The 57,671-nt window shown below is 44.8% G+C and carries 39 protein-coding genes and 1 pseudogene; 23 read left to right on the top strand and 17 right to left on the bottom strand.

Annotation, left to right across the window (positions count from 1 at the left end):
- Positions 1-105 precede the first annotated feature (105 nt).
- Positions 106-1,395, top strand: coding sequence for a peptidoglycan DD-metalloendopeptidase family protein (locus tag ACED53_RS11335; protein WP_017101810.1), 1,290 nt, complete (start codon positions 106-108; stop codon positions 1,393-1,395).
- A 96-nt stretch (positions 1,396-1,491) separates the two neighbouring features.
- Here ACED53_RS11335 and ACED53_RS11330 read toward each other — a convergent pair whose 3' ends face one another.
- The 3 genes and pseudogenes from ACED53_RS11330 to erpA all read right to left on the bottom strand — a co-directional run bounded on the left by ACED53_RS11330 (position 1,492) and on the right by erpA (position 6,394).
- Complete coding sequence (locus tag ACED53_RS11330; RefSeq protein WP_017101811.1) at positions 1,492-4,581, bottom strand: efflux RND transporter permease subunit; 3,090 nt, start codon at positions 4,579-4,581, stop codon at positions 1,492-1,494.
- 10 nt (positions 4,582-4,591) lie between these two features.
- Positions 4,592-5,715, bottom strand: a pseudogene (locus tag ACED53_RS11325) (efflux RND transporter periplasmic adaptor subunit).
- 337 nt (positions 5,716-6,052) lie between these two features.
- Positions 6,053-6,394: an iron-sulfur cluster insertion protein ErpA gene (gene erpA / locus ACED53_RS11320; RefSeq protein WP_004734539.1), complete on the bottom strand. Its 342-nt coding sequence runs from the start codon at positions 6,392-6,394 to the stop codon at positions 6,053-6,055.
- Positions 6,395-6,690: 296 nt separating this feature from the next.
- On the opposite strand from erpA, the gene hemL reads away from it, so the two are divergent.
- Entirely contained in the window at positions 6,691-7,986 is a 1,296-nt protein-coding gene (gene hemL, locus ACED53_RS11315) for a glutamate-1-semialdehyde 2,1-aminomutase (RefSeq protein WP_012604713.1), read from the top strand.
- Between the two features lie 407 nt (positions 7,987-8,393).
- Here hemL and ACED53_RS11310 read toward each other — a convergent pair whose 3' ends face one another.
- Positions 8,394-8,519, bottom strand: a complete 126-nt coding sequence (locus tag ACED53_RS11310) for a hypothetical protein (RefSeq protein ID WP_009847557.1) — start codon at positions 8,517-8,519, stop codon at positions 8,394-8,396.
- Positions 8,520-8,595: 76 nt separating this feature from the next.
- Here ACED53_RS11310 and ACED53_RS11305 point away from each other — a divergent pair, with 76 nt between their 5' ends.
- The 13 genes from ACED53_RS11305 (at position 8,596) to ACED53_RS11245 (ending at position 29,776) form a co-directional block, all read left to right on the top strand.
- Positions 8,596-9,681, top strand: coding sequence for an AI-2E family transporter (locus tag ACED53_RS11305; RefSeq protein ID WP_004734536.1), 1,086 nt, complete (start codon positions 8,596-8,598; stop codon positions 9,679-9,681).
- Between the two features lie 110 nt (positions 9,682-9,791).
- Positions 9,792-10,814, top strand: a complete 1,023-nt coding sequence (rsmC, locus tag ACED53_RS11300) for a 16S rRNA (guanine(1207)-N(2))-methyltransferase RsmC (RefSeq protein ID WP_012604714.1) — start codon at positions 9,792-9,794, stop codon at positions 10,812-10,814.
- A 217-nt stretch (positions 10,815-11,031) separates the two neighbouring features.
- A complete protein-coding gene (locus tag ACED53_RS11295; RefSeq protein WP_009847560.1) occupies positions 11,032-14,421 on the top strand; it encodes a response regulator in 3,390 nt (1,129 codons plus the stop codon).
- 709 nt (positions 14,422-15,130) lie between these two features.
- Positions 15,131-16,813 carry an ABC transporter substrate-binding protein gene (locus ACED53_RS11290; RefSeq protein ID WP_009847561.1) on the top strand — a complete coding sequence of 561 codons (1,683 nt, stop codon included), beginning with the start codon at positions 15,131-15,133 and terminating at the stop codon, positions 16,811-16,813.
- Positions 16,814-16,982: 169 nt separating this feature from the next.
- The gene (locus ACED53_RS11285; protein ID WP_009847562.1) at positions 16,983-17,969 is read left to right on the top strand and encodes an ABC transporter permease; all 987 of its coding nucleotides are present in this window, start codon (positions 16,983-16,985) and stop codon (positions 17,967-17,969) included.
- Between the two features lie 2 nt (positions 17,970-17,971).
- Positions 17,972-18,997 (top strand): ABC transporter permease, encoded by a 1,026-nt coding sequence (locus ACED53_RS11280; RefSeq protein WP_009847563.1) that lies wholly within the window; start codon positions 17,972-17,974, stop codon positions 18,995-18,997.
- Between the two features lie 2 nt (positions 18,998-18,999).
- Positions 19,000-19,983, top strand: coding sequence for an ABC transporter ATP-binding protein (locus tag ACED53_RS11275; RefSeq protein ID WP_017101645.1), 984 nt, complete (start codon positions 19,000-19,002; stop codon positions 19,981-19,983).
- Positions 19,984-20,070: 87 nt separating this feature from the next.
- Positions 20,071-21,066, top strand: a complete 996-nt coding sequence (locus ACED53_RS11270) for an ABC transporter ATP-binding protein (protein ID WP_009847565.1) — start codon at positions 20,071-20,073, stop codon at positions 21,064-21,066.
- Positions 21,067-21,179: 113 nt separating this feature from the next.
- Positions 21,180-22,901, top strand: coding sequence for a glycoside hydrolase family 9 protein (locus ACED53_RS11265; protein ID WP_371692861.1), 1,722 nt, complete (start codon positions 21,180-21,182; stop codon positions 22,899-22,901).
- A 2-nt stretch (positions 22,902-22,903) separates the two neighbouring features.
- Positions 22,904-23,788, top strand: coding sequence for an N-acetylglucosamine kinase (locus tag ACED53_RS11260; protein WP_017100561.1), 885 nt, complete (start codon positions 22,904-22,906; stop codon positions 23,786-23,788).
- 12 nt (positions 23,789-23,800) lie between these two features.
- Positions 23,801-25,756, top strand: a complete 1,956-nt coding sequence (locus ACED53_RS11255) for a beta-N-acetylhexosaminidase (RefSeq protein ID WP_017100560.1) — start codon at positions 23,801-23,803, stop codon at positions 25,754-25,756.
- Between the two features lie 127 nt (positions 25,757-25,883).
- Positions 25,884-28,289, top strand: a complete 2,406-nt coding sequence (locus tag ACED53_RS11250) for a GH36-type glycosyl hydrolase domain-containing protein (RefSeq protein WP_017100559.1) — start codon at positions 25,884-25,886, stop codon at positions 28,287-28,289.
- Between the two features lie 74 nt (positions 28,290-28,363).
- Positions 28,364-29,776, top strand: coding sequence for a phosphoglucomutase/phosphomannomutase family protein (locus ACED53_RS11245; RefSeq protein WP_009847570.1), 1,413 nt, complete (start codon positions 28,364-28,366; stop codon positions 29,774-29,776).
- A gap of 157 nt (positions 29,777-29,933) precedes the next feature.
- Here the strand turns inward: ACED53_RS11245 and ACED53_RS11240 are convergent, their stop codons facing one another.
- From ACED53_RS11240 to hrpB, 10 genes are all read right to left on the bottom strand, one after another.
- On the bottom strand, positions 29,934-30,962 hold the full coding sequence (locus ACED53_RS11240; RefSeq protein WP_017097323.1) for an ABC transporter ATP-binding protein: 1,029 nt from the start codon (positions 30,960-30,962) through the stop codon (positions 29,934-29,936).
- Positions 30,962-32,587, bottom strand: coding sequence for an iron ABC transporter permease (locus ACED53_RS11235; RefSeq protein ID WP_017100558.1), 1,626 nt, complete (start codon positions 32,585-32,587; stop codon positions 30,962-30,964). The genes ACED53_RS11240 and ACED53_RS11235 overlap by 1 nt, the downstream gene beginning before the upstream one ends.
- Before the next feature lie 244 nt (positions 32,588-32,831).
- A complete protein-coding gene (locus tag ACED53_RS11230) occupies positions 32,832-33,848 on the bottom strand; it encodes a Fe(3+) ABC transporter substrate-binding protein (protein WP_012604721.1) in 1,017 nt (338 codons plus the stop codon).
- 164 nt (positions 33,849-34,012) lie between these two features.
- Positions 34,013-35,242 (bottom strand): ammonium transporter, encoded by a 1,230-nt coding sequence (locus ACED53_RS11225; protein ID WP_017097325.1) that lies wholly within the window; start codon positions 35,240-35,242, stop codon positions 34,013-34,015.
- A 27-nt stretch (positions 35,243-35,269) separates the two neighbouring features.
- Positions 35,270-35,608 carry a P-II family nitrogen regulator gene (glnK, locus tag ACED53_RS11220; protein ID WP_004738200.1) on the bottom strand — a complete coding sequence of 113 codons (339 nt, stop codon included), beginning with the start codon at positions 35,606-35,608 and terminating at the stop codon, positions 35,270-35,272.
- 226 nt (positions 35,609-35,834) lie between these two features.
- Positions 35,835-36,203, bottom strand: coding sequence for a YacL family protein (locus tag ACED53_RS11215; RefSeq protein ID WP_029223087.1), 369 nt, complete (start codon positions 36,201-36,203; stop codon positions 35,835-35,837).
- 282 nt (positions 36,204-36,485) lie between these two features.
- Positions 36,486-39,074: a bifunctional aconitate hydratase 2/2-methylisocitrate dehydratase gene (gene acnB / locus ACED53_RS11210; RefSeq protein ID WP_029225612.1), complete on the bottom strand. Its 2,589-nt coding sequence runs from the start codon at positions 39,072-39,074 to the stop codon at positions 36,486-36,488.
- 272 nt (positions 39,075-39,346) lie between these two features.
- Entirely contained in the window at positions 39,347-41,686 is a 2,340-nt protein-coding gene (locus ACED53_RS11205; RefSeq protein WP_017101955.1) for a patatin-like phospholipase family protein, read from the bottom strand.
- Between the two features lie 38 nt (positions 41,687-41,724).
- Complete coding sequence (gene mrcB / locus ACED53_RS11200) at positions 41,725-44,124, bottom strand: penicillin-binding protein 1B (RefSeq protein ID WP_012604726.1); 2,400 nt, start codon at positions 44,122-44,124, stop codon at positions 41,725-41,727.
- Positions 44,121-46,559: an ATP-dependent helicase HrpB gene (hrpB, locus tag ACED53_RS11195; protein WP_032499482.1), complete on the bottom strand. Its 2,439-nt coding sequence runs from the start codon at positions 46,557-46,559 to the stop codon at positions 44,121-44,123. The genes mrcB and hrpB overlap by 4 nt, the downstream gene beginning before the upstream one ends.
- Positions 46,560-46,653: 94 nt before the next feature.
- Here hrpB and sfsA point away from each other — a divergent pair, with 94 nt between their 5' ends.
- From sfsA to panC, 7 genes are all read left to right on the top strand, one after another.
- On the top strand, positions 46,654-47,412 hold the full coding sequence (sfsA, locus tag ACED53_RS11190; RefSeq protein ID WP_009847580.1) for a DNA/RNA nuclease SfsA: 759 nt from the start codon (positions 46,654-46,656) through the stop codon (positions 47,410-47,412).
- A gap of 135 nt (positions 47,413-47,547) precedes the next feature.
- Positions 47,548-47,994: an RNA polymerase-binding protein DksA gene (dksA, locus tag ACED53_RS11185; RefSeq protein ID WP_009847581.1), complete on the top strand. Its 447-nt coding sequence runs from the start codon at positions 47,548-47,550 to the stop codon at positions 47,992-47,994.
- 148 nt (positions 47,995-48,142) lie between these two features.
- Positions 48,143-49,045: a tRNA glutamyl-Q(34) synthetase GluQRS gene (gluQRS, locus tag ACED53_RS11180; protein ID WP_009847582.1), complete on the top strand. Its 903-nt coding sequence runs from the start codon at positions 48,143-48,145 to the stop codon at positions 49,043-49,045.
- A 156-nt stretch (positions 49,046-49,201) separates the two neighbouring features.
- Positions 49,202-50,557 (top strand): polynucleotide adenylyltransferase PcnB, encoded by a 1,356-nt coding sequence (pcnB, locus tag ACED53_RS11175; RefSeq protein ID WP_009847583.1) that lies wholly within the window; start codon positions 49,202-49,204, stop codon positions 50,555-50,557.
- Positions 50,554-51,039: a 2-amino-4-hydroxy-6-hydroxymethyldihydropteridine diphosphokinase gene (gene folK, locus ACED53_RS11170; RefSeq protein ID WP_009847584.1), complete on the top strand. Its 486-nt coding sequence runs from the start codon at positions 50,554-50,556 to the stop codon at positions 51,037-51,039. The genes pcnB and folK overlap by 4 nt, the downstream gene beginning before the upstream one ends.
- Positions 51,040-51,061: 22 nt before the next feature.
- Entirely contained in the window at positions 51,062-51,856 is a 795-nt protein-coding gene (gene panB / locus ACED53_RS11165; RefSeq protein WP_009847585.1) for a 3-methyl-2-oxobutanoate hydroxymethyltransferase, read from the top strand.
- Between the two features lie 8 nt (positions 51,857-51,864).
- Positions 51,865-52,755, top strand: coding sequence for a pantoate--beta-alanine ligase (gene panC / locus ACED53_RS11160; protein ID WP_009847586.1), 891 nt, complete (start codon positions 51,865-51,867; stop codon positions 52,753-52,755).
- Positions 52,756-52,925: 170 nt separating this feature from the next.
- Here panC and ACED53_RS11155 read toward each other — a convergent pair whose 3' ends face one another.
- From ACED53_RS11155 to ACED53_RS11145, 3 genes are all read right to left on the bottom strand, one after another.
- On the bottom strand, positions 52,926-53,696 hold the full coding sequence (locus ACED53_RS11155; RefSeq protein WP_009847587.1) for an ABC transporter permease: 771 nt from the start codon (positions 53,694-53,696) through the stop codon (positions 52,926-52,928).
- A 1-nt stretch (position 53,697) separates the two neighbouring features.
- A complete protein-coding gene (locus ACED53_RS11150; protein ID WP_009847588.1) occupies positions 53,698-54,615 on the bottom strand; it encodes an ABC transporter ATP-binding protein in 918 nt (305 codons plus the stop codon).
- A gap of 343 nt (positions 54,616-54,958) precedes the next feature.
- Complete coding sequence (locus ACED53_RS11145; protein ID WP_029225614.1) at positions 54,959-56,590, bottom strand: SulP family inorganic anion transporter; 1,632 nt, start codon at positions 56,588-56,590, stop codon at positions 54,959-54,961.
- 286 nt (positions 56,591-56,876) lie between these two features.
- Here ACED53_RS11145 and can point away from each other — a divergent pair, with 286 nt between their 5' ends.
- Positions 56,877-57,536 carry a carbonate dehydratase gene (can, locus tag ACED53_RS11140; protein ID WP_009847590.1) on the top strand — a complete coding sequence of 220 codons (660 nt, stop codon included), beginning with the start codon at positions 56,877-56,879 and terminating at the stop codon, positions 57,534-57,536.
- The last annotated feature ends 135 nt before the right edge of the window (positions 57,537-57,671 follow it).

Here is a 57,671-nt window from a genome sequence, read left to right as displayed (position 1 = left end):
CAAAAATATAATAATTAGACATCTTACTTGAATAGCGATGTATTTTGAAACCAGTTACACTATTCCGTCGTCTATTTTCATAATATTTACAGAACGAACCGGAACATGTTGTCTATTTTTGCACGCCTTCCCATTTTGCACCGGGCATTTATCGCATTTTTTAGTGCCGTAATTTTTATCGCTATTTTCTTACTCCCCGACGTCAACAGCTTACGTGACGATACGGGAGCTTTAGTCGTTGGAAAACACTACCCACTGACGATCAGTACATCAGCACTTGTTAGCTCAAGTGACGCACCACCGACGGCAGTACTCAAATGGGAGAAATACACCGTTCGCTCTGGCGAAAGCACCTCTGTTTTATTTGAACGTATTGGCCTTTCATACCGTTTACTGATCACTCTACTCAATACCAATAATGATATTAAGAAGCAGCTGTCCAATCTAAGACCTGGCGACGTATTACAATTCGGCTTTGATGAAAACAACGACCTTATTCAGTTGAAGCGACAGCTTAGTGCGTTTGAAAGCTTCAAGATCACTAAGTCTGGCGATTCATTCTCCTCTAGCTTCGACAAAAAGGAAGTGGCCTACCAATACAACTATGCCGAAGCCAACATCACGTCTAACTTCTGGAACGCCGGCGTCAATGCAGGCCTAACTGCAAACCAAATTATGGAACTGGCGGGCATCTTCGGTTGGGATATCGACTTTGCGTTGGATATTCGCAACAACGACAGCTTTAAGATTTTGTACCAAGAGAAAGTCGTTGAAGGCGAAGTGATTGGTCGCGGCAAGATCATGGCGGCAGTATTCAAAAACCAAGGTGATTCATTTACCGCGGTATTAGATGATAGAAGCGGCAACTACTTCGATGAAAATGGTCGTGCCATGAAGAAAGCCTTCTTGCGCTCACCGATTGATTTTCGCCGTGTAACATCGAACTTTAACCCTCGTAGAAAACACCCAGTAACCGGTAAGGTTCGAGCTCACCGAGGCACCGACTACGCAGCCCCTGTTGGCACACCTATCTGGGCAGCCGGTGACGGTATTGTTCAGAAATCGGGTTACAACCAATTCAATGGTAACTACGTGTTCATTCGCCACAGCAACACCTATATCACTAAATACTTGCATATGAAGCGACGTATGGTGAAAACAGGTCAGCGCGTAAAACAAGGCCAAACCATTGGTACTTTGGGCGGTACAGGCCGTGTGACTGGCCCGCACTTACACTATGAATTCTTGGTCAATGGCGTACATAAAAATGCGCGAACCGTGAAATTACCGCAATCTAAGTCGTTAACCGGTAAAGCAAAAGCAACCTTTATTGCCAACTCAGAGATTCGACTGAATAACCTTGAGCGATACGGCCAGTTACTAGCGACTAATTAGGCAACTAGATACCAATTAGGTTAAGAGCCCTATAAACCAACGAAAAGAGCGCCCACCAAGGCGCTCTTTTTTATGTTCATCGAACCACTGTATCTACTATTTTTCAGGCTTCTTATCTCGCCCTAGCATTAATAGACAAGGCGTCAGCACCAAGGTTAGTACCGTTGCAAATGCCAACCCTCCCGCAATCGCCGTAGCGAGTTGCGACCACCATTGGGTACTCGGCGCGCCAAACTCTATTTTTTGGTTAATCAAGTCGATGTTCATCTCTAATACCATCGGCATCAAGCCTAAGATCGTAGTCACGGTCGTCAGCATCACTGGCCTTAAACGCTGGACACCAGTTCTTAGAATTGCGTCGCGCTTATCTAAGCCTCTTTTGATTAGTTGATTATAGGTATCAATCAGCACGATATTGTTGTTCACGACTATACCTGCCAGTGCAATCACCCCAATACCGGACATCACGATACCAAACGGACGTTGGAAGATAAGCAGACCAACAAACACACCAACCGTAGAGAACAGCACCGCACTCAGAATCAGGAATGCTTGATAGAAACTATTAAACTGAGTAATCAAAATCAACGCCATTACTGCAAGAGCAACCATGAATGCACTTTGTAAGAAGGCAGAAGAGTTTTCTTGCTCTTCATTTTGACCACGGATACGAAATTCTACGCTACTCGGTAGCCCCAATTCACTTAACGCTTGCTCAATCTTTGGCAGTTCGAGGGCAAGGTTATAGCCCTCTTCCATATCCGCCATGATGTTCACTACGCGCTTACCATCGAGGCGTTTAATCGTATCTTGCTTGTGGTCGGGAACAATCTGAGCAAAGTTGGTGATCGGCACCAAGCCAGCCGGTGTTTTGACTCTCAACTGGTCAAAGCGTCCGATATCTCTTTTATCATTAGGGTAACGCACCAAGATATCGACCTCTTCTGATGAGTCATCAGGCAGGTAATCACCAATTTTGAGACCATTGGTAACGAATTGAACGGTATTACCCACCAAGGTCGCATCAGCGGAAAAGCGCGCGGCATCGTCTCGGCGAATATCCACTTTCCAATCAATGCCATCTTTGCTTGCTGTATCACTGATGTTAGTCAGAGCTTGATTACCATCCGCCCAGTTTCTTACAATTTTTGCAGCCTGATTCAGCTGATCTGGTGTTGTTGCTGACAGCTCAATCACTAAATCATTTTCAACCGGAGGCCCTGCATCTGGAAACTTATATTCAATCTCAACACCAGCGTATTGATCGGTTTGCACCTTTAATTCATCAATAATCGCTTTAACACTACGACGATATTGCCAATCAACAGGAGTAATCGAGATCAAGCCAATCTGGTCGTCCCCGCCCGTGCGTGTGTAAACAGTATCGAACTCATCATGATTAAGCATCATTTGCTCAATATCGCGCATGATGTCATCTTTTTCTTGAATAGAAAGATCACCATGCGAGCGAACTTTGACATTAAAGAATGGTGGATCAACTTCAGGGAAGAACTCAGCACCTAGGCCCGCTTTGGAGTAAGTAAAACCAACTGCAACCGCGAGCAATATCGCACTGAACAGAATCTTAAATGGGTGTTTAATCGCAATCGAAAGCGTGTGGTAGTACACTTTAGTTAAACCTGTGGCTTGTGAAAAATCACCATTATGCAGTGCCACCATTCGAGCTTGGCTTTTGGGCGATACGTATTGAGGTTTGCCAATCAAGCCACCTAATACCGGTACAAACAACAACGCCATAATCAATGAAGCGGTTAGCGTTGCAATCAGTGTTAGTGGCAGAAACTTCATGAATTCGCCTGTCACATCAGGCCAAAACAGTAACGGAGCAAATGCAGCTAAGGTTGTCGCTGTCGATGCGGTTATCGGCCACGCCATCCGTTTCGCTGCGTCTCGGTAAGCTTCTTTTCTACCTTCACCTTCTTGCATTCGCCTATCGGCAAACTCGGTAACAACAATTGCGCCGTCGACCAACATACCAACGGCCATGATCAAAGAGAACAGAACCACAATGTTGACGGTTAGACCAAACACAGACAACACCAACAATCCCGTGAGGAATGATCCAGGTATTGAAATTCCAACCAATAACGCGGTTCGAACACCAAGAATGGCGATGATAACGATCACCACCAAAATGATGGCAGATAAAATATTGTTTTGAAGATCGTTGAGCATGATCTTCACATCTTTAGATTCATCCCAGGTGTATTTAACCAATAAGTTATTGGGCCATTCCGCTTGTTGTTGAACACCAGCCATAACCGCTTTAACTAACTCTACGGTTTCGATGATATTTTCACCCGCACGCTTCTTGATATCCAAGACCACCGCAGATTTACCATCTAAACGGGCAAAGCTTTCAGGATCTCGAAACGCTCGACGAACCGTGGCCACATCACCAAAGGTTACAACCTGTTTACCATCCACTTTGATAGGCAACTCAAGTACGTCTTTTAAAGAGTTAAACACCGAAGGAACTTTGACTGAGAAACGTCCGTAGCCAGTGTCAACAAAACCAGCGGCGACCACTCGATTGTTCAGAGCGATCAGGTTATAGATATCCGCTTGATCTAAGCTGTAGCTCTCCATCAACAGCGGATCGACAATGATCTCGACGATGTCATCGCGATCGCCCGCAATATCGACCTCTAGAATTTGGCGATAGCTTTCGAGCTTGTCCCCAAGCTCTCGAGCAATTTGCACTATGGTGCGCTCAGGAACGGTACCAAACAGAACAACTGACAACACTGGCTGCTCAGACGCGAGCGTCACCTCATTCACGGTCGGCTCATCACTGTCTTCTGGTAATTTTGGTTTGGCTAAATCGACAGCATCACGCACATCAGCCATCGCTTTGGTGAGATCAACGCCAACATTAAACTCCAACACAACTGAGGCGTGGCCTTCTGCTGCGGTTGCGGTCATCTCTTTTACGCCTTCAATCGACCTCAGCTCTTGTTCTATCGGTCTAACCAATAAGCGTTCTGCATCGGTTGGCGAAATACCTTGGTGCCCAACAGAAACGTAGATAATCGGGATGGTAATGTCGGGGCTCGATTCTTTGGGGATCGTGATATAGGTAACGACACCTGCGACCAATATGAGTGCCAAAAGAGAGAGCATTGTTCGAGCGCGAGACAAGGCTGCATCAATAATTGAATACATCGGTTATCTCCTACTCTGCGGTTACGTTAGAGAGTTCAGCACCTTGCTTAACAGCAATCACAGAATCACCATCACGCACAAACCCTTGGCCTACAGTTATAATATCAACTCGCTGACCTAACCCTGTGAGCCAAACTCCATCTTGTTCTGCCTTTACTAGCTGAATACCTATAAATTTCACGGTTGGTGAGTCGTCAATTGAAACCAAAGTTTTGACCCCAAGATTACCGGCCTCATCCAGTGCCAGCATCGCAGGTGTTATCTTGATAGCATCTCTTGTTTCTAGATTAAGGGTGACTTCAGCACTAACACCCGCAGGTAACAGGCCATCTGAGTTGTCGATTTCAATCTCAATAGGGAAGGTATTGGTTGAGGCAGAAGAGATTCGAGAGACGTAACGCAGCCGACCTTCCGCTTCTTCTCTCCCTAACAGGCGAACCAAAGCAGATTGATTGACTAACAAATGCTGGATATGACGTTCACTGACATCGGCTTCGATGACCAGAGGGTCAAGATCAATCACACCCGCAACCGGATCGCCGACGCCTACGAAATCGCCAAGCTCAACCATCAAGTCTTGAACCACACCGGAGAAAGGCGATGTGATGACTGTATTTTTTAGAGCCAGTTCAGCATTACGCTTCATAGCCTTCGCTTCAGTTAACGAAGCCTCAGCTGTGGTGTAGGCTATCTCGCCTTGCAGCCCTCTTTTTTTCAGCGACTGCGCCGCTTTGAATTCCTTCTGCTTCAAGCGATATAAAGCAGAAGCTCGCTCTAGCTGAATCTCTAAGTCACCTTTATCTATCTGAGCAATGGCTTGCCCTACTTTAACCGTATCGCCTTTCACAACGTTCAACCTAACAATCTTGCCCGCGACTTCCGCTCCCAATCGAGCATGCCTATCGGGTGCTGTGCGACCATAAAGATCTATGGTTTTAAAGGTGGGGGATGAAGTGAATGTTTGAAAGGAAACCTTAGCCAACGGAATTTCTGTCGCTTTTTTTCTGGCGACTCTTCCGCTTGCCCCACTCCTAAACCAAGCCAAATCGACAACAGTACAACTAGAACCAGAGAAACCAACCACGGCTGCTTCAGTTTCTGAAAAAATGGAGAGTTAGAAAATAGAGTGGGCATAGCAAATCCTTTTGTCCGATGTGATTGAGGCGCGCTAATTAGCTTAACACCGTCATATGCAACATCCTGATGCACAGAGGTAACTTTAACAGACCCACACCCAACGAAGTTGGACGCTATCGACAGTTTAAAAAATATGGCGTTTACTATAAAGCAAATGAATAAGGTTAAACTTAAGCATAACCACCCAAAATAACCTTGGCGTACATGCCTAGAATAAGTCGACTTACTGTCTGTTTTGTATGGTGTATTTTTTACAAACAAAAACACCGAGCATTGGCTCGGCGTTTAAAATATTTCTAATGTAGCTTTCCGTTCAAGCTACCTTTCGTGCACGCTAAACGCTAAATGATGCGCCACAACCACATGTTGTTGTCGCGTTCGGGTTGTTCACAAAGAAACGTGCGCCTTCTAGGCCTTCAGTGTAATCAACCATGCCGCCCATTAAGTACTGTAGGCTCATTGGGTCAACAACCAGCGTCACACCGCTATTTACAATGGTAGTGTCGCCATCATTTACTTTTTCATCAAATGTGAAGCCGTATTGGAAGCCACTACAACCGCCGCCTGTAATGTATACACGCAGTTTTAGCTCTGGGTTTTCTTCTTCAGCAATTAGCGTTTGTACGCGGGTAGCTGCTGCATCAGAAAAAGACAATGGGATATTTACTTCGCTCACGACAACCTCTCTTACCTGTGTCAAAAACAACATGATACAAATCTAAATCGAGACCATAGTTGTTGAGTATTTTCTTATATTCTGGTGATTATCTAATACCTGACTGAAACGTTCAAGTATTCACCACAGGATCGTTCCTTTTACTGCTGTAAACTCGCCAATATCTGACAATTAAAACGCGTAACCACACAAAACAACCAGATTCGGGTGATTATATCAGCGAAGGCATTCCTAGTTGGATTCCGGATAGGTACAATGCGTGCCAATTGGTCCGACAGTCAAAAGAGGATATATCAATGACCAAATCAGCAGAGCTGTACGAAAAAGCACAGCAAACTATTCCTGGTGGCGTAAACTCTCCAGTTCGTGCATTCAATGGCGTAGGTGGTTCTCCTATCTTCGTTGAACGCGCTGATGGCCCACTTATTTTTGATGCTGATGGTAAAGCATATATCGATTACGTTGGCTCTTGGGGTCCAATGATCCTTGGTCACAACCACGTTGTTATTCGTGACGCTGTTATTGCAGCAGCTCAACGCGGCCTTAGCTTTGGTGCTCCAACCGAAACTGAAATCAAAATGGCTGAACTTGTATCTGAGATGGTTCCATCAATGGAACAGCTGCGTATGGTGAGCTCAGGTACAGAAGCAACAATGAGTGCGATTCGTCTCGCTCGTGGTTTTACTGGTCGTGACAAAATCCTTAAGTTTGAAGGTTGTTACCACGGCCACGCAGACAGCCTACTTGTAAAAGCAGGTTCTGGCGCACTGACTTTAGGTCAACCAAGCTCTCCAGGCGTACCGGCTGATTTTGCGAAACTAACGCTAACTGCAACTTTCAATAATCTAGATTCAGTACGTGAAATCTTCGCAGCAAACAAAGGTGAGATCGCGTGTATCATCGTTGAGCCTGTCGCGGGCAACATGAACTGTATCCCACCAGTAGAGGGCTTCCACGAAGGTCTACGTGAGATCTGTGATCAAGAAGGTGCATTGCTAATCTTTGATGAAGTAATGACAGGTTTCCGCGTTGCTGAAGGTTGTGCTCAGGCTTACTACAACATCAAGCCAGACTTAACGTGTCTTGGTAAAGTGATTGGCGGCGGCATGCCAGTGGGTGCTTTTGGTGGTCGTAAAGACGTGATGCAATACATCGCACCAACGGGGCCTGTTTACCAAGCAGGTACGCTTTCTGGTAACCCTGTTGCAATGGCTGCTGGCTACGCATGCTTGAATCTTCTGAGAGAAGAAGGCAACGAAAAGCGTCTAGCGTCTAAAACTAAGCAGTTGGCAAATGGCTTCAAGCAACTTGCTGACAAGCATGGTATCCCTATGCTAGTTCACCAAGTTGGTGGTATGTTTGGTTTCTTCTTCACAGACCAAGAAACGGTAACGTGCTACGAAGATGTAACTAAGTGTGATGTAGAACGCTTCAAGCGCTTCTTCCATCTAATGTTAGATCACGGTGTTTACCTTGCACCTTCAGCATTCGAAGCAAGCTTTACTTCTCTTGCTCATGGTTCAAAAGAACTGGATGCAACACTAGAAGCTGCTGACCGCTCTCTTGCGATCATTGCTGCTGAAAGCAAATAATCGAAAGCACTTTATAAGTCGCTAACCGATTGAATTTAGGGCTGCATTAGATGCAGCCCTTTTTAGGGCGTGTTGATCTTTCGAGCTGATTTTTGCAGCGAGTTGCTGGGTATTTACACAAGGCAGAGGCTTTGATGTGTAGCTAGCCTACATGAGAAGCCGATAACGCAGTAGAAATGACCAGCAAACGCTGCCCGAAGGGTTCGGCTAAAAGCGTTTTACTCTTTGTTGAGGGAGATTTGCTTAGAATGACTAGGCTACTTCCCCCTCGCCGCGATTAAAACGCTTTTATCTCGAACAAAATTTAACCACGAAAGGTCAACACGCCCTAGTACGTTCAAGTAATCAACCGCGGATATCTCCGCTTAATTACCCGTCAATTTATTCGAAAACCTAACGAAAAACGTCTAACGTTCCCAGAAAAGAAAAACCAACAACATCAGCGTACCTAGGAACATTCTGAACCAAGGGATCTCTTTTTTTATTTGCTGTTCTTCGTCTTGGCATTTCTTATCTTTATTACAGCATCCCATTATCAAAACTCCTCATTGCTAACTCTCTGTTTTGCAGCCATTATAAACTCAGAACGCAAATATAGAGACCATTAACGTGTCAGAAAAACTCAAAATCAATACCAGCCACTGGGTGATCATCATTGCCCTACTTGCGGCGGCTTATGCTTGTTACTTGCTTATAGAGCCGTACGTCAACTCAATCGTGATGGCCTTTATCATTTCACTATTGATGTTCCCGATCCATGAGTGGCTTGAAAAAAAGCTCCCGAATAAAGAAAACATCGTCTCTCTGCTATCTTGTGTGATTCTGACTTTCATTATTGTTATCCCTTTATTGGCAGTATTCGCAGCAATTGTTCAGCAAGGCTCTCTGTTCTCTCAGAACACCTACCAATGGGTGACCCACGGCGGTATTCAGACTCTGTTTGCACACCCACTTGTGGTCAAAGCGCTGTCGTTTGTGAATAACTACCTGCCTTTCGACAACATTGAGCCCCAAGCCATCGCACAGAAAGTCGGAGAATTCGCGACAAGTTTTGGTTCTAAACTGGTTGGTATCAGTGCGAAAATCCTTGGTGATGCGACCAACTTCTTAATGGATTTCTTCTTGATGCTGTTTGTTCTGTTCTTTTTATTAAGAGATCACGACAAAATCATCAGTGTGGTTCGTCATATTCTTCCGCTATCTCGTAGCCAAGAAGACAAGCTCCTCACTGAGATTGAGCAAGTTTCTAAGTCTGCAGTTATGGGCTCATTCTTAACCGCAATAGCGCAAGGTTTTGCGGGTGGTTTAGGTATGTGGATTGCTGGTTTCCCTGGGTTGTTCTGGGGCACTATGATGGGCTTTGCCTCTTTCATCCCAGTGGTCGGTACTGCTCTAATCTGGATCCCAGCCGCAACCTACTTATTCCTAACCGGCGATACCACGTGGGCAATTTTCCTAACGGTTTACTGTGTCGCGATTGTTGGCTCAATTGACAACCTGTTGCGACCACTGTTGATGCAAGGCAGTGCAGGCATGAATACCCTAATGATCTTCTTCTCACTGTTGGGTGGTATTCAACTTTTTGGCCTAATTGGTCTTATCTACGGCCCACTGATCTTTGCTATTACTATCGTTCTTTTCAATATTTACGATGAAGAGTTTAAAGACTTTTTAAACCAGCAAGACAAGAGTTGATCAACTGTTCAGCAACTTGGTTGCCGAACCCGTATTAAACACTTCAAGCTTTGGGCGGATTATGCGAAAATCCGCCCTCATTTTTTGCTAACGATTCAATAGAGTGTCCTATGTCAGCTTATATTGCCCCAAGCCAAATTGCTGAGCGCCAACTTGCCTACTTTGAAGGCAAACATGTTTTAGTTGCCGGTGAGGCTGAAGACTTATTCCCTGTTGAATTAGCGAAACATTGTGAATCAGTCACCGTGTTTACTTCTAATTACAGCTACTACCGTCAATTAGAAGGCTACAACACCATCCAACGTTTTTATGGTGCGGAGTTTACCGAAGAGACCAAAGCCGATTTAGTGATGCTGTACTGGCCAAAGGCCAAAGCGGAAGCGGAATTTCTGCTGGCGATGTTATTTGCCAAGCTAGGTAAAGATACCGAGATTGTCGTAGTTGGCGAAAATCGTTCAGGTGTTAAAAGTATCGAGAAAATGTTCGCTCCTTACGGCAAAGTCGTGAAATACGACTCAGCGCGTCGTTGTTCTTTCTACTGGGGTCAATGCTTCGAGCAACCACCAGCCTTCAACCTGCAAGAGTGGTTTAAAACCTACACGGTTAACATTGGTGAACAATCACTAACCGTGAAAAGTCTTCCAGGCGTCTTCAGTCATGGTCAATTTGATGTTGGTAGCCAACTATTACTTGATACCCTGCCAAAACTGAAAGGTAAAGTACTGGATTTCGGTTGTGGTGCAGGCGTATTGGGCGCGGTAATGGCATCTCGTCACCCTGATATCGAACTGGAAATGTGCGACATCAGTGCATTTGCCGTGGCGTCTAGCCAAGCAACGCTAGAAGCGAATGGTTTAACAGGTAATGTCTTCGCCTCAGATGTCTACTCTGACACATCAAAAGATTACCAATTCATCATCAGTAACCCACCATTCCATTCTGGTTTGGATACAAGCTACAGTGCGACTGAAACCTTACTTGCTCAGGCTCCTAACCACATGAAGCGTTCTGGTGAGATGATTATTGTTGCGAACAGTTTTTTAAAATACATTCCAATTATTGAGCAAGCTTTTGGAAAATGCGCGACTCTAAATAAGACCACCAAATTCGCGATCTATCACGCAAGCAAATAGCCTATCTAACACAGCGCAGGGTCAATATCTGCGCTGTCTGTTCATATTTCTATCAAAACCCCATAAAAATGAGCTTTTGCACACGCTTTAAATACCACTTACTTGTCAAAGTAAAAAAACTCGTTAATTTCGTTAAATTGGAACCCGTTAATTCTATTCTCTGTACTTGTTTTCATCCCTTTCAAGCAGTACATCAAAGGAAAGTAGTACCCAATTTATGTTTAGATTCTATCGTAAGCAGAAGTTTAAGCGCCTTCAAAATACCCTAATGCTGGCATTTCTTGTCCTTAGTATTACCCCAGTAACACTTATCGCGATATTTTTCCTCCAATCGCACAGTCAGGATCTTCAGGAACAAAGTACTTCGCACCTTGTTTCCGTCCGTGATACTAAACAGCAGCAAATTGTCGATTACCTACAAGCTCAAGAATCCCAAGTGATGGGTTTTGTTCGCTCAGAGCTTGCCAATGCCAGTGGCGGACGATTCTATGGTTTGATCAATGCATTCCAGCGCCTAGGGTTAGACATTGACGAAGCACGCGCTAATGCGCAGCAGCGCTACATTCAAGGATCGGGCGATCAAATCAAAACATCGATTCTTCCTGAATCCAGCAGCTTTATTGGCAGCGAGCGCTATCGTCTACTTCACAAGCGCTACCACAACTCTTATTTAGAGCTGCTTAAGCGTTCAGATTTTGACGACATTTTATTGGTCGACATTAACGGTAACATCGCTTATTCAGTTTTTAAGCGCGATGACTACGGCACCAACTTGCTGACTGGTAAGTACAAAGATGCAAACCTCGGCAAAACCTTTCAACGCCTGGAAAAGGACGTAAAAGACAAACGCAAATCCAACGAAGACTACACACCGGTTATCGTTTCTGACTTTAAAGACGAAAATGGTAAACAGACCGCATGGTTAGGCGCCCCTATCGTTCAACAGGGCTACCTACACAGTTACGCCATGTTTAGACTGCCCATCAATGGTATTACTAAGCTTATTGCCGATCTCAACAAGAGTTCGAATATTCAAACCTTGCTTGTCGGCGATGATCATCTACCACGTAGCCTTGCCCATTCACAAGAGTCGATTAATCTGAGTTTAGATGTTGTTGATAAAGCTCTGGCAGGAGAAACGGCCGTTGGCACCTTCGACAACGCTCAGGATCAAGCGATCATCGCTGCATATACTCCAATTGAGCTCAAATATGCGACTTGGGCACTCGTCGTCGAGCTTCCAGAGAAAGAAGCGTTTGCCCGTATTCATCAGTTAGAAAAGATCTTTGTGATCGTGATGTTGACGGCGATTATTCTTGTATTTGTCGCATCTCATTATCTGTCTAACTTCATCACATCACCGTTACTCAAGCTCACATGGGCAGCAGAGAAAGTCTCTGCGGGTGACCTTGATGAAACCATGATTAATACTGAACGAAAAGATGAGATAGGCCGCCTCGCGGTAAGCTTCGAAAGAATGCAACGTTCGATTCGTGAAAAGATGCTGCTCATTAAGAGCCAAAATGATGAGCTTGAGGACAACCTTAAGACCATTCAAAAACAAAATGAAGAGTTGCAACTGGCCAACAAACTTAAAGATGAATTCTTAGCAACAACATCACACGAATTGAGAACGCCATTACATGGCATGGTAGGTATCGCTGAAGCGCTAATCTCTGGCGCAAACGGTCCTATTCCTGCCAACCAGAAGTACCAGTTGGATATCATCATCAATAGTGGCCAGAGATTGGCAACACTGGTCGATGATCTACTTGATTACCACAAAATGCGCTACGGCAGTTTAGACATAAATAAATCTGCTGTTGATTTATCTGCTGCTACCAGCTTGGTACTAGAATTGTCTCATCATCTGTTGGGCAATAAGCCAATCCGAATTATTAACCAAGTACCCAGTGACTTAGGGTTGGTTTCGTCCGATCCTCAACGATTAGAACAAGTGATGTATAACTTGGTGGGCAATGCCATCAAGTACACATCAGAAGGTAAAATTGTTATCTCAGCAAGCGTTATCGACGACAACATTCGTGTACAAGTTGTTGATACAGGCCAAGGTATACCTGCTGAATACTTAGAACACATCTTTGAACCACTGATTCAAGCAGGACAAGACTCAAGTAACTATCGCCAAGGTGCAGGGCTTGGGTTGTCGATAAGTCGTCAACTGATTGAACTGATGGGCGGTTCACTGTACGTAAGTAGCCAACCAATGCTTGGCACGACGTTCAGCTTTACCCTGCCTTTAGCCACCCAAGAAGAATTGGATAACTACAGTGATTCAGGAAGCTATTCGCACTTCCAAGCGCCAGATTTAATTGATAACAGCCAACAAGAAAATAGTGTTATCAGTGAAGATCCAGACGGTCCGTTACTGGTTATCGCCGACGATGAACCAGTAAATTTACGCGTGCTAGACAGTTTCTTGAAATTGGAAGGTTATCGAGTGCGCACCGCATGTGACGGCCCAGAAACCATTGAACTGATTGAGAAAGAGAAGCCAGAGTTACTTCTGCTCGATATTATGATGCCAGGTATGAGTGGCTATCAGGTGTGTGAAGCTCTGCGTAAGCAATACGATCATGCACAGTTGCCAATCATCATGCTCACAGCTCTTAATCAAGCAGAAGACCGTGTTCGTGGCTTTGAAGCTGGTGCCAACGATTACTTGTCTAAACCGTTCAACAAACAAGAGCTGGCGGCGCGAATTACGGCTCACTTATCAGCAAGTAAAGCTGAGCAAAGGCGTCTTGAGAATGATCAATTGCAACTGGAGCTTAAACACAGAGCCATGGTTGAAGCGAACCTGCTAGAAACTCAAGGGCGCTTGCTAGAGCAGCTAGAATCAGCCCCTGAGGCCATCATCTGTATTCGTGATGACCAACGAATTCGATTTGCCAACGAAGCTGCAGCAAAACTATTTAGGCGTGGGCAAGAGCAGCTTAAACGCTCTATGGCCGATGAGATCATTGCGCCTAAATACCTTAAGGTGGAACAAGCTCACTACTGTGGTGATATTGATATCTATATAGACGACACTCGTCAGCGCATACCAAGTGATATCCTTAAGCTACCTGAAGGCTCAGGGCTCGACACCATGTATATCTTTAATGTTGGTGGTGGGGTTAACTCAAACCGAGTCAATAACCTTGAAACGGCGGTTGAGGCACTTTCAAGCTACGCCTTTGAGGGTGACAAAGATAAACTTCAACAACTGAAAGAACTTGGCGGTGAATTTACTCGCCTTGCAGATAAAGCAACCGGTGAAGGTAAAAACAAACAAGAGCTGATGCGTGAAGTGCTGGTCGATGTCATGACTAATGCCATCATCTACTGGGAGTCTGTTACAGGGGAAACCAAGTTTGCCTTCGCAGAGAAGAGTGGCTTGTGGCGCGTCTACCTAGACCGCAGTACCCTGCAAACTAGAACGCTAGACAAATATCTACGTGTAGAAACTCTACCGAAAACGCCTCGCTGGCGAACGGTACTGAGCTCTATCGAGTTTATACTTGAGCACTGTAAAGAACAGACACCTGAAAGAACTCATATTGAGACACTAAGGGATAAGCTACAAAAACTACTGACCAGTTAGCTCTGAAGTAAGCTCAAGCTATTGTAAATAATGAAGCCCACCTAGCGTGGGCTTTTTTGTGAATATCATACGCGACCAAAGGACAATGACGTCGATTCAAACACACTTCTTTTACGGCATTAAACAAGCAAAATGACACGTTGCTCAATCTTAAACAATCACCAGTTCAGTTACTATTTTGAGCCTTATTCTTGGCTGAATTTCACATTCCTCCGGCTCTTTGTTGCAGTTTGAGAAGCGAGTCACAACAGAACGGCAGATTTAATTTTCTAGAAAAATTTAACGTAAAATAGGTAAGTGACCGAGATCTACAATTACACCACAGCAAGATAAGCATCGATAATTAAAAGCCGAAAAGGTTAGTGACCACTTACAAAAAGCTACCACCACAAAACCAAATGCGAGTCACATCACCTTAACAATTGCGCACAAAAAACCACCAAAGCAAGCTATTTTGACGTTAATGACGTGGTGCTGTGTGTTTTTAACGTTTTTGACGGGAAACGAGTTTGATTAATTCATCGATAAGGTGTTTTCTTACTCCTGCCAAAGGCCTACAGGCCACTCTTACCACTTCTCAGAATCAAAGATGAATCTGGAGCAACGAAGAAGAGGTAGGCCTTTAACTAGAGTGTGTATCTACTAACTAATTAGCGACAGATAACATTCAATCCATTAGTGAAATGAAAGCAAATAGTAAGGAACAGCTATGCTTGCCAATATAAAAAAAACAGCAATAGCAACAGCAATTATTGCAACTGCTACAACAGGTTTTGCATCAGTAGCAACAGCTGCAGAGCGCAGCGAACTGACCGTTCACCCGAAAGAGTACACTACATTCGTACGTAACTTTAACCCGTACCTTGGTGCTACTAACCTACATACTACAACTGACTTCATGTACGAGCCTTTAGTAGTATTTAACGAAATGCACGGTAACACTCCGGTGTTCCGTCTAGCTGAAAACTTCAAAATGTCAGATGATCTGATGAGCGTTGTTTTCGACATTCGTAAGGGTGTTAAATGGTCTGATGGAGAAACTTTCTCTGCTGATGATGTTGTTTTTTCTTTCAACCTTGTAAAAGAGAAGCCAGAGCTTGACCAATCTGGTATCAACTCTTGGGTAACTTCTGTAGAAAAACTGAACGACAACCAAGTTAAGTTCACACTAACAGAAGCAAACTCAAACGTACCTTACGAGATTGCTAAAGTACCTGTAGTACCTAAGCACATCTGGAAAGACGTCAAAGATCCATCAACGTTTACCAATGAGAACCCGGTAGGTTCTGGTCCATTTACAGAAATCGATACGTTTACAGCGCAACTGTACATCCAGTGTGCAAACCCGAACTACTGGGATGCAGACAACCTAGATGTTGACTGCCTACGTGTTCCACAAATTGCGAACAACGACCAGTTCCTAGGTAAAGTTGTAAACAGTGAAATGGACTGGACGTCTTCTTTCGTTCCAGATATCGATCGTACATACGCTGCAGCAAGCCCTAAACACCACTACTGGTACCCGCCAGCAGGTACACAAGCATTCATCGTTAACTTCAAACACCCTGATGCTGCGAAGCATGAAGCATTGAGCAACGTTGAATTCCGTCGTGCTTTCTCTATGGCTCTTGACCGCCAAACTATCATCGACATCGCATTCTACGGTGGCGGTACTGTGAACGATTTCGCATCAGGTCTTGGCTACGCGTTTGAAGCTTGGTCTGATGAAAAAACTCACGACAAATACAAAGGCTTCAACACTTACAACGCTGAAGGCGCGAAGAAGCTTCTTGCTGACGCTGGCTTCAAAGATGTAAACAAAGATGGTTTTGTTGACACTCCATCAGGCAAATCTTTCGAACTAATGATTCAATCGCCAAACGGCTGGACTGACTTCAACAACACAGTTCAACTTGCGGTAGAGCAACTAAACGAAATCGGTATTAAAGCGAAAGCTCGTACACCTGACTTCTCTGTTTACAACCAAGCAATGCTTGAAGGTACATACGACGTAGCATACACAAACTACTTCCACGGTGCGGATCCATACACGTACTGGAACAGTGCTTACAACTCATCACTACAATCTGGTGATGGTATGCCTCGTTTCGCTATGCACTTCTACAAAAATGACAAGCTAGATGGTCTTCTAAACAGCTTCTACAAAACAGCTGACAAGAACGAACAGCTAGATATTGCACATGGTATCCAGCAAATTATCGCTGCAGACCAAGTGACAATCCCTGTGATGTCTGGTGCTTACATGTACCAATACAACACAACTCGATTCACTGGTTGGTGGAACGAAGAAAATCCAAAAGGCCGTCCAAACATTTGGGCTGGTATTCCAGAGCGTCTACTTCATGTACTGGACCTAAAACCAGTTAAATAAGTAATCGTTCAATCTTTGCGGCGTAACTTCTTACGCCGCTTATAAAAATCCCCACACTATCAATTGAAAGTATGGCGCTAGTCGTCAGGGGATTTTTCGTTCCAAATTTCGCTAGGAGCGACCTGAATCCAGAAACAGGGAAACAATCTGGGTGAGTAAGGTGTGAGTTATGGGTTATTTTTTAAGACGTTTGTCATTTTATTTTGTCGCGCTATTAGTTGCAGCGACGTTAAACTTTATTATTCCAAGAGCAATGCCTGGTGACCCAGTTACCATGATGTTTGCGAACGCTTCTGTACAAGTTACTCCTGAGCGTATTGCTGCAATGAAAGAACTATTAGGCTTCGTTGATGGGGGCTTACTGGTTCAATACGGCGCATACATGAAGAACATTCTAAGCTGGGAGCTTGGTACATCAATTCAATTCTACCCACTTTCTGTAAATACTCTGTTGGGTGGAGCATTTGGTTGGTCGCTATTCTTAGCAGGCACCGCCGTTATTCTTTCTTTCTCTATTGGTTCAATCCTAGGTATTTTTGCAGCGTGGAAACGTGGCAGCAAATACGATGCATTTGTGACTCCAGGGATGCTGATTTTACAAGCCGTTCCTCAGGTTGTTATTGCCATGATTGCGCTGTTTACCTTCGCAATCGGCTTGAAATGGTTCCCAACAGGTTACGCCTATACCGCAGGTACGATTCCAGATTGGACAAGCTGGGCATTCATTAAAGATGTCGCTTACCACGCCTTCTTACCTTTGCTATGTGCATCTATTGTTCAAATTGGTGGCTTCCTAGTAAACATGCGTAACAACATGATCAACCTGCTAGCTGAAGATTACATCACCATGGCGAAAGGCAAAGGCCTAAGCGAAAACCGAGTGGTATTCAATTACGCAGCTCGCAACGCGATGCTACCAAGTGTGACAGCACTTTCTATGTCGCTAGGTATGGCAATCGGTGGTCAGTTAATTATCGAAATCATCTTTAACTACCCAGGTCTTGGCAGCGTACTTTTCAACGCAATTAACGCTCGTGATTACCAAGTACTGCAAGGCCAACTGCTTATCATGACGCTATTCATGCTGTTCTTTAACCTAGTTGCAGACATGCTTTACGTTGTTCTTGACCCTCGTCTTCGTAAGGGTGGTAAATAATCATGAAAGATATTCTAAAACTCATTTGGCGTAACCCGATGGCCTTAACCGGCGTCATCATCCTAAGTATTTTTATTCTTGGTGCGATTGCGGCTCCATTGATCACAAAACATGTGCCAGACAAACGTACAGGTAATCCACACGAATACCCTGGCTTCGTGGTTAAGTCTGCACAAACTAACCCTGATGGCTGGGTTGCTCAAAACCTAGCAGACGATCGTCGTACGTTGATAATGTCTAAGAAGGCAGACCACGTACTGGGAACAACTCGTATGGGTCGTGACGTTTGGTCACAAGTGGTATACGGCGCACGCGTATCTCTTGCTGTAGGTTTTGGTGCGGGTCTTACCGTATGTTTACTAGCAACGGTTATCGGTGTTTCCGCAGGCTACTTTGGCGGCCGTGTCGATGATGTTCTGACAGCCGCAATGAACATCATGCTGGTTATTCCTCAATACCCATTACTGTTCGTAGTTGCAGCCTTTATCGGTGAGGCAGGGCCACTCACCATAACCTTGGTTATCGGCTTTATGTCCTGGGCTTGGGGCGCGCGTGTTGTTCGTTCCCAGACCTTAGCACTGCGTGAAAAAGAGTTTGTAAAAGCCGCTGAAGTTCTGGGTGAATCTTCATTTCGTATTATCTTCGTAGAGATTCTTCCAAACCTTATCTCTATCGTTGGCGCGAGCTTCATCGGCTCGGTGATGTACGCAATCATGATGGAAGCAACGATTTCGTTCCTAGGTCTTGGTGACCCGAACACAATCAGCTGGGGCATCATGCTTTACAACGTTCAAACCTCTTCATCAATGCTGATTGGCGCTTGGTGGGAACTGTTGGCTCCTTGTATCGCATTGACACTACTTGTAACTGGTCTTGCTCTACTTAACTTCGCTGTCGATGAAATTGCCAACCCGCAACTGCGTTCTCACAAAGGTATGAAGCGTTGGAAGAAATTAGCAGCACAAGACAAAGAAGAACGTGAACCTGAACTACCACCACAAAATGCACTTTGGAGCGGAGATAAATAATCATGTCTGAACCACTAATTTCTATCCGCAATTTATGCGTGGATTACATCCCAGAGTCTGGCGATGTACGTGCGTGTAACAACGTAAGTTTCGACATTGCTCCAGGTGAAGTATTCGGCCTAGCTGGTGAATCTGGCTGTGGTAAATCAACTGTTGCTTTCTCTCTTATGCGTCTGCATAAGCCGCCCGCTTACATCAGTGGTGGTGAGGTTATCTTCAATGGTGAGAACATCCTTGAATACAGTGATGACCGTATGCAAGCGTTCCGTTGGAGCGAGATGTCGATGGTATTCCAGAGTGCGATGAACGCACTCAATCCTGTATTACCAATGGAAGAGCAGTTCTGTGACGTAATTATGCGTCACACCAACATGACTCGTGAGCAAGCTAAGCAACGCGCTGAAGGTCTACTTGAAATCGTAGATATTCACCCGAGCCGATTGAGTGACTACCCTCACCAATTCTCTGGCGGCATGCGTCAGCGCTTGGTTATTGCTATCGCTTTAGCATTGAATCCAAAGCTTATCATTATGGATGAGCCAACGACCGCACTTGATGTGGTTGTTCAACGCGAAATCCTGCAAAAGATCTATGCACTAAAAGAAGAGTTTGGCTTCTCGATTCTGTTCATCACCCATGACTTGTCATTGATGGTCGAGTTCTCTGACCGTATCGGCATCATGTACTCAGGTGAGCTCATTGAGGTTGCCAATGCTCAAGATATTCTAGAAAACCCTTACCACCCTTATACCAAAGGGCTGGGAAGTTCTTTCCCTCCACTAACAGGGCCAAAGACAAAACTAGCAGGCATTCCGGGCAACCCTCTGAACCTGTTAGAGATCCCTGAAGGGTGTCGTTTCCAAGCTCGTTGTGATCGTGTACATGAAACGTGTACCAAGGTGCCAACCAAGCTGCGTTCTATCGACCCGGGACATTTGTCTAACTGCCACCTGTACGGTGACCCAATAGTACAAAGGAAGCTATAGCTTGCACGCTGATTCAGCGTGAATAACGAATAAGGCGGCTCGACCGCCGAAATGCAAGCAAAGCGAATAAGGATTCTGGAGACAATTATGAGCAAAGATTTCGGTCAATTATTGGTAGAAGGCAAGAATGTCGTAAAAGACTTCCCAATAAGCAGTACCACAATTCAAACCCCAATGATGCGTGCGATTAACGACGTATCATTCAAGATGTATAAAAGTCGCGGCCTAGCTGTGGTTGGTGAGTCAGGTTCAGGCAAATCAACAACAGCAAAAATGATCGCAAAAATGTACGCGCCTTCGGGCGGTACGATCGAATACAAAGGTCGTGATATCCAAGAGATCTCAAGCAGAAAAGATCTTATGCACTACCGTGAAGGCGTGCAGATGGTATGGCAAGACCCGTTTGGTTCCCTGAACCCAACACATAACATCTTTCACCACATAGCTCGACCATTGTTGATCCACAAAAAAGTATCTCCGGGCAACAAGAAAGAGTTACAGGAACGTGTGTACGATCTTCTAGAGCAAGTTGGCTTAGTGCCACCACAAGCAACGGCAGAAAAGTACCCTCATCAACTCTCTGGTGGTCAGCGTCAACGTGTCAACCTAGCCCGTAACATTGCAGTTGGTGCAGAAGTTGTATTAGCCGATGAACCAACATCGATGCTTGATGTATCGATTCGTGCTGGTGTTTTGAACCTGATGGAAGAAATGAAGTTTGAGAAACAAATGTCTCTACTTTACATCACCCACGATATCGCAACCGCTCGTTACATTGCTGAAGATCTTTCAGTGATGTACGTAGGACACATGGTGGAATGGGGCGATACCGATGATGTGATTGCTAACCCTCAGCATCCTTACACCCAATTGCTTGTTTCTGCGGTTCCAGATCCTAAAAAATCGATCCACGAACAACTCGCAGGCAACAAAGGTGAGATCCCTCTTTGGACACCAGTCTCTGCAGGTTGCCCATTTGCAGGCCGTTGCACTCATGCAATGGACAAGTGTAAAGAGCAGTTACCAGGGGTTACGCAGTTAGCTGATAACCACTTTGTGCGTTGTTACCTACACGAAAGCTAAGCAATAAAACCAAGTTAGGGTCTGCGGGCCCTAACTATTTATATCCAAAATATTTTATATCCAAAACATTCAAGTACCTAGCCAATAGAAACTAGGACTGTCGGAGAATATTGATGCTGTTATTGACCAACCATATTGGCTACGAATCCACGGCTCCAAAGCAGGCTATTCTGCAAACCAAGAAAGCTCGCTTATCAAGTACGACTGCACTTTTGGTGTGTGCCGACAACCATATCACTGTCGGAAGTTTTGATGTGGTTAAACAAGGCCGCGTAGCAAATTGGCATCAAGGGCAATTCTTCACTATCGATTTCAGTTCATTCACTGAATCAGGTCGCTACTACCTACGTTTTGACAACCTACGCTCTGAAGTATTTGTGATTGGTAGCAACCTATTAATGAACCACACGTTTTCTGATGTGCTTCATTACTTTAAGTCACAACGCTGTGGCGGTAGTTTCGACAAAAAAGATCGACAAGCACAAATTATGGGCACTGACAGATACGTCGATGTTCATGGCGGTTGGTACGACGCATCGGGTGATGTAAGTAAGTACTTTAGCCACCTATCTTATGGCAATTATCTCAACCCACAACAAATTCCGATGGTTGTTTGGAACATGCTCAAAAGCGTGCGCTTGACTAGCAATAACCCAGACTTTCCTAAATTCTCTATGACTCGTTTAGTGGAAGAAGCCCTATTCGGTGCCGATTTCTTAGTGCGTATGCAAGACGCTGACGGATACTTTTACATGACGGTATTCGACAAGTGGAGTAAAGACATCAATCAACGTGACATCTGCGCATACGCCACTCAAGAAGGTAACAAATCAACGGACTTGCAAGCGGGCTACCGACAAGGTGCGGGCGTTGCTATCGCCGCATTAGCTGCTGCATCTGAACTTGAAACCTCGGGCAGTTACTCGAGCCACACCTACCTTGAAACGGCTGTTAAGGGTTACTGGCACCTAAAAGAGTACAACCTCCAGTACCTAAACGATGGTGAAGAGAACATCATCGATGAGTATTGTGCCCTGCTCGCAGCCAATGAGCTGTATCGCGTAACTCAAGACCAGCAATACCTAACAGAAGCAAGAACTTGGGCTAGTCGCTTGATCGCACGTCAGCAATCTGATGATTCATTTGAGCACTTTTGGTCAGCTAATGCTGATGGCTCTCGCCCCTATTTCCATGCAGCTGAAGCTGGCCTTCCTGTAATTGCTCTGTGCGAGTACATCGATAATGAAATTGACACTGAGTTGAAAGAACAAGCACGTGTGGTTGTTGAGCAAGCTTGTCAGTTCGAAATCAACATTACCGACAAAGTCATCAACCCATTTGGCTACCCAAGACAATACGTAAAATCTGTCGATGGTGATAAACGTGATGCCTTCTTCGTCGCTCAACAAAACGAAACTGGCTACTGGTGGCAAGGCGAAAACGCGCGTCTTGGCTCAATTGCGACCATGGCGTACTTAGTTCAACCACACATTCAAAATGCCGATCTTCAAAAGCGCTTAATCCAACTGTCACAAAACAGCCTTGATTGGATTTTAGGATTGAATCCTTACCACATGAGCATGCTTGATGGCCACGGTCATAACAACCCAGACTATCTACCACAACTTGGTTTCTTCAATGCCAAAGGCGGGATTTGCAATGGCATCACGGCAGGGTTCGAAGACGAACAAGACATCGCATTCAACCCACCAGCACAGAAAGACGACATGCTTCAAAACTGGCGCTGGGGTGAACAATGGATCCCTCATGGAGCGTGGTATTTGCTAGCAACGGCTGCGCAATTCAACTTCCTAGCACAAAGTAAGGAGCAATAATCATGACGCTTTACTACGTAGGTATTGATGGTGGCGGTACATCTTGCCGTGCTCGCATTCGTGATGACCAAGGCAAACTCATTGGTGAAGCGAAAAGTGGCAGTGCCAACATCCTTTTGGGTGTCGATGTTGCAATGAGTTCAATTGTTGATGCGATTACTAAAGCCGCACAACAAGGGCAACTCAACTCTAACGATTTTTCTAATATGCATGTTGGTTTGGCGCTAGCTGGTGCTGAACAGAAGTCAGCATGGCTCGACTTCATGGCACAAGCACACCCTTTCGCAAGTATGACACTCAATACAGACGCCTATGGTGCATGTATTGGTGCACATAATGGCCAAGACGGCGCGATCATGATTGGTGGTACAGGTTCATGTGGTATCTACCTAAACAACGGCGAACAACACGTGGTTGGTGGTCGTGAATTTCCAATTTCTGACCAAGGCGGCGGCGCAGTGATGGGCCTTCGTTTAATTCAGCAAGTTCTACTCGCTGAAGATGGTATTCGTAACAAAACCCCACTGACTCAACATGTTATGAATCATTTCAATAATGATGTTGATGCGATCGTGGCATGGTCAAAAGGCGCGATTCCAAAAGATTACGGTCAATTCTCTCCCGTCATTTTTCAACTGGCAAATGAAGGCGATGAACTGGCTATAGAGATGCTTAAGCAGACTGCAGCCGATATCGAAATGTTTGTATTAGCGCTGCATCGAAAAGGCGCTGACAAGGTGTGCTTAATGGGAAGTATCGCTGAGCGTATTCTCAACTGGCTATCACCACCAGTACAACAATGGATCGTTAAACCTCAATTTGACGCTATCGAAGGCGCATTGATGTTTGCCGGCAAGTCAAAACACAACTTGTATCAACAGGCTTAGCAGGGAAGTTATATGAATTATCGCATCGACTTAGCTGTTCTTTCTGAACAAAAAAATAACTGCCGATTTGGCCTTACGGTACATAATTTAAGTGACCTCGACGTAAAAGATTGGTCTCTGCATTTTGCATTTGACCGATTCATCCTTCCTGAGAGTCTATCGCAAGGTGAACTGACTCAAGTTGGAAGCTATTGCTCGTTCAAACCAAGTTCGCCCGTGTTAAAGGCCAATAACCATTACTACCTTGAATTCAGTATTCAAAGCGCCCCATTCCGCTTCTATTCTGATGGCCTTAATGATGCCTTTATCCAATCACATCATGATGGCGAAACATCGGTACTGCCTGTCGCGATATCACCCATAGTACTGGCTTCGCCGTACCGTGAACGTAATCAAATACCTGAAGTTAACGCTGCTGAAATTGCATTGATTCCTCAACCAAATCAGATCGAACTCAAGCAAGGTAGCTTCGCGCTAAGCTGTGAATGCAAGATTGAGGTTCAATCTCACCTTGCAGATAAAGCCGTCTCTTGGTTGCAGCAAGAATTACTTTCTACCTTTGAAATATCTCTTTCGAATGAGCTTTCAACTGAACTTTCAAAAGACGAAAGCGGCGACATTCTATTTCGCAGCAATCCAACATTAGACGAAGCAGAATACAAACTCCGCATTACTGAACAACAAATAATTGTTGAATCAGGTAGCCAGTCTGGGTTTACACACGCCGTGGCAAGTCTGATTCAATTGATTCAATTGATTCAACAACTGGATGCCGAAAGTTTTTCTATTCCATGCTGCAAAATCGCCGATCACCCTCGCTTTAAGTACCGAGGCATGATGTTGGACTGCGCGCGTCACTTCCACTCGGTAGAGCAAGTGAAGCGTTTAATCAATCAACTGGCGCACTACAAGTTCAACGTATTTCATTGGCACCTAACTGACGATGAAGGTTGGAGAATTGAGATTAAGAGCCTGCCTCAGCTGACTGAAATCGGCGCTTGGCGAGGTCCTGATCATGCATTAGAACCGCAATACACCCACCTTGCGGATAACTATGGCGGCTTCTACACGCAGCAACAGATTCGCGAAGTCATTGAATACGCAGAGCAACGCAGCATCACGGTGATCCCTGAGATTGACATCCCAGGCCACTGCCGCGCCGCGATAAAATCACTACCAGACATGCTAGTTGAGCAAGCAGACACCACACAATACAAGAGTATTCAGCACTACAACGACAACGTGCTAAATCCAGGTTTACCGGGTACTTACCAATTCCTAGATGCTGTGATTGAAGAAGTTGCAGAGCTTTTCCCTAGCGAATTGATCCACATGGGCGCAGACGAAGTACCACCCGGTGTGTGGACCAATAGCCCTGCCGCTCAAGCACTGATGAAAGAGCACCAGTACCAAGACAGCAAAGATCTACAAGGTCACCTATTCCGCTATGCCGAAAACAAACTCAAGCAACTCGGCAAGCGCATGGTGGGCTGGGAAGAAGCACAGCACGGCGACAAGGTGAGCAAAGAGACCATCATCTATTCATGGCTCAGTGAAGAAGCCGCTATCAATTGTGCTCGCCAAGGCTTTGATGTGGTGCTGCAACCAGCACAGTTTACCTATCTCGACATGACCCAAGATTATGCACCGGAAGAACCGGGCGTAGATTGGGCTGCCGTTATCCCCTTAGAACAAGCTTATACCTACGAAGCCCTCGCTGAGATATCCGACACCGATCCAATTCGTAAGCGGATCCGCGGAATTCAGTGTGCTCTATGGTGTGAGATCGTTACCAATCAAAAGCGCATGGATTACATGGTATTTCCAAGAATTAGCGCTTTAGCTGAAGGATGTTGGACACATAAAAACAACCGAAACTGGCTAGATTACCTATCTCGCCTAAAGGGCCACCTGCCATTACTCGACAGACTCAATGTTGATTATCGCAACCCTTGGAAAGCTCAATAAAACGAAACCAAAGCACACTCAAGTCGAGTACTTGCTTCCCCTGATTAAGGTGCTCAGTCAGATTCGACTCAGCATCACTATTTAAAAATTAGCTGCATAGATGCAGTTTGTTAAAAAGGAAATGACAATGAAATACGGCTATTTCGATAACGACAATCGCGAATACGTCATCACTCGCCCTGATGTACCAGCACCTTGGACCAATTACCTAGGTACTGAAAAATTTTGTACCGTAATTTCGCACAATGCGGGCGGTTACTCGTTCTACAATTCTCCGGAATACAACCGTGTTACTAAATTCCGTCCAAACGGCACCTTCGACCGTCCAGGACACTATGTTTACCTGCGTGATGATGAGACGGGCGATTACTGGTCTATCTCTTGGCAGCCTGTGGCAAAGAGCCTAGATGAAGCGAACTACGAAGTACGCCATGGCCTGTCATACTCAAAATTCAAGTGTGAATACAGTGGTATTACAGCAACCAAAACGTTATTCGTTCCTAAGGGTGAAGATGCGGAAGTTTGGGACGTGGTACTAAAGAACAACACTGACAAACCAAGAACCATCAGTACTTTCTCATTTGTTGAGTTCTCGTTCAGCCACATCCAATCGGATAATCAGAACCATCAGATGTCTTTGTACTCTGCGGGTACGTCTTACCAAGAAGGTGTTCTTGAATACGACCTGTACTACAACACTAACGACTTTGAAGGTTTCTACTACCTAGCTTCAACTTTCTCACCAGATAGCTACGACGGCCAACGTGACAACTTCCTTGGCATGTACCGTGATGAAGCGAACCCAATTGCCGTTGAGAACGGTAAATGTTCTAACAGCGCTCAAACCTGTTACAACCACTGTGGTTCTCTGCACAAGCAATTTACGATTCAGCCGGGTGAAGAAGTTCGCTTTGCTTATGTACTCGGTATCGGTAAAGGCAACGGCGAGCGCCTACGTGAAAAGTACCAAGACACAGCCAACGTCGATGCCGCTTTCCAAGGCATCAAAGATCACTGGGACGAGCGTTGCAACAAATTCCAAGTTAAGTCTCCAAACGAAGGCTTAGACACCATGATCAACACATGGACGCTATACCAAGCGGAAACCTGTGTTGTTTGGTCTCGCTTTGCATCCTTCATTGAAGTGGGTGGTCGTACTGGCCTTGGTTACCGTGATACTGCGCAAGACGCAATCTCAGTACCTCATGCCAACCCACAAATGACCAAGAAACGTATTATCGACCTGCTTCGCGGCCAAGTGAAAGCGGGCTATGGTCTACACTTGTTCGATCCAGACTGGTTCGATCCAGAAAAAGCAGACGTTGAACCTTCAAAATCACCAACGGTTGTTCCAACACCGTCAGATGACGACAAGATCCACGGCATTGAAGACACCTGTTCTGATGATCACTTATGGATCGTTCCGACTATCATCAAGTATGTAATGGAAACCGGTGAACACGACTTCTTTGATGAAGTAATTCCATACGCAGACGGTGGCGAAGCGACCGTTTATGAACACATGAAAGCGGCACTGAACTTCTCTGCAGAATACGTGGGGCAAACCGGTATCTGTAAGGGTCTTCGTGCAGACTGGAATGACTGTTTAAACCTTGGTGGCGGTGAATCTTCAATGGTTTCATTCTTGCACTTCTGGGCTCTACAAGAATTCCTAGATCTTGCTAAGTTCCGTAATAACGATGCTGACGTTGCTAAATACACAGAAATGGCCGCGAACGTACGTGAAGCGTGTGAAACACACCTATGGGATGACGAAGGTGGCTGGTACATCCGTGGTCTAACAAAAAATGGCGACAAGATCGGTACCGCTCAACAAGCTGAAGGTCGTGTACACCTTGAGTCAAACACGCTAGCGGTTCTATCTGGCGCGGTTTCTCAAGAGCGTGGCGAGAAAGCGATGGACGCTGTTGATGAGAACCTATTCTCTGAATACGGCTTGCACCTAAATTCTCCTTCATTCGCAACACCAAACGATGATATCGGCTTTGTGACTCGCGTTTATCAAGGCGTAAAAGAGAATGGCGCAATCTTCTCTCACCCGAACCCATGGGCTTGGGTAGCAGAAGCGAAGCTAGGTCGTGGTGACCGTGCGATGAAGTTCTACGACGCACTGAACCCGTACAACCAAAACGACATGATTGAAACACGTTACGCAGAACCATACTCGTACGTGCAGTTCATCATGGGTAAAGATCATCAAGACCATGGTCGTGCAAACCACCCTTGGTTAACGGGTACCTCTGGTTGGGCTTACTTCGCGGTAACCAACTTTATTCTTGGTGTTCGCACAGGCTTTGAAGGATTAACAGTCGATCCTTGTATCCCGACTGATTGGCCGGAATTCGAGGTTACTCGTCAATGGCGTGGCGCGACTTACAACATCACAGTGCAAAACCCGAATGCAGTAAGCAAAGGGGTTACCTCTATCACTATCAACGGTGAGTCAGTTGAAGGTGCAATCCCAGTACAAGCAGAAGGCAGCGTGAACGATGTTGTCGTTGTTCTAGGCTAGTCACTTAATTTAACGAACAGCTCTTGCCTCAAGTCTTTATCGACTTGAGGCAATGAGACTAAAAGGATTTTCTAATGATTAAATTTGGTACAGGTGGCTGGCGCGCTTTCATTGGTGAAGAATTCACCAGAGACAATGTTCGCCTTGTAGCGCAAGCGCTCGCTAACATCATCAATAATGAAGATGCAGCCAAGAATGGCTTCGTTATTGGCTATGACCGTCGCTTCCTTTCAGATAAAGCGGCATGCTGGTTTGCAGAAGTACTTGCGGCGAACAACATCAAAGTAAGCTTCATTGATAAGTTCGTTCCAACACCTATCGTGATGTTCCAAGCAAAAGAGATGGGATGTATTTACTCTGCGTGTATTACCGCTTCTCACAACCCAGCGGACTATAACGGCATAAAGATCTTCATTGAAGGTGGACGCGATGCTGACGAGATCATCACAGAGAAGATCGAACAGCAAATCGCAACACTGACCAACGAAGATGTTATACGAGTCGATTTCGAACAAGCGTTAAACGACAAAGAAATCGAGATCATCAACCCGATGAACGACTTTGTTGATTCAATCATCAACTTCATTGATATCGACTCGATAAAGAAAGCCAACCTGCGCGTACTGATTGACCCAATGTTTGGTGTTGCGAAAAATGCTCTGCAAACCGTACTGATCAACGGTCGCTGTGATGTCGACGTAATCAACGATGGTAAGAACCCAGATTTCGGCGGTCTTATGCCGTCCCCAAATGCAGCAACGCTATACCGCCTAAAACATTTAGTGGCAGCTGAAGGCTATGACATTGGTATTGGTACTGATGGCGATGCCGACCGTTTAGGCATCATTGATGAGAAAGGTCACTTTATTCATCCTAACGAAGTGCTACTCCTACTTTACTACTACTTACTGGAATACAAAGGCTGGAAGGGCTCTGTCGTTCGTAACATCGCCACCACGCATCTACTCGACAAAGTAGCGGCAGATCATGGTGAGAAGAGCTTTGAGGTTCCTGTAGGCTTTAAGCATATCAGCTCTCAAATGGAAGCAGATGATTCACTGATTGGTGGTGAAAGCTCGGGAGGTTTAACCATTCGAGGTCATATCAAAGGTAAGGATGGCGTATTTGCTTCAAGCTTACTGGTTGAGATGATCAGTGTAACAGGTAAAAAGTTATCTGAGTTACTTGATGAAATCTACTCTAAGTATGGCTATGCCTACACGGCAGAAGGAGATTGCCAGTTTAAGCCTTCAGAGAAAGAAGCGCTCTACACCAAGATTTACGTAGAGAAGCAACTGCCTGAATTTGAATACGAAATTGAAAAAGTTAGCTATGAAGATGGTGCCAAAGTGTACTTCAAGAATGGCGGATGGGTCATTGCTCGCTTCTCCGGAACAGAGCCGTTACTGCGAATCTTCGCAGAAATGGAAGATAAAGACACTGCAGAACGTGTTCTTCAAAAAGTGAAAGACTTCCTCTCTCTATAGATTTATAGAGTGCAGCAGTTTTGAATGGGACTTAACAAACCACTGCCTTGTTAAAGCCTGTAGGTGAAGAACTCTTGCCCAGTACTCTGTATCAAAGTGCTGGGCTTTTTTACGAATGTATTTTACTTTTCGGCAGAACGATACTTACTGCGTATCATTAAAACGCCAATACACCTTTGGTATCTACTTTGACGGTGACTGGCATACCAACACCTAGAGCCTCAGAAGACGTTGCTAACAGTTTCTGACCGTTAGCTTCAATCACATAACGACAGTGGTCGCCCATAAATTGTTGTTCCAACACGGACAGGTTACTGTCGACATCATGACTCGCCACTATATGCTGTGGTCTTAGTAACAACGCACATTCCGCTCCCACTTCGATTTGAGTTTGTGCTTTCGCTTCTATCAGACCCAAGCTCGTTTCAAATTCATTATCTGAAATACGCTGTGCATTCAAGTAGCTACCACCACCTAAGAAATCAGCAACAAACTTACTCGATGGGTGGAAGTACAACTCAGATGCTGAACCATATTGCTCAATCACACCATGGTTCATTACCGCCATTTTATCTGAAAAAGCGAATGCTTCTTCACGGCTGTGCGTTACAAAAATAGCAGTAACACCCTGCTTTTTAAATATTTTACGAATCTGAGAGATCAACTCATGGCGAACTTGAGTATCAATATTTGAGAAGGGTTCATCCAATAATAATAAGTCTGGCTTGTACGCTAAAGAACGAGCAATCGCTACGCGCTGCTGTTGACCACCAGAAAGTTGATGTGGGTATCGGTCACCGAATTCATCTAAGTGAACTAGCTCCAACATCTCTTGAACTTTCTCTTTCTTTTGCTGTTCAGAAAGACCTTTGAGGCCAAAGCAGATATTCTGGTTTACCGTCAAGTGCGGAAACAGGGCGTAATCTTGAAAGATCATTCCGATGTTTCTCTGCTCAGGTGGTAACCAGTTGTCTCCATCGTCGATGGTTTGACAGTTCAAGCTCATGACGCCACTACTCAATGGAAGCAAGCCGGCAATCGCTTTAAGCAGCGTAGTCTTACCACAACCACTGGCACCAAGCAGACAAACAATTTCACCATGCTCAACTTCTAAAGAAAGAGATTCCAAAATAGTTTGGGACTCGTACTTACAAGTCAGATCTTTAATTGATAATGCACAACTCATTAGTGTTTCTGCTCCAAGGAACGGTTTACGATGATCAGCGGAATTAAACCCACCAAGACTAACAACACAGCAGGCATGGCTGCTAATTCAAGGTGCTCATCTGACGCATAGTTATAAACATAAGTCGCGAGCGTTTCGAAATTAAAAGGACGCAGCAACAATGCCGCATTCAACTCTTTCATTGATTCGATAAACACCAATAAGCCTGCAATCAGTGCACCACGCTTAATCAGAGGGAGATGCACACGACGTAACATCTGGTTGGTGTTACAACCCATTGTTTTAGATGCCATATCCAATGAAGGAGAAACTTTACTCAAGCTACTTTCAATGCTGCCAATTGCAACCGCTGAAAAACGCACGACCATGGCAAAGATAAGTGCAAACATAGAACCAGAGAAGATCAAACCTGGTCCTGTCCATTCCATCACTTTTGCAATATCGTTGACTAAGTGATCCATAAACAAAACTGGGACCATCACACCAATGGCTAACACGGTGCCTGGAACGGCATAGCCCATGGAAGCGATACGCATATAAGCCTGATTTTTCTTACTTGGGCTAACACGTTGATTGAAGTTCACAATCAAAGCAATAACGACACCAATAATTGCAGCAACTACCGAAACATAAAGGCTATTAACGGCATACTCTCTAAATTCAGGGGTCCAGCTTTGAGCAAAATATTTGTAGGCATAAATCATTAACTGGGCAAGAGGGAACAAGAATGCGACACACACCAACCCCCAACACCAAAACAATGCTAACCACTTCTTCCAACCGGAAAGGTCGTAACGAAAATCTTCACGACTACTGAATTGATTCTGGAATAATTTCTGTTTGCGACGGCTATAGCGCTCTGAACTCAATAGTAGGATCACGATAATCAGCATAATCGCCGATATTTTCGCAGCAGCCGTTAAGCTTGAGTAACCTAACCAAGTATCGTAAACCGCAGTCGTTAAGGTATTGACTGCAAAGTAACTTACGGTACCAAAGTCACCAATGGTTTCCATTGCAACCAGTGATAGCCCGACCGCCATTGATGGACGAACAAGCGGCAAGGAAATACGACGAAAGCTTTCCCAAGGTGAACACTTTAACAACCGAGCGGATTGCAATAAGGAGACGTTTTGCTCCATAAAAGCCGCGCGGCATAGCAAATAAACATAGGGGTAAAGAACAAGTGACAGAACAATAATAGCTCCGAACAAGGTTCTAATGTCTGGGAACCAGTACTCTCCGGGCCCCCAGCCTGTTAAATCTCGTAGCAGAATTTGAACCGGACCAGCAAAGTCGAACCAATCGGTAAAGATATACCCGACAATATAGCCTGGCATGGCTAATGGCAGCACTAACGCCCACTGTAAAACGCGCTCTCCTGGAACACGGCACATTGCCATAATCCAAGCTGACGGAATACCAAAAGCCAAAGACAGGAATAAGGTTCCTATGACTAAAACCACCGTATTATAAGTATAGGCGGGCATTACTGTGGACATAAGATGAGAAAACAGCTCATCTGTTTCTCCAACAGCAGTCGTAAAAATCGCTAAAATCGGTAAAACCAGCAATACAGCAATGATGCAGCTACTGGTGTTCCATAAATAATTCTTTTCTTTCATCGCCTAACTACAACGAGGCTTAATGAAACACAAATGCATTTGCAAATACATCTCATATCCTTTTAATGGGGGGGTTATTTATACCCATATACTGTAATGACTTCAAGGTGAGATGCTCATAACTCTGGGGATTAACGGGGAGCTTTGTATCAAAAAGTGATTTTCCAAAACAAAACAACCCCAAGTTACCGAAATGGCGGCTTGAGGCTGTCATTTTACTTGGGCCGAAGCCTACAGTAAAAAATTATAGATCGAACTTAACTTCGTCTAGTAGCTTGATTGCAGCTGCGTGGTGGTCAGCAATCTGATCTAGAGAAATTGTATCAGCTTTGAATTCACCCCAAGAAGCAACAAGCTCTGAAGGTTTAACATCAGCTTTAACTGGGTATTCGTAGTTCACTTCTGCGTACATGCCTTGCGCCACGTCACCAGATAGGAATTCCATTAGCTTAACTGCGTTCTCTTTATTTGGAGAGAATTTAGCCATTGCCATACCAGAGATATTTACGTGAGTACCTGTTGTCTCTTGGTTAGGGAAGTTAAGGTAAACAGCGTCAGCCCAAGCTTTTTGCTCTTTATCGTTAACCATCTTACCTAAGTAGTAGCTGTTACCAAGAGAAACGTCACATAGACCTTCTTTGATCGCTTTAACTTGTGCACGGTCATTACCTTGAGGCTTACGTGCTAGGTTTGCTTTTACGCCTTCTAGCCATTCTTTCGTTTCAGCTTCACCTTTGTGAGCAATCATCGAAGATACTAGAGAAACGTTGTATGGGTGCTTACCACTACGTGTACAGATTTTACCTTTGAATTCTGGCTTAGCTAGATCAGCGTAAGTGAAATCTTCACCTAGACGACCAACACGGTCACGAGAAGAGTAAACGCTACGTGTACGAGTTGTTAGAGCGAACCACTCGTTAGCTGTGTCTTGGTACTGAGCTGGGATATTCTTTTCTAGAACATCACTTTCTACAGCTTGAACTAAACCTTTTTCAGTTAGCTCAGATAGACGGCTGATATCAACAGTTAATACCACATCTGCTGGGCTGTATTCGCCCTCTTGAGCTAGCTTCTCTGCTAAACCTTTCTTAGCAAACTTAACATTCACCTCGATGCCTGTCTCTTTTGTGAACTCATCAAACATAGGTTCAACAAGGAAAGGTTGACGGTAAGAGTATACGTTTACTTCTTCAGCAGCGATTGCAGCCGTTGGTGCGATTGCGCTACATGCTAGAGCTGAAAGAGTTAGCAATTTTTTCATTGGTAAAGTCCTTTATATCGAAATGATAATCTATATCAGTTGCGTTATTATATTTATTAAAATATTAATTTCAATGATAGAGCACAAAAAAACCTGCTCATGAGAGCAGGTTTCAAGTGGGTAATATGTAAATATTTGTAAATTATGGATTAATACATAATGTTCTATTTTACAGACACAAACTCTGGATAGGCGCCGACACCACAATCGTGCATGTCCATACCTTCAAGTTCTTCATCTTCAGTTACTCGGATACCGATTGTTGCTTTAAGCACTGCCCATACCGCTAGGCTAGCACCGAATACCCATGCAAAGATTACTGCTGCACCCAATAGTTGAGCACCAAACGTTGCATCAGCATTGCTTAGTGGCACAGCCATTAGACCGAAGAAACCACACACACCGTGTACCGATATAGCACCTACTGGATCATCAATCTTAGCTTTGTCTAGAGCGATGATGCTGAATACAACCAATGCACCAGATACCGAACCAATCGCTACAGCAAATAAAGGTGATGGTGATAAAGGATCGGCAGTGATTGCTACTAGGCCAGCTAACGCGCCGTTAAGAATCATTGTTAGGTCAGCTTTACCCCAAGTCGTTTTACATACTAGTAGTGCTGCGATAGCACCTGCTGCTGCTGCTGCGTTAGTGTTAAGGAAGATTTGGCCAACCGCTGTCGCGTTCTCAAAGTCAGAAACCATAAGTTGAGAACCACCGTTGAAACCGAACCAACCAAACCAAAGGATAAATGTACCTAGCGTTGCCAGTGGCATGTTTGAACCTGGAATCGGGTAGATCTCACCGTTCTTACCATATTTACCTTTACGAGCACCCAGCAGAAGAACACCCGCTAAGGCTGCTGAAGCACCAGCCATATGTACGATACCTGAACCAGCAAAGTCACTGAAGCCGGCTTCTGATAGGAAACCACCGCCCCAAGTCCAGTAACCTTCCATTGGGTAGATGAATGCTGTTAGCACGACAGAGAAGATAAGGAATGACCAAAGTTTCATTCGCTCAGCAACCGCGCCAGATACCACAGACATTGCTGTTGCAACGAAAACGACTTGGAAGAAGAAGTCTGATTCTAATGAGTGGTCTGCACCTTCGCCTTGAGTACCAATCAGAGTACCAAATGACGGTAACCAGCCACCTTCGCCGTTATCGACATACATAATGTTGTAACCAACGACTAAGAAAGTCGTACAAGCAATCGCGTACAAACAAATGTTCTTAGTTAAAATTTCTGTGGTGTTCTTCGAACGAACAAGGCCAGCTTCTAACATCGCGAAGCCTGCAGCCATCCACATGACCAACGCACCTGAAATGAGAAAGAAAAAAGTGTCTAGTGCGTAACGTAGTTCCGTTACTGTTGTTGTAAGTTCCATATTAAAGTCTCCAGTCCTTGTAATTCTTTAAAGTGCTTCAGCATCCATTTCACCGGTACGAATTCGTACGGCTTGGCTTAGGTCATACACAAAAATTTTGCCATCGCCGATTTTTCCGGTGTGTGCCGCTTGGCTAATCGCTTCAACAACTCGGTCAACATTTTCAGCTTGGGTTGCAATCTCTAGCTTTACCTTTGGTAGGAAGTCCACCTGGTACTCTGCACCACGATACAATTCAGTGTGCCCCTTCTGACGACCAAAGCCTTTCACTTCAGAAACCGTCATACCTTCAATACCCACATCAGAGAGCGCTTCGCGTACATCGTCTAATTTGAACGGCTTTACAATGGCATTTATTAATTTCATATTCTTTCCTTAAATTCTTCACTTAATCCGTTAATACTCTTATTACAATCCAAGTAGCGTGCCAGAAATTTAAGTTGTTGATTTTAAATAAAATAGAAACAATACCGTTTTGGAAACGAAAAAGGCCGCACCAATGTGGTGCGGCCTTTTCACTATCTTAATGCGTTGCACTGTCGTTGCTCTAGTTTTGGGCCACGAAACTTTCACGATGCAAAATCATTAGCAACTAGTAACCTAAAAAATCAATCCAACGTTCGATGAGCAACTCGAAATCGTCAATTCCGCAGCTTGCTTCGCTTTCACAATTATAGAAATCGAACTCACTGCCCTCTTCCATCTCTTGTTCGTGCCCTAGCACATTTTCTTGAATCGTTACGTCGTCTTCATTGATCGCTAGGCTGATCTCTTTGCCTAGTAGCGTCACTTCATTGCTCAGATCTTGTCGAGATTGCTCAATCAACGCCATCACATGATCCAGTTTCTGCTTATCTTTCCCGATCTCTTCTTGAAGCCAGCGGCCAACAATTTCATGACCCATGCTGCACTTTACATAGTACTCGCCCATTAAAGTGTTTCGTGTAAATTCAAATTCCATAAAGGCTCCGCGCACTAATGACAGATAGGGTAAAAAATGAGGCGAGAGTATATAGCGAAGTCATCAAGAGATCGAGTCGCTCGTAAACTAACATTCAGACATAAAAAAACGCCTACCGAAGTAGACGCTCTATCATTTGGGTTCCTCTAAATAGTTGGAGTTGCAGCTAGGCGACAAGTACGTTCATCCCTATGAGCATAGAAGCTCTATGTGACTAGGGCGGCCGGCGCTCCGGTGAACGTACGCAGTCAACAACGCTGCAGCTACAAATATAACGAGGAACTAAGCTGGTTCTTGGAAGATAACTGTGTCTGCTTTATCCGTGTACTGACCCATTTTATGGAAGTTCAGGTAACGGTATGTATCAGCAGCCGTTGCATTAATCTTCTCAGCGTACTCTAAGTACTCTTCTTTCGTTGGGATACGACCTAGAATCGCGCCAACAGCAGAAAGCTCAGCAGAAGCCAGATAAACGTTCGCGCCATTACCTAAACGGTTCGGGAAGTTACGAGTAGACGTAGACATAACCGTCGAAGCATCAGCAACACGAGCTTGGTTACCCATACATAATGAACAACCCGGAGTTTCAATACGAACCCCAGCACGACCGAAGATGCCGTAGTAGCCTTCTTCTGTCAGTTGGTCTTTATCCATCTTAGTTGGCGGAGCAACCCATAGGCGAGTATTTAAAGAGCCATTAAACTCTTCTAGCATCTTACCTGCAGCACGGAAGTGACCGATGTTGGTCATACAAGAACCGATGAACACTTCTTGAATCTCAGTGCCTTGAACGTCAGAAAGAAGACGAGCATCATCTGGATCGTTTGGTGCACATAGGATTGGTTGATCGATGTCAGCAAGATCAATCTCGATAACGTGTGCGTATTCCGCATCTGAATCAGCAGATAGCAACTCAGGGTTCGCTAACCACTCTTCCATTGCGGTAATACGACGCTCAATCGTACGAACATCACCGTAACCTTCAGCGATCATCCACTTAAGCATAACGATATTCGAGTTCAGGTACTCATCGATAGACTCTTGAGATAGCTTAACCGTACAACCTGCCGCAGAACGCTCTGCTGATGCATCTGAAAGTTCAAATGCTTGCTCAACAGATAGGTGCTCAACACCTTCGATTTCTAGTACACGACCAGAGAACTCATTGATCTTTCCTGCTTTCTCTACCGTTAGTAGACCTTGCTTGATACCGTAAAGCGGAATTGCATGTACTAGGTCACGTAGTGTGATACCCGGTTGCATTTCGCCTTTAAAGCGAACCAAGATAGATTCAGGCATATCAAGAGGCATAACGCCTGTTGCCGCAGCAAATGCTACCAAACCAGAACCAGCAGGGAATGAAATACCTAGAGGGAAACGAGTATGCGAGTCACCACCTGTACCTACAGTATCAGGCAGAAGCATACGGTTTAGCCATGAGTGAATAACACCATCGCCCGGACGAAGTGAAACACCTGCACGGTTCATGATGAAATCAGGCAGTGTATGGTGAGTGTTTACATCAACTGGTTTCGGGTATGCAGATGTGTGACAGAAAGACTGCATCACAAGATCTGCAGAGAAACCAAGACAAGCCAGATCTTTCAGCTCATCACGCGTCATAGGACCCGTAGTATCTTGAGAACCCACTGTCGTCATTTTAGGTTCGCAGTACTGACCCGCACGCACACCTTCAACGCCACACGCTTTACCTACCATCTTCTGAGCTAATGTGTAGCCTTTATCAGAAGCAGAAGGATCGATTGGTTTAGCAAACAGATCGGTTTCAGCTAGGCCTAGAGCATCACGAGCACGACCCGTTAGGCCACGACCAATGATCAGTGGAATACGGCCACCAGCACGCACTTCATCAAGAAGTACTTTGCTTAGCTCAAAGTTTGAAATCACAGAACCGTTCTTGTGAACAACACCTTCGTACGGGTAGATATCAATGACATCGCCCATGTTCATGTCTTGTACGTTCAGTTCAATGGGTAGTGCGCCTGAATCTTCCATTGTGTTGTAGAAGATTGGGGCAATTTTACCACCCAGACAAACACCGCCAGTACGCTTGTTTGGTACGAATGGGATATCTTCACCCATGAACCAAAGTACTGAGTTTGTTGCCGATTTACGAGAAGAACCTGTACCAACAACATCACCAACGTAAGCCAGTGGAATGCCGTCTTTTTGCATTTCTTCAATTTGATTGATTGGACCAACGCTACCCTGTTCATCAGGAGTAATGCCATCACGTTCCATCTTCAGCATCGCTTTCGCGTGCACTGGGATATCAGGACGTGACCATGCATCAGGCGCTGGTGATAAGTCATCAGTGTTAGTTTCACCGGTAACTTTAAATACTTTAACGGTGATCTTTTCCGCTACTTTGTTTTTCGCTGTAAACCATTCAGCATCAGCCCAAGATTGAAGTACTTGTTGTGCTGAAGCATTACCTGCTTTCGCTTTATCTTCTACATCGTAAAACGCATCGAACATCAGTAGAGTATGAGACAGGGCTTTAACTGCGATTGGAGCAAGCTCAGCATCGTCTAACAGAGACACTAGAGACTCGATGTTGTAACCACCTTGCATAGTACCAAGCAGTTGTGCAGCTTTTGCTTTGCTTACTAGTGGAGAAGCTACTTCACCTTTAGTGATAGCCGTAAGGAAGCCAGCTTTTACGTAAGCAGCTTCATCTACACCCGGTGGAATGCGATTTTCTAGTAGCTCAAGAATGATTTCTTCTTCACCTTGAGGTGGATTCTTTAGAAGTTCAACTAGGCCAGCGACTTGCTCAGCATCTAGTGGTCTTGGGACAACTCCCTCGGCAGCACGTTCTTCGACGTGTTTACGGTAGGCTTCAAGCACGACTTTTTTCCTCTCATTGCGGTTCACTTCTTACCTTCATAATTATTAGTAAAATAAAGAAGCGAACATCCTTGGAAACTTGGCTCTCCATTGCCATTTTTGTCATTCAATTTGTATTGATGAGCGGCATCATAGAGGCCAAACTGTGGGCGGTAGAATAGCAAATTTAACGTTAAATTAAAATCTTATCATTTTGACCAACATAGCAAGTTAAGACGAAAGTCCCACTATTTTTGCCTATTTACGCAGTTAAACGGTGACTCTACGCATGATTATTTGTAGGAAGTACCGACAATCAGATACACCGAATCAAAGTTATCTTCGGTTCGACCATAAGCTAATATGATCGGCCCGATGGGTGAGTCGACACCCGCAAAAACAGAGCCTGCAGTATACATTGGAGCTTCATCCAGTTTTAAGTCATTGTTCGACCAAACACCACCATGTTCAATAGAGGCGCCCACGTAGAACGGAGATTCAAAGAGGCCGAAGTCATTTTCAAACCACTTATAACGGTAGATCAAACTGGTGTAAGCTAAGTTCTGACCGATCAAACTATTTCTTGGAATACCGGATAGATTAAGGAACCCTCCTAGCTCTTTCGGATCAATCGGAAAGACTGAGTTTTTACTTTCTACGATGCCGTAATCAACCTTTGCGACTAAAGTATGCTTTTCAATGCTTTGTGCTGCCATAAAATTGGCCGAAAGTTCAAAGACTGTATCACTCTCAGAAGAGAAATCTGAACCACCATTAGAGCTCTCATTCTCAAAATCGTCATGAGAGATAAGGTACTCTAAATCGACAAAATAACCTTCGGTAGGAAGACTGAAGTTATCCAAAGTATCCAATCTATAACTGGCAAAGGCACCAATACGTTTATAGCCACCACTTCCTAGTGAAGGTAATGATGCCACCTCAATACTGCCATCGGTATAACGTGCACCAAATTTCAGCTCTTGCCACAATGTCGGTTGATAGCCCAATGCAAATTCACTCAGATACTCTTGATAAGACATTGGTAAGTAGTCTTTGGTTGCATCCAGTGTAGGTTCTCCAATCTCGCCGATTCCTGCTGGCAGGTTTCGATTCTGGTTGCTGTAAGCAATAGACACAGATGTGAACAACTTTTGACTCGAAAAGAATGGTGAGAAGAGTTCCGCCTCAATGCGTTTGTCCGTTCCCATCTCGATATTAGTTCTTAGCTCTGCACCATGCTTATTAATATCGGTAAAGTTGGCAGAGACACCGAGCGAGTACTGGCTGGTTGTAGAGAAATCATCTTCAAGAAAGAATCGAAAATTGAGGTAGTTTGGACCCCAAGATTTTTCGTTCACATCGACCAGCAGTTGATCCTCACCATCAACATTTTCAAATTCATAAGTAACCAACTCGAACCGATCTAAGGCATAAAGATCTTTCACTTTAGATTCGATTTCACTGGTTTTAATAACCTGACCAGAATCGAGGTTTAAACGATTTTCGATCAACTTATCTGAATAGTGGGTGTTGTTGTTAATAACAACTCTATCAACGACAGTCTGGTCGCCATGTTTTAGCTGCTTTCGAGCTTGCTGTTTCTGATCGATATACTTTTGATAGTCTGCGTTAGAGAGCGCCAACTTAGAAAGCTGATCCGTATACTGCCTTGTTGCTTCGTATCCAGCATGATAAGCCGTCGGCATTTTATCGAACTCGGTGGTCTCCATTTGCCCAACATCAGGACGTAGGAAAAAATCATCGTCTGTTAACGTCGCGGCTTGCTCTTGAGTGCTGCGTTGAACAAGGTAATTAGAGAGTTGGTCTGCTGCGGCTAAAAAGTTAGTGAAGTCTTCTTTGCTTTTGTAGTTAGTACTGATATCAATCGCAATAACTATGTCAGCCCCCATCGCTCTAGCAACATCAACAGGCATGTTATTGGTGACACCACCATCGACCAACATTCGCCCATCAACTTCATAAGGAGGAAGTGCTCCGGGTACCGACATGCTGGCCATCATGGCATCGACAAGATGACCATGATCGATGACGACCTCTTCCAGTTCGATAATGTCAGTTGCGACTGAACGGTAGGGTATAGCAAGATGGTCAAAAGAGTCGAGTGGAGAGAGGTTACCTGTGGTCTCGCGCAGAATACGCAACATATTCTGACCTTGAACCACACCTTTTCTGGCTTTGATTTCGCCCCAACCTAAACCGAGATCGGTATTCAGTTGATAACGGTCTTCATATTCTTTGTCTCGCACACGGCGATCACTACGGTTAACGCGATCGCGATAACCACGATTCCAATCAACCGTATAAATAAAGCTCTCGATCTCATCAGCGCTCATCCCTGTCGCATAAAGACCACCAACGTATGCGCCCATGCTGGTACCGGTAATGTAATCAACCGGAATTTGCATCTCTTCTAGGGCTTTAAGCACACCGATGTGAGCTGCACCTTTTGCCCCACCACCAGCAAGAACGACAGCAACGGTTGGCCTTTTATGAGCTTGTTTAAGTTCAACATGTTCTGATGAATCAACCTGTGCTGCAGTAGCGGCAAACAGTTGAAAACTGATCACAGTACCGACAATACCCAAGCTACTCACTAACCAACGAGAAATCATTATCTAAACTATCCTTGTCATTCTTTTCTGTTATGACTTTACCACTGAAAAAGCTTCTTTAGCCACTGTTTTGGTTGACTTTCACAGCCCTTTTTAATGCTGCCACTTTCATCCCAGACCGGCAATTTGACTGTACCACCACAGTCAAACTCTAACGCCCCTTCAGAAGTTCGAGTAAAGCTAGCGGTCGCAATTCCTGTTGGCCAAGGCAGTAATAGTTGTTCAGGCGTTCTTTGCTTCAGATAATCGGCATAGACACGCAACGCACCGCTAGAACCGGTTAGTTTAGTCGGTTTATTATCATCTCGGCCTAACCAAATCGTCGTGACTTCACGACCATCAACACCCACGAACCAACTGTCTCGACTGTCATTACTTGTGCCCGTTTTACCAGCTAACCCAGCCCATGCAAACTGACCTTGTAAGAAACGACCTGTACCTTCCGATACACCCCGCTTCATCGCATAGGTTGTTAACCAAGCTGCCTGCTGGTCAACGCTTTGCGATACACGAGGAATCGATTGATACAGAACTTCGCCATCATTATCAACAACAGAACGAAGTGCAGACAAAGGCGCAATGCGACCAGAGTTGGTAATGGTTTGGTACATCTGAGCAACTTGGAACGGAGTCAGTGAGAACGAACCCAAAAACATCGACGGTACTGGGCGAATCTCATTTTTATCGACACCCAGCTTACCAATGGTGTCCGAGACGCTATCAATGCCTAACTGCATGCCTAAACGAACGGTAGGTACGTTATAAGACTTAGAAAGCGCCACATACAAGGGCACATCGCCACGGAACTTACGATCGAAGTTTCTTGGGCTCCATACGCTGCCCTTACTGCCTTTCAAGCTCAGTGGGGTGTCCTTCAATGTTGTCGCCAACGTATACTTCTGAGGTTGTTCCAATGCGGTTAAGTAGATGGCAGGCTTAACCAAAGAACCAATAGGGCGACTCGCATTCAAAGCACGGTTAAAACCATCGTAACCGGTACGTTTACCACCAACCATCGCTCGGATTTCACCAGTATTGCGATCCACGGCAATAGCTGCGGCTTCCAGTTTGTTACCTGCCGTTTTCGATAAATCAGGCACTTTACGAGCAATCGACTTTTCTAACTTGTCTTGGGAAACGGGATCCAGAGAGGTAAAGACTCGAATCCCTTTTTTCGCTTCAAATCGATCGCCTACATACTTCTTAAGCTCAATGTTTACTTGCTGGAAGTAAGCTGGCTGACGACTAGCAATACGTGGATTGTCTTGAATATCCAAATCACGACTCGCCGCTTCTTCGTATTGTCGCGGAGTTAATATGTCTTGCTGCATCAATAAGCGAAGAACCAGATCGCGTCGAGTCTTAGCACGCTCAGGGTAACGAACCGGATTGTAATACGAAGGGCCTTTCACCATACCCACCAGCAATGCTAGTTGATCGATGCGGAGCTCTTGAATAGGTTGACCGAAATACAAACGAGATGCCAAGCCGAAACCATGAATCGCTTGCCCACCATTTTGCCCAAGGTAAACCTCGTTTAAGTAAGCCTCTAGAATACGGTCTTTGCTGTAACGATGGTCCAAGATAAGCGCAATGTAGGCTTCACGAACCTTACGCCACAATGTACGTTCACTGGACAAGAACAGGTTTTTTGCCAGCTGTTGTGTCAGCGTACTACCCCCCTGTACCGTTCGCCCAGCTTTGACGTTAACGACCATTGCACGAGCGATTGCTAATGGCGATACCCCATCGTGTTGATAGAAGCTTCGGTCTTCAGTTGCTAATAAGGCATCAACCATCACTTCTGGGAACTGATTACGTTTTAAGAACAGGCGTTGCTCATCGTTACTTTTTTCAAGCATACCCAACATTTTCGGCTCAACACGTAGATAGCCCATGTCGCCTTTCTTCTCTAGCGACTGTATACGAGTTAACTCGTTACCGTTGAAATGCAGCATTACATGACGATCCGCTTCCGGTCCATCGACAAACTCGAACGGACGACGAATCATTTCAATCTTGGTTGAAGAAGAAGAGTACTCACCTGGGTGACGAGGAGAATTCACTTTACGGTAATTAAGTACATCCAGTTCATTCTTAACCTGTACCAAACTCACCGCAGTCCCCGGAGACAGATCCAACACACGAGCATAAACAACGGTTGGCAGATCAAAAAGCTGACCTTCAAAACGCTGCTTAACCACTGAATCCAGATAAATACCGACGAACAACAGCAATGCGGCAAGTGCTAAGCCAGCTTTCCAAGAAATGCCCCACAGAATCTTCAACCAACCTCTCTTGCCAGACGGCTTAGCCTTAGGTTTAGTCTTTTTCGCTGCTGATCTTGGCTTTCTAGGCTTGCCTTTGGTCGCTGGTGACTTCTTTGCTGGCGCTTTTTTAGGTGGTGCCTTTTTTGGCGTTAACATTTTGGTCATCATCGGTTCAACTGTCGTTTAGTTTTAGTGGTTGCTACATGATTAGCAGGGTCATCCGGCCAAGGATGTTTTGGGTAACGGCCTTTCATCTCTTTTTGTACTTCTTTGTACGCGCCAGCCCAAAAGCCGGCTAAATCCTGAGTAATTTGCAGTGGTCGTTGCGCAGGAGAAAGCAACTCAAGCACCACCTTTTTACGCCCTTGGGCAATCAAGGGGGAATCTTGCTCACCAAAGACTTCCTGCATTCGAACAGAGATCATTGGCTCAGATTTATATTGATAACGAATCGACTTCTTACTGCCCGTTGGCATCAGGTAATTAGTCGGTAGCCATTGATCTATTTCTTGATTCAGAGGCCAGCCAAGATAAGCCGACAATGCTTGTTCAATCGATACATTCGACAGCCCTTTGGCTGACTTAATGCCATTCAGATAGGGTGATAGCCACTCATCAAGATGTTCAATCAAACTCGCATCATCCATCGCTGGCCAATCATGCTCTGGCATCCAAAGCTGTGCGCAGCGTACACGCTCAACGAGCTGTTTAGCTGAAGACGTCCAATGTAAGCGCTCCAGTCCGCAGCGAGCGATATAATTGAGTAGCGCTTGGCTCGCCTGATTCGCATCGGGTTCTGGTAAAGCTTTGGTGCTGATAATCAGCTTACCCAGTAATACTCTTTCTTCAGCAACCAAGCGACCGCGTTTTTCATCCCAATCCGCATAATCTTCGCGTGTAAAAAGACCGGAGAATGAAGCCTCAAGCTGCACTATATCAATCGGTGTCGCTAAAAAGATCTGACTTGCTCGCCCTGCCGTACGCATCAAATCAATCACTACGATGTATTCGTTGTTTGCCAGCGGATCATCATCACGAACCTCGGCTCCATGGCCATTGGCAAGACGAAATGCACAGCCAGTCGCACTTCTCGATTGGGCAATTCGGTCTGGAAAGGCCAAGCAAAGCACTAATGGTAGCAATGATTCATCGAGTTGTGACAAATCCAGGTGATGATTGAGTTTGCTGGCGAGACTTTTCGCTCGCTGCATCACACCACTGTTTTTCGAGTGCTTTCTTTGCTTAAGTCGATGTAGCGAGTGTTGAATATCCGTCACGTTACGTTCAGGTTCTTCGAGTAAAGCGGCGGCGACAATTGCGACATTCAACAAGGCTTGGCTGTTTTGTTGCGCTTTGATCAGCATACTGGCGTTCCGTGGCTCAATACCTAAGCGCTGGGCTTGCTTTCCGACTGGAGTAAATTGCCCATTACTATCTAATAAATCAAGCTCTTGTAACAGTTCTGTCGCTTGCTCAATCGATGCCTGTGGCGGAACATCTAACCAATGAAGCTCATCGGCACTACTTGCTCCCCATTGCGTCAATTCAGCCACCAGCGAAGAGAGATCAGAATGAAGTATTTCAGGATCAGGAACGGATGGTTGTTGCATCAACTGTGTTTCACTGTACAAGCGAACACATAAGCCTTCTTCGATTCGCCCAGCACGACCCGCTCTTTGTTCTGCTGAGGATTGTGAGATTTTTACTTGCTCAAGTTTGGTGATTCCAGTTTTCAAATCGAACTTTGCTACTCGCTCCAATCCCGAATCAACAACTAAGCGAATCCCCTCAATCGTCAAAGAAGTTTCCGCAATGTTAGTGGCTAATACCACTTTTCGACGCCCTTTCACCGATGGCGCGATCGCTCTCTGCTGCTGTTCAAAACTCAATTGGCCATACAACGGACACACGTCAATATCACTGACAAGTTGCCCAAGTTGTGATTCCACTTGTTTTATCGCCGAGACACCCGGTAAGAAAGCCAAAAGTGAACCCGATTCTTTCTCCATCAGAGATTGAATCACCTTAGCCATTTTAGGTGATAAATATTCATTCGAGCCTAATGGCTGATAGTAGAAGTCGACAGGGAAAGTTCGGCCTTGCGATTCAACATACTTGGCATCAGGTAACAAAGATTGCAGAGCGTGTTGATCTAAGGTTGCCGACATCACCACCACTTTTAGATCGTCACGCAGCGCATCTTGGATCTCCAAGCTAAACGCCAATGCAGTATCTGCGTGAATGCTGCGTTCATGAAATTCATCAAAGATCACCATATCAACCCCAGTCAATTCAGGGTCGGTTTGGATCATTCTGGTCATGATCCCTTCAGTCACGATTTCCAAGCGAGTCGCACTACTGGTTTTAGATTCACCACGAACCCTAAAACCTATGCTCTCTCCCACTTTCTCTCCTAGTTGGCTCGCTAAGTAAGTAGCAATATTCCTTGCAGCCAAACGCCTTGGTTCAAGCATAATGATTTTGCCTTGAACGGCATTAGTCTTAACCAACTGTAAAGGGAAGAATGTTGACTTACCGGCACCGGGAGCGGCCTTTAGAATAAGTTGAGTGTGTGTTTGTACGCCAGCGAGCAGATCTGGCATCACAGCTTCTATGGGCAGTTGTGGCAATGGGTGAACCTTGTGGTGTAATGTTGGCAACATTGTACATAAAAACCTACCTGTCTAAATAAGTAATATGCACTTCAATCCTCCATTAGAGCCAGCGACTCTTATTAAACGCTATAAACGCTTTCTCACTGACATCCAACTTCCAGACGGCAGCGAGCGTACTATCCACTGCGCTAACACCGGAGCGATGACAGGATGTGCGACTCCTGGCAATACGGTGTGGTACTCAACGTCAGACAATGCAAAAAGAAAGTACCCAAACAGCTGGGAGATCTCAGAAACAGACAAAGGTCACCGTATTTGTGTAAATACTGCGCGGGCAAACCAGCTAGCGGTGGAAGCAATTGAAAATGGGACTATAGTTGAACTCTTAGGTTATAACGCGTTACGAACCGAAGTGAAATATGGCAGTGAGAATAGTCGCATTGATATTCTGCTTGAAGATAACGAAAAGCCGCCTTGCTATATCGAAGTAAAAAGCGTCACTTTGCTCGACGAAGAAGTGTCAACTAAGCAACAAATATCAACTAAACAACAAGCGTCGACCGAAGGGCAAGGTTTTTTCCCTGATGCAGTGACAACTAGAGGCCAAAAACACCTGCGAGAACTCACAGAAATGGTCGAATCTGGAAGTAGAGCCGTACTTTTATTCACTGTTTTACATTCAGGCATTGAAAAAGTGTCTGCGGCACACCATATAGACGCCAAATATTCGTTATTACTAAAACAAGCACAAGACGCTGGAGTTGAAGTGCTTTGCTATAAAGCAGAGCTCAGCAGTACTCAAATACAACTAAAACAAGCCGTTGAATTTATCAATAGCTAAGCAAAAATGCTGAACTATTCACATTGATTGCAAGTTTTAACAAGAGTATTTGCCACCATTCGTTCTTTCTGCTATAGATACCCGCCTTAAAATTAGCTGCTTTGCAGTTGACTAGGTGTAAATAGGAGATGCTGTATGCCAGAATCTAAGAAAAAAGCGCTAGGCATCCTAGCCATCGCAGGTGTTGAACCGTACCAAGCAAAGACAGGTGAAGAGTACATGTCACCTGAGCAAACGGAACATTTTACAAAAATTTTATCAGCTTGGCGCAACCAGCTCAGGGAAGAAGTTGATCGTACTGTGCACCACATGCAGGACGAAGCAGCGAATTTTCCAGATCCTGTTGACCGAGCTTCTCAAGAAGAAGAATTCAGCCTAGAGTTACGTAACCGTGACCGTGAGCGCCGTCTTATCAAGAAAATTGAGAAGACACTAGATAAGATCGAAGAAGACGATTTCGGCTTCTGCGACTCTTGCGGTGTCGAGATTGGTATTCGTCGTCTTGAAGCTCGTCCAACTGCTGACCTTTGTATTGACTGTAAAACACTTGCAGAGATCAAAGAGAAACAGATGCAAGGTTAATTCTTGCGGATGTAAAGAAAGGGAGCTTTGGCTCCCTTTTTTGTTTGTTTTAAAAAGTGGTTTATATCGTTGTTGATAGCGATAAACTAATCACCAAACGTCTTAAGAATCGGCTACTGCGGTACCATCAAGATTAGGTTTCTCACTCATGAATTATATCGGACGCTTTGCACCATCACCGTCAGGTCCTCTTCATTTTGGCTCACTGGTTGCTGCTCTTGGTAGCTACTTTCAAGCGAAATCTAACCAAGGACAATGGTTAGTTCGTATGGAAGACCTCGATCCGCCAAGAGAAATGGCTGGCGCTGCAGACCTCATTCTTAAGACGCTTGAGGCTTACCACCTGTATTGGGACGGTGAAGTCGTTTATCAAAGCCAGCGTCATGACCTATATCAAGCTCAAATTGATCAATGGGTCACTGACAATCAGGCCTACTACTGTCAATGTACCCGTAAGCAAATAAAGTCCTTGGGTGGGTTTTATAGTGGCCACTGCCGAGACAAAGGTTTGGTTGATTCAGGCGAACAGGCGGTGCGCTTGTGTATGGACTTTCCCATCGAGTCCTTTGACGATGTTCGTCACGGCACGATTCAAATTCCCAAAGCATTGGCTGAAGAAGATTTTATTATCAAGCGCAGAGATGGGTTGTTTGCCTATAACTTGGCAGTTGTCCTTGATGACATCGAACAAGGGGTAACAGAAGTCGTTAGAGGTGCAGATCTGATAGAACCAACAGGTCGACAAATCAGTTTGTATAAGACGCTCAAGCAAAAAAACGTGAGCTACTTGCACTTACCATTGGCAACCGATGGCTTGGGGAATAAACTGTCAAAACAAAATCATGCCACCGCGATAGATCTCGACAACCCAAAACCGACGTTAATCAATGCGATGCGATTCTTAGGTTTTAATATCCCGAATGCTCTTTTCGAGGCGTCAATAGATGAAATTTTATTGTGGGGCTGCCAGCAATGGAACGTCTATCAGTTACCTGATAGTTTACAAAAAGAGCACAGCAATGAGTTCGAAACTAACGGCAAATCGCAATAACGATACATAAAAATACCGTAACAAATACCTGTGACTAAGCAGACGATGTTCTCAAATGGCTCGCGCTAAGCTATTATTAGCCGCAATTAAACTCTGCACTACCACTTTGGACTAAGAGAAAAACAAAGCTGGCGATACCTACTTTGTTATAAACTAATGAATACAAACGACAATACCCCAAGCGAACAACGCGGATTCCACGAATTAGCTCTGAATATTTATACTCGTCAAGAGCACAATATTTCACGCAAGCAGATCAGCGACAATGCACTTAAAGTGTTATATCGCCTGAATGGTGCGGGTTTTGACGCATTTCTAGTCGGTGGTGGTGTACGCGACATCTTATTGGGCTCTCAGCCAAAAGATTTTGATATCGCGACCAACGCAACGCCAGAGCAAATCAAGCACCTATTCAGAAACTGTCGCCTTATCGGTCGACGTTTTCGCTTGGCACATATCATGTTTGGTCGTGACATCATTGAAGTAGCAACTTTCCGTGGCCACCACCAAGAGCCATCGAAAAACGTTTCTGCGCAATCTGAAGAAGGTATGTTGCTACGCGATAACGTGTACGGCAATGTTGATGAAGATGCAGAACGTCGTGACTTCACAATCAATGCGATGTACTACAACATTGCAGACTATAGCATCCACGATTACGCGGGTGGTGTAGAAGATTTAGAAGATAAGCTGATCCGCCTGATTGGCGATCCAGAAACGCGTTACCGCGAAGACCCAGTACGCATGCTACGTGCAATGCGCTTCGCCGCTAAACTGGATTTTGATATTGAGGAAGATACAGCCGACCCAATTGAAGAGTTAGCACACCTTCTAAAAGATATCCCAGCAGCGCGCCTTTACGAAGAGTCTCTAAAATTACTGCAATCAGGTCACGGTTTAGAAACCTACCACTTGATGCGTGAGTACAACCTGTTCCAGCAGATGTTCCCTTCAGTAGCGGAACACTTCACAGAAGGCTACGACTCACATACCGAGCAGATGCTTGATTTGGTACTCGACTCGACTGACCTTCGCATCGAAGATGGCAAGCGAGTAAACCCCGCGTTTATGTTTGCTGCAATGCTTTGGTACCCAATGAACAAGTTGGCAGACAAGCTTGTCGCTGAACAGGGTATGGCGCACTACGATGCGATCATGGAAGCAAGTAACATCATTCTTGATCGACAAGTAAAATCAATTGCGATTCCTCGTCGCCATACCGCAACCATTCGCGAAGTTTGGCAACTGCAACTACGACTGCCTCGCCGCAACGGTAAACGTGCCGTTCGCCTGATGGAACTCAATAAGTTCCGTGCTGGCTACGATTTCCTAGAAATGCGTGGCGAAATTGAAGGTGGCGAAACCAAAGAACTAGCAAAATGGTGGGAGCGTTATCAGACAGCAGGACGCAATATGCGTCAAGCGATGGCTAATGACGTAGCAGCACCATCAAAGTCGGGTCATCGCCGCCGTAAGACTTACAGGAACAAAAAGAGTAAGCAATCAGAATGATAACGGCTTACATTGCGGTCGGCAGTAATCTTGCCGACCCTGTTAGCCAAGCAAACTTGGCTATCGAAACGCTAAAGAATCTTCCGCGAACAACGTTTGTTGCGACCTCACAGCTATATAGTAGCACTCCAATGGGGCCGCAAAACCAACCCGACTACATCAACGCGGTAGTAGCAATTAAAACAGAATTAACGCCAATTGAACTGCTTGATTGCACTCAAAAGATCGAGCAAGAGCAAGGGCGCGTCCGTAAAGACGAGCGTTGGGGTCCAAGAACCTTGGATCTCGATATCGTGTTATACGGCAATGAGGTGATCGATTCAGAGCGCTTAACCGTTCCTCATTACGGAATGAAAGAAAGAGAGTTTGTGCTCTACCCGCTTGCTGAAATCGCACCAAGTTTACAACTCCCTGATGGGACTGAGCTGACAGAACTACTAAAAATAGTAGATAAGAACGGGCTCAATGTTTGGCAGCAATAGCCAAGCGCATTAAGGAAAATCAATGAAAAAAGTAACCATTAACGACCTAATCAAGTGCAAACAAGAAGGCCGTAAATTCGCGACGTCGACAGCTTATGATGCGAGTTTTGCTCAATTATTCGAAAGCCAAGATATGCCAGTTCTACTTGTCGGTGACTCACTTGGCATGGTTCTACAAGGTCGTAACGATACATTACCAGTAACCGTTGAAGATATTGCTTACCATACTCGCTCAGTGCGTGCCGGTAGCCCAAACTGTCTTCTTATGGCTGACATGCCATTCATGAGTTACGCCACACCAGAGCAAGCCTGTGAGAACGCAGCAACCTTAATGCGCGCTGGTGCGAATATGGTGAAAATCGAAGGCGGAAGCTGGTTGATTGAAACTGTGAAGATGCTAACAGAACGTGCTGTACCAGTATGTGCACACTTAGGCTTAACGCCTCAATCGGTAAACATTTTTGGTGGTTACAAAGTTCAAGGTCGTGACAACGAGCAAGCCGATAAAATGGTTGCTGATGCGCTAGCACTACAAAATGCAGGTGCTCAAATCGTTCTTCTTGAATGTGTACCAGCTTCATTAGCAAAAAGAATTACAGAAGCTTGTGACGTACCGGTTATCGGCATCGGCGCAGGTAATGTTACCGATGGTCAGATCTTGGTTATGCATGACATGTTCGGTATTTCTGCGAACTACATGCCGAAATTCTCTAAGAATTTCCTAGCTGAAACAGGTGATATGCGTAAAGCCGTCGCTCTATACAAAGAAGAAGTAGAGAGCGCACGTTTCCCTGATGATGCTCATACAATCGCTTAGGAGTAACTATGCAAACTTTTGCTGAAATAGCGGCTCTTCGTGAGCAGATTAAACAGTTTAAGCGTGATGGACGTACGGTTGCTTTTGTCCCAACAATGGGAAACCTACATGAAGGTCACCTAACTCTGGTCAAGAAAGCTCGTGAACTGGCTGACATTGTTGTTGTAAGCATTTTTGTTAACCCAATGCAGTTTGATCGCGCCGACGACCTAAATAACTACCCTCGTACGTTAGAAGCCGATTTAAACAAACTAACAGGCGAAGGTGTTGAGTTAGTCTTTACGCCAACACCAGAGGTTATGTACCCAGATGGATTGGACAAACAGACGTTTGTTGAAGTCCCTGGTATATCTCATATGCTTGAAGGTGCCTCTCGCCCAGGTCATTTCCGCGGTGTATCAACAATTGTCACGAAACTGTTTAATATCGTTCAGCCAGACTTTGCATGCTTCGGTGAGAAAGATTTCCAACAACTTGCTGTGATTCGCCAGATGACAACTGACTTAGCGCTAGACATTGAAGTTGTGGGCGTAGCGACTGTTCGTGAAATGGATGGTTTAGCCATGAGCTCTCGCAATAGCAACCTAACGATTGATGAACGTCAGCGAGCTCCAGTTCTAGCGCGCACTATGCGTTGGATCAGCAGTGCTATTCGTGGTGGTCGTGATGATTACGCGTCTGTCATTGAAGATGCAACAGACCAACTACGCGCAGCAGACCTACAACCGGATGAAATATTCATTTGTGATGTAAAAACGTTACAAGCGATCACTTCAGAATCGACTCAAGCAGTGATTCTAATGTCGGCTTTCCTAGGTAAGACTCGTCTTATCGACAACCAAGTTTTAGATTTGGTCACGGAAACGAAAGAAGAAGTGAAAGAAGAAACTGCTGAGTAATCGCTTTCTTCTCTTTACGTAAACCAGGTTATACCGCAAAGCACAAATGAAAAACATAAAAAAGGTCGATGTAATATCGACCTTTTTCTTTGCCTGCGATTCAGGATAATTAATAGCTCCTAGATAACTAATAGATCCTGGATAACTAATAGCTCTTGGATAACTAAAAGTTAACTACGTAAGCCGATCCCCTTTGTAACTAAGTAATGTGCAATGCCATACAGCACGACAATAAACACACCTAGTACGCCAAACGACGTCACAATACCCACATCAGACACACCCAAAAAACCATATCTAAACGCGTTTACCATATACACGATAGGGTTCAACTTCGATACACCTTGCCAGAATTCAGGCAATAGACTGATCGAGTAGAACACACCACCGAGATACGTCAGCGGCGTTAAAATGAAGGTTGGGATAATAGAAATATCATCAAACGTGCGTGCGAATACCGCGTTGATCAAGCCACCCAGAGCAAACACAACCGACGTGAGAAATACCGTCGCAATGATCACGCCCCAGTGGTCGACTTGAAGGTCAACAAAGAACAGCGATACAAAGGTGACGATAGTGCCCACTAACAAGCCACGCACCACGCCGCCCATTACGAAGCCGGCGATAATCACGTAGTTAGGAACAGGTGCTACAAGCAGCTCTTCAATGTTCTTCTGGAATTTGGCACTAAAGAACGATGAAGCAACGTTGGAATATGAGTTGGTGATCACCGACATCATGATCAGACCGGGCACAATGTATTCCATGTAGCTAAAGCCATTCATTTCACCAATACGCGCACCAATCAGGTTACCGAAGATGATGAAGTAAAGCGTCATGGTAATCGCTGGCGGCACCAGAGTTTGCACCCAGATACGCGTGAAGCGATTGATCTCTTTGGTCAACAAGCTGCAGAAAGCGGTCCAATATAGGCTGTACATATTATTTATTCCCCTCACGGACGATACTCACAAATAGCTCTTCTAGGCGGTTTGCTTTGTTACGCATAGAGAGAACTTTTACCTGCTGCTCACTCAATTGATCAAAGATGGTATTCAAACCTCGATTCTTGTCGATTTCGATTTCTAGCGAGCCATTAACCATCACTTGGCTATTCACACCTTCAAGTTTAGGTTCAGTCGCCCCCTCTTCAAGATCAAGAATAAAGGTCTCGGCACTCAACTTACCCAACAGCGACTTCATTGTGGTGTTCTCAATCAACTCACCACGATTGATGATACCAATGTTACGACACAGCATTTCCGCTTCTTCTAGATAGTGCGTAGTTAAAATAATGGTGATGCCCTGCTTCTCGTTGATCTCCTTGAGGAATTCCCACATTGAACGACGCAATTCAATATCAACACCCGCCGTTGGTTCATCAAGAATTAACAAATGAGGCTCATGCATCAGTGCACGCGCGATCATCAAACGACGCTTCATACCACCAGATAAGTTACGCGCACGTTCGCCACGCTTTTCCCACAAATCGAGCTGAGATAAGTACTTTTTAGCGCGTTCTTTAGCAAGAGCTTTCGGTACACCGTAGTAACCGGCTTGTTGTAGCACGATCTGCTCAACCGTTTCGAACGGGTTAAAGTTAAACTCTTGCGGGACTAAACCTAAGTTCAACTTCGCTAACTCCAGATCGGTATCAATGTCGTAGCCAAACACTTTCACCTTGCCTGACGTTTTATTAACCAGTGAAGAGATAACACCAATGGTGGTGGATTTACCCGCACCATTTGGGCCAAGTAGTGCGTAAAAGTCGCCTTTTTCTACTTGTAAACTCACGCCCTTAAGAGCCTCAAAGCCCCCTGCATAAGTTTTTCTTAGTTGCTCAATTTCTAATGCATACATAGAGATAGACTGCCATTTGCTATAGATAAGATGTTGATGGCCGAATTTGAGGAAGAGAGTAATGCTTAATACGAGCTAGCAGAAAACTAACTCAAACTTGTTTACTCGGCCATTTTGCAAACAAGTTTATCGTTGATTAACGATTAATACAAATACCGAGTGAGGCTTTCTTTCGAAAGCGAACAAGAATATTAGGTACGTAAAGAGCTATTCAGTGTTCAGTGTTCAGTGTTCAGTGTTCAGTAAACATAAAAAATGCCGTTAAGTTATTAACTTAACGGCATTAATCACAAATACTATATTTGGCGTCTATAACTGATTCATGTGAAATTATTGCTGAAGATTAAACTGACTCAAATTGATGTTCATCTCTATCAACATAGCTTGTTGCAGCTGTCAGGGCTTCATATCTGAATCGATAAGTATTGGATTCAGGTACAAGGTCAATCACATGGAATTTTTCTAATTGCTGACGAGTATTCTCATTAGGACACAATAAGTACACTTCACACTGCGCATCTAGGGCATCTTTAATCGCATTTTCTAGCGCTAAACCAACGGTAACATCAATCATAGGCACATCAGTTAGATCTAAGATCATCGCTTCATAATCAGAAATACTCGAGTGTTGACGTGAAATCGCTTTTGAAACACTGAATATCATCGGCCCAGAAAGGTAGAAGAACAGCACTTTACCATTGGCACTATCCAGTAACTGACGTTCACTGTCAGTTAATGGGATATCGTCTTCATCATCGCCATCACTGATCGCCTTAACTTGTCTAGCTTGCTCTCGACTCAGCCTTTCAATGATCAGAATGTTTGAGATAAAAACGCCCAGCCCGACCGCAATAATTAAATCAACGAATACGGTTAATAACATCACACCGTACATGACACCCATGCCGGCATAACTCACCTTGTGTGCGCGCTGAATAAAACTCCAATCAAGGATGTTGAAACCGACATACATCGCGATACCAGCCAACACCGCCATAGGGATCGGTTCTGTTAAGCCTCCCGCAACCAATACCACTAGCGCAAGCACCAAAGCACGAATAACACCAGAAAGCGGAGAACGAGCCCCTACCTGAATGTTGGTCACGGTGCCCATGGTTGCGCCCGCACCGGGTAGCGCACCAAACAGACCAGAAATCATATTCGCAATGCCTTGGCCACGAAGTTCTTTGTCTGAATCATGCTCTTTACGAGTCAATGAATCTCCGATAACCGCAGTCAAAAGCGTATCAATACAACCAAGAGTACCTAGCACCAAAGCATCGATAACCATTGTGGTGAATTGCTCAGAGCTGATAGTCGGAATAACAAGAGAAGGTAAGCCTGCGGGAATTTCACCAATACGGCGAATAGAATCGGTATCAAAGATAATAACGGATAAGAGCGTTACAGCCACTAAAGCGACCAATTGAGCGGGCACATACTTACGATATTTAGCAGGAAAACCGAAAAGGATACCAAGCGTTAACACCCCCAAAAACAGCTCACTGACTTTCAGATTTGCTAGCGTATCAGGAAGTGCCGAAAGTGTGCCCATCACTCCGCCAGAAGGGGCTGCGTGCCCTAGCAAAGGAGAAAGTTGCAGAATGACAAGAATCACGCCGATACCGGACATAAAGCCAGATATCACGCTATATGGCATCAAAGTGACGTACTTTCCTAGTTTTAATGTACCGAGTAATATCTGAAAAGCACCCGCCATCATTACCACGGTAAAGGTCATTGCCATCCCGGTTTCAGGGTACTTGGCCACCATGCTGGTCATTACTGCCGTCATGATCACTGTCATCGGCCCGGTAGGCTCTGATATCAAGCTGCTTGAGCCACCAAACAATGCCGCAAATAGGCCCACCATGATGGCGCCCCAAAGGCCAGCTTCCGCGCCCGCACCAGAAGCGACACCAAATGCCAACGCTAAAGGCAATGAGATGATGGCTGTAGTTACACCGCCAAACATATCTCCTTTGAGATTGATATCCGTAAAACGACTTCCAAACAAAACACACCTTCCTGATGATGAAATGACAAACCTTATCACTTTAACAAATGTATCAACGGTTCAGAAAGTGTTAATTTAATCACACTATTCGTCTCTTATATTCGGATTATGCCTTTTACGCTAAGTTAATGATTTTAACGACTAGTACACGTCAGATGAGTACTATTTGACACAGTTTTTACAAGATTGAATTTGTAACATTGTGTATAGTTAGAGTTCTTAATTAAGGGATGTAAGACGCAAAATGCCAGAGATTAAACAGCTTTTTGAAAACAACTCTAAATGGTCAGAAGAAATTCGCTCTCAACGACCAGAGTATTTTACAACGCTTGAAGAGGGTCAAAGCCCTGGTTTTCTATGGATAGGCTGCTCAGATAGCCGCGTTCCAGCCGAGCGTCTCACTGGTTTGTATTCTGGCGAACTGTTTGTTCACCGAAATGTCGCTAATCAAGTAGTTCATACCGACCTAAACTGCTTATCAGTAGTGCAATACGCTGTCGATGTACTCAAAGTGAAACACGTTATTGTTTGTGGTCACTACGGCTGTGGCGGTGTTAACGCAGCGATAGATAACCCTAAACTGGGTCTTATCAACAACTGGCTACTCCACATACGCGATAACTATCTTAAGTACCGTAAGCAAATTGAATCTCTGCCTCGTGAACAATGGGGTGACAAGTTATGCGAAATTAACGTTGCAGAACAAGTCTACAATCTTGGTAACTCGACCATCATGCAAAGCGCATGGGAACGTGGACAAGATATTGAAATCCACGGTGTGGTTTATGGTATTGGTAATGGCAAGCTGCAAGATCTTGGTGTTCGTTGCTCAAGTAATGATACTTTAGAAAACAGCCATTTAGCGGCGCTTGATAAAATCCTATCGTCTCCAATCCTAGGTTAATTCTTAACGTCTAACCAATAGATATAAGAAAGAATAGATATAAAAAAGGCTCGCGTTTTGCGAGCCTTTTTTGTTTGTGTTGTACCGTCCTAAATATGGTTGACACATTTCCAACATGAAATTGGAGAGTGTCAT

The sequence above is a fragment of the Vibrio sp. 1F169 genome, from assembly GCF_041439605.1.
Lineage (GTDB): Bacteria > Pseudomonadota > Gammaproteobacteria > Enterobacterales > Vibrionaceae > Vibrio > Vibrio tasmaniensis_A.
Note: the sequence above shows the minus strand (reverse complement) of the source record. Positions and strands in the feature narration are given on the sequence as shown.

Coding starts and splice junctions, on each gene's coding strand:
- ACED53_RS11335 (WP_017101810.1), top strand. CDS start 106: ATGTTGTCTATTTTTGCACGCCTTCCCATTTTGCACCGGGCATTTATC.
- ACED53_RS11330 (WP_017101811.1), bottom strand. CDS start 4,581: ATGTATTCAATTATTGATGCAGCCTTGTCTCGCGCTCGAACAATGCTC.
- hemL (WP_012604713.1), top strand. CDS start 6,691: ATGACCAAATCAGCAGAGCTGTACGAAAAAGCACAGCAAACTATTCCT.
- ACED53_RS11310 (WP_009847557.1), bottom strand. CDS start 8,519: ATGGGATGCTGTAATAAAGATAAGAAATGCCAAGACGAAGAACAGCAA.
- rsmC (WP_012604714.1), top strand. CDS start 9,792: ATGTCAGCTTATATTGCCCCAAGCCAAATTGCTGAGCGCCAACTTGCC.
- ACED53_RS11295 (WP_009847560.1), top strand. CDS start 11,032: ATGTTTAGATTCTATCGTAAGCAGAAGTTTAAGCGCCTTCAAAATACC.
- ACED53_RS11290 (WP_009847561.1), top strand. CDS start 15,131: ATGCTTGCCAATATAAAAAAAACAGCAATAGCAACAGCAATTATTGCA.
- ACED53_RS11285 (WP_009847562.1), top strand. CDS start 16,983: ATGGGTTATTTTTTAAGACGTTTGTCATTTTATTTTGTCGCGCTATTA.
- ACED53_RS11280 (WP_009847563.1), top strand. CDS start 17,972: ATGAAAGATATTCTAAAACTCATTTGGCGTAACCCGATGGCCTTAACC.
- ACED53_RS11275 (WP_017101645.1), top strand. CDS start 19,000: ATGTCTGAACCACTAATTTCTATCCGCAATTTATGCGTGGATTACATC.
- ACED53_RS11270 (WP_009847565.1), top strand. CDS start 20,071: ATGAGCAAAGATTTCGGTCAATTATTGGTAGAAGGCAAGAATGTCGTA.
- ACED53_RS11265 (WP_371692861.1), top strand. CDS start 21,180: ATGCTGTTATTGACCAACCATATTGGCTACGAATCCACGGCTCCAAAG.
- ACED53_RS11260 (WP_017100561.1), top strand. CDS start 22,904: ATGACGCTTTACTACGTAGGTATTGATGGTGGCGGTACATCTTGCCGT.
- ACED53_RS11255 (WP_017100560.1), top strand. CDS start 23,801: ATGAATTATCGCATCGACTTAGCTGTTCTTTCTGAACAAAAAAATAAC.
- ACED53_RS11250 (WP_017100559.1), top strand. CDS start 25,884: ATGAAATACGGCTATTTCGATAACGACAATCGCGAATACGTCATCACT.
- ACED53_RS11245 (WP_009847570.1), top strand. CDS start 28,364: ATGATTAAATTTGGTACAGGTGGCTGGCGCGCTTTCATTGGTGAAGAA.
- ACED53_RS11240 (WP_017097323.1), bottom strand. CDS start 30,962: ATGAGTTGTGCATTATCAATTAAAGATCTGACTTGTAAGTACGAGTCC.
- ACED53_RS11235 (WP_017100558.1), bottom strand. CDS start 32,587: ATGAAAGAAAAGAATTATTTATGGAACACCAGTAGCTGCATCATTGCT.
- ACED53_RS11230 (WP_012604721.1), bottom strand. CDS start 33,848: ATGAAAAAATTGCTAACTCTTTCAGCTCTAGCATGTAGCGCAATCGCA.
- ACED53_RS11225 (WP_017097325.1), bottom strand. CDS start 35,242: ATGGAACTTACAACAACAGTAACGGAACTACGTTACGCACTAGACACT.
- glnK (WP_004738200.1), bottom strand. CDS start 35,608: ATGAAATTAATAAATGCCATTGTAAAGCCGTTCAAATTAGACGATGTA.
- ACED53_RS11215 (WP_029223087.1), bottom strand. CDS start 36,203: ATGGAATTTGAATTTACACGAAACACTTTAATGGGCGAGTACTATGTA.
- ACED53_RS11205 (WP_017101955.1), bottom strand. CDS start 41,686: ATGATTTCTCGTTGGTTAGTGAGTAGCTTGGGTATTGTCGGTACTGTG.
- mrcB (WP_012604726.1), bottom strand. CDS start 44,124: ATGATGACCAAAATGTTAACGCCAAAAAAGGCACCACCTAAAAAAGCG.
- hrpB (WP_032499482.1), bottom strand. CDS start 46,559: ATGCCAGATCTGCTCGCTGGCGTACAAACACACACTCAACTTATTCTA.
- sfsA (WP_009847580.1), top strand. CDS start 46,654: ATGCACTTCAATCCTCCATTAGAGCCAGCGACTCTTATTAAACGCTAT.
- dksA (WP_009847581.1), top strand. CDS start 47,548: ATGCCAGAATCTAAGAAAAAAGCGCTAGGCATCCTAGCCATCGCAGGT.
- gluQRS (WP_009847582.1), top strand. CDS start 48,143: ATGAATTATATCGGACGCTTTGCACCATCACCGTCAGGTCCTCTTCAT.
- pcnB (WP_009847583.1), top strand. CDS start 49,202: ATGAATACAAACGACAATACCCCAAGCGAACAACGCGGATTCCACGAA.
- folK (WP_009847584.1), top strand. CDS start 50,554: ATGATAACGGCTTACATTGCGGTCGGCAGTAATCTTGCCGACCCTGTT.
- panB (WP_009847585.1), top strand. CDS start 51,062: ATGAAAAAAGTAACCATTAACGACCTAATCAAGTGCAAACAAGAAGGC.
- panC (WP_009847586.1), top strand. CDS start 51,865: ATGCAAACTTTTGCTGAAATAGCGGCTCTTCGTGAGCAGATTAAACAG.
- ACED53_RS11155 (WP_009847587.1), bottom strand. CDS start 53,696: ATGTACAGCCTATATTGGACCGCTTTCTGCAGCTTGTTGACCAAAGAG.
- ACED53_RS11150 (WP_009847588.1), bottom strand. CDS start 54,615: ATGTATGCATTAGAAATTGAGCAACTAAGAAAAACTTATGCAGGGGGC.
- ACED53_RS11145 (WP_029225614.1), bottom strand. CDS start 56,590: ATGTTTGGCGGTGTAACTACAGCCATCATCTCATTGCCTTTAGCGTTG.
- can (WP_009847590.1), top strand. CDS start 56,877: ATGCCAGAGATTAAACAGCTTTTTGAAAACAACTCTAAATGGTCAGAA.